General features: G+C 72.9%; 51 protein-coding genes and 1 pseudogene (1 of these 52 cut by a window edge). 17 read left to right on the top strand and 35 right to left on the bottom strand.

Annotation, left to right across the window (positions count from 1 at the left end; genetic code table 11):
- Positions 1-56: 56 nt before the first annotated feature.
- From OG985_RS29945 to OG985_RS29925, 5 genes are all read right to left on the bottom strand, one after another.
- Positions 57-1598, bottom strand: coding sequence for a peptide MFS transporter (locus tag OG985_RS29945; protein ID WP_371671455.1), 1542 nt, complete (start codon positions 1596-1598; stop codon positions 57-59).
- Between the two features lie 771 nt (positions 1599-2369).
- The gene (locus OG985_RS29940; RefSeq protein ID WP_371671454.1) at positions 2370-4550 is read right to left on the bottom strand and encodes an MMPL family transporter; all 2181 of its coding nucleotides are present in this window, start codon (positions 4548-4550) and stop codon (positions 2370-2372) included.
- A 93-nt stretch (positions 4551-4643) separates the two neighbouring features.
- Positions 4644-5210, bottom strand: coding sequence for a DUF4865 family protein (locus tag OG985_RS29935; RefSeq protein WP_371671453.1), 567 nt, complete (start codon positions 5208-5210; stop codon positions 4644-4646).
- A gap of 97 nt (positions 5211-5307) precedes the next feature.
- Positions 5308-5793 carry a MarR family winged helix-turn-helix transcriptional regulator gene (locus tag OG985_RS29930; protein WP_371671452.1) on the bottom strand — a complete coding sequence of 162 codons (486 nt, stop codon included), beginning with the start codon at positions 5791-5793 and terminating at the stop codon, positions 5308-5310.
- A gap of 81 nt (positions 5794-5874) precedes the next feature.
- Positions 5875-6366, bottom strand: a complete 492-nt coding sequence (locus tag OG985_RS29925) for an SgcJ/EcaC family oxidoreductase (RefSeq protein WP_371671451.1) — start codon at positions 6364-6366, stop codon at positions 5875-5877.
- Between the two features lie 375 nt (positions 6367-6741).
- On the opposite strand from OG985_RS29925, the gene OG985_RS29920 reads away from it, so the two are divergent.
- Together OG985_RS29920 and OG985_RS29915 are read left to right on the top strand one after the other, a co-directional pair.
- Positions 6742-7710, top strand: coding sequence for a methyltransferase (locus OG985_RS29920; protein WP_371671450.1), 969 nt, complete (start codon positions 6742-6744; stop codon positions 7708-7710).
- Positions 7707-9290 (top strand): FAD-dependent oxidoreductase, encoded by a 1584-nt coding sequence (locus tag OG985_RS29915; protein ID WP_371671449.1) that lies wholly within the window; start codon positions 7707-7709, stop codon positions 9288-9290. Before OG985_RS29920 ends, OG985_RS29915 begins: the two co-directional genes overlap by 4 nt.
- Before the next feature lie 713 nt (positions 9291-10003).
- Here the strand turns inward: OG985_RS29915 and OG985_RS29910 are convergent.
- The 4 genes from OG985_RS29910 to OG985_RS29895 form a co-directional block, all read right to left on the bottom strand.
- A complete protein-coding gene (locus OG985_RS29910; protein ID WP_371671448.1) occupies positions 10004-11788 on the bottom strand; it encodes a hypothetical protein in 1785 nt (594 codons plus the stop codon).
- Between the two features lie 53 nt (positions 11789-11841).
- Positions 11842-12639, bottom strand: coding sequence for a hypothetical protein (locus tag OG985_RS29905; protein ID WP_371671447.1), 798 nt, complete (start codon positions 12637-12639; stop codon positions 11842-11844).
- A gap of 47 nt (positions 12640-12686) precedes the next feature.
- Positions 12687-14036 (bottom strand): hypothetical protein, encoded by a 1350-nt coding sequence (locus OG985_RS29900; RefSeq protein WP_371671446.1) that lies wholly within the window; start codon positions 14034-14036, stop codon positions 12687-12689.
- Between the two features lie 280 nt (positions 14037-14316).
- On the bottom strand, positions 14317-14805 hold the full coding sequence (locus tag OG985_RS29895) for a hypothetical protein (protein WP_371671445.1): 489 nt from the start codon (positions 14803-14805) through the stop codon (positions 14317-14319).
- Positions 14806-14901: 96 nt separating this feature from the next.
- Here OG985_RS29895 and OG985_RS29890 point away from each other — a divergent pair, with 96 nt between their 5' ends.
- On the top strand, positions 14902-15420 hold the full coding sequence (locus tag OG985_RS29890; protein ID WP_371671444.1) for a MarR family winged helix-turn-helix transcriptional regulator: 519 nt from the start codon (positions 14902-14904) through the stop codon (positions 15418-15420).
- Here the strand turns inward: OG985_RS29890 and OG985_RS29885 are convergent.
- The 3 genes and pseudogenes from OG985_RS29885 to OG985_RS29875 form a co-directional block, all read right to left on the bottom strand.
- Positions 15395-16651: a cytochrome P450 gene (locus OG985_RS29885; RefSeq protein ID WP_371671443.1), complete on the bottom strand. Its 1257-nt coding sequence runs from the start codon at positions 16649-16651 to the stop codon at positions 15395-15397. The genes OG985_RS29890 and OG985_RS29885 overlap by 26 nt on opposite strands.
- Before the next feature lie 52 nt (positions 16652-16703).
- On the bottom strand, positions 16704-18143 hold the full coding sequence (locus tag OG985_RS29880) for a multicopper oxidase family protein (protein WP_371671442.1): 1440 nt from the start codon (positions 18141-18143) through the stop codon (positions 16704-16706).
- Positions 18144-18276: 133 nt separating this feature from the next.
- Positions 18277-19025 (bottom strand): annotated as a pseudogene (locus OG985_RS29875) (SDR family NAD(P)-dependent oxidoreductase).
- A 203-nt stretch (positions 19026-19228) separates the two neighbouring features.
- Here OG985_RS29875 and OG985_RS29870 point away from each other — a divergent pair.
- The 5 genes from OG985_RS29870 to OG985_RS29850 all read left to right on the top strand — a co-directional run bounded on the left by OG985_RS29870 (position 19229) and on the right by OG985_RS29850 (position 26536).
- Positions 19229-20182 (top strand): hypothetical protein, encoded by a 954-nt coding sequence (locus tag OG985_RS29870; RefSeq protein ID WP_371671441.1) that lies wholly within the window; start codon positions 19229-19231, stop codon positions 20180-20182.
- Positions 20183-20267: 85 nt separating this feature from the next.
- Positions 20268-20723 carry a cobalamin B12-binding domain-containing protein gene (locus OG985_RS29865; protein WP_371671440.1) on the top strand — a complete coding sequence of 152 codons (456 nt, stop codon included), beginning with the start codon at positions 20268-20270 and terminating at the stop codon, positions 20721-20723.
- Positions 20720-24043: an FAD/NAD(P)-binding protein gene (locus OG985_RS29860; protein WP_371671439.1), complete on the top strand. Its 3324-nt coding sequence runs from the start codon at positions 20720-20722 to the stop codon at positions 24041-24043. The genes OG985_RS29865 and OG985_RS29860 overlap by 4 nt, the downstream gene beginning before the upstream one ends.
- Entirely contained in the window at positions 24043-26118 is a 2076-nt protein-coding gene (locus OG985_RS29855; protein ID WP_371671438.1) for an AMP-binding protein, read from the top strand. The genes OG985_RS29860 and OG985_RS29855 overlap by 1 nt, the downstream gene beginning before the upstream one ends.
- Before the next feature lie 4 nt (positions 26119-26122).
- Positions 26123-26536: a cupin domain-containing protein gene (locus OG985_RS29850; RefSeq protein WP_371671437.1), complete on the top strand. Its 414-nt coding sequence runs from the start codon at positions 26123-26125 to the stop codon at positions 26534-26536.
- Between the two features lie 104 nt (positions 26537-26640).
- Here the strand turns inward: OG985_RS29850 and OG985_RS29845 are convergent, their stop codons facing one another.
- Together OG985_RS29845 and OG985_RS29840 are read right to left on the bottom strand one after the other, a co-directional pair.
- Positions 26641-27015 carry an antibiotic biosynthesis monooxygenase gene (locus OG985_RS29845; protein WP_371671436.1) on the bottom strand — a complete coding sequence of 125 codons (375 nt, stop codon included), beginning with the start codon at positions 27013-27015 and terminating at the stop codon, positions 26641-26643.
- Between the two features lie 14 nt (positions 27016-27029).
- Entirely contained in the window at positions 27030-27713 is a 684-nt protein-coding gene (locus OG985_RS29840) for an N-acyl homoserine lactonase family protein (protein ID WP_371671435.1), read from the bottom strand.
- Positions 27714-27845: 132 nt separating this feature from the next.
- Between OG985_RS29840 and OG985_RS29835 the strand changes: the two genes are divergently transcribed.
- The 8 genes from OG985_RS29835 (at position 27846) to asnB (ending at position 41538) form a co-directional block, all read left to right on the top strand.
- Complete coding sequence (locus OG985_RS29835; protein WP_371671434.1) at positions 27846-29639, top strand: MFS transporter; 1794 nt, start codon at positions 27846-27848, stop codon at positions 29637-29639.
- A gap of 241 nt (positions 29640-29880) precedes the next feature.
- A complete protein-coding gene (gene metK / locus OG985_RS29830) occupies positions 29881-31116 on the top strand; it encodes a methionine adenosyltransferase (protein ID WP_371671433.1) in 1236 nt (411 codons plus the stop codon).
- A 1-nt stretch (position 31117) separates the two neighbouring features.
- Positions 31118-32101, top strand: a complete 984-nt coding sequence (locus OG985_RS29825; protein WP_371671432.1) for a carbohydrate kinase family protein — start codon at positions 31118-31120, stop codon at positions 32099-32101.
- Positions 32098-35568, top strand: a complete 3471-nt coding sequence (gene metH, locus OG985_RS29820) for a methionine synthase (RefSeq protein ID WP_371671431.1) — start codon at positions 32098-32100, stop codon at positions 35566-35568. Before OG985_RS29825 ends, metH begins: the two co-directional genes overlap by 4 nt.
- Positions 35565-36479, top strand: coding sequence for a methylenetetrahydrofolate reductase [NAD(P)H] (metF, locus tag OG985_RS29815; protein WP_371671430.1), 915 nt, complete (start codon positions 35565-35567; stop codon positions 36477-36479). Before metH ends, metF begins: the two co-directional genes overlap by 4 nt.
- Positions 36454-37866 carry an adenosylhomocysteinase gene (gene ahcY, locus OG985_RS29810; protein WP_371671429.1) on the top strand — a complete coding sequence of 471 codons (1413 nt, stop codon included), beginning with the start codon at positions 36454-36456 and terminating at the stop codon, positions 37864-37866. The genes metF and ahcY overlap by 26 nt, the downstream gene beginning before the upstream one ends.
- A 116-nt stretch (positions 37867-37982) precedes the next feature.
- Positions 37983-39602, top strand: a complete 1620-nt coding sequence (locus OG985_RS29805; protein ID WP_371671428.1) for an FAD-dependent oxidoreductase — start codon at positions 37983-37985, stop codon at positions 39600-39602.
- Between the two features lie 79 nt (positions 39603-39681).
- Positions 39682-41538, top strand: coding sequence for an asparagine synthase (glutamine-hydrolyzing) (gene asnB, locus OG985_RS29800; protein ID WP_371671427.1), 1857 nt, complete (start codon positions 39682-39684; stop codon positions 41536-41538).
- A 73-nt stretch (positions 41539-41611) separates the two neighbouring features.
- Here asnB and OG985_RS29795 read toward each other — a convergent pair whose 3' ends face one another.
- The 13 genes from OG985_RS29795 to OG985_RS29735 form a co-directional block, all read right to left on the bottom strand.
- Positions 41612-43171, bottom strand: a complete 1560-nt coding sequence (locus OG985_RS29795) for a multicopper oxidase family protein (protein ID WP_371671426.1) — start codon at positions 43169-43171, stop codon at positions 41612-41614.
- A 46-nt stretch (positions 43172-43217) separates the two neighbouring features.
- Positions 43218-43580 carry an antibiotic biosynthesis monooxygenase gene (locus tag OG985_RS29790; protein WP_371671425.1) on the bottom strand — a complete coding sequence of 121 codons (363 nt, stop codon included), beginning with the start codon at positions 43578-43580 and terminating at the stop codon, positions 43218-43220.
- Complete coding sequence (locus tag OG985_RS29785) at positions 43577-45247, bottom strand: FAD-dependent monooxygenase (RefSeq protein ID WP_371671424.1); 1671 nt, start codon at positions 45245-45247, stop codon at positions 43577-43579. Before OG985_RS29785 ends, OG985_RS29790 begins: the two co-directional genes overlap by 4 nt.
- Positions 45248-45271: 24 nt before the next feature.
- The gene (locus tag OG985_RS29780; protein WP_371671423.1) at positions 45272-46135 is read right to left on the bottom strand and encodes an NAD(P)-dependent oxidoreductase; all 864 of its coding nucleotides are present in this window, start codon (positions 46133-46135) and stop codon (positions 45272-45274) included.
- Between the two features lie 91 nt (positions 46136-46226).
- Positions 46227-46550, bottom strand: a complete 324-nt coding sequence (locus tag OG985_RS29775; protein WP_371671422.1) for an antibiotic biosynthesis monooxygenase — start codon at positions 46548-46550, stop codon at positions 46227-46229.
- Positions 46540-46854: an antibiotic biosynthesis monooxygenase gene (locus OG985_RS29770; RefSeq protein WP_371671421.1), complete on the bottom strand. Its 315-nt coding sequence runs from the start codon at positions 46852-46854 to the stop codon at positions 46540-46542. The genes OG985_RS29775 and OG985_RS29770 overlap by 11 nt, the downstream gene beginning before the upstream one ends.
- Positions 46854-47609, bottom strand: a complete 756-nt coding sequence (locus OG985_RS29765; protein ID WP_371671420.1) for an SDR family NAD(P)-dependent oxidoreductase — start codon at positions 47607-47609, stop codon at positions 46854-46856. The genes OG985_RS29770 and OG985_RS29765 overlap by 1 nt, the downstream gene beginning before the upstream one ends.
- 35 nt (positions 47610-47644) lie before the next feature.
- Positions 47645-48106: an anthrone oxygenase family protein gene (locus tag OG985_RS29760; protein WP_371671419.1), complete on the bottom strand. Its 462-nt coding sequence runs from the start codon at positions 48104-48106 to the stop codon at positions 47645-47647.
- Between the two features lie 10 nt (positions 48107-48116).
- Positions 48117-48581: an SRPBCC family protein gene (locus OG985_RS29755; RefSeq protein ID WP_371671418.1), complete on the bottom strand. Its 465-nt coding sequence runs from the start codon at positions 48579-48581 to the stop codon at positions 48117-48119.
- A 34-nt stretch (positions 48582-48615) separates the two neighbouring features.
- Complete coding sequence (locus tag OG985_RS29750) at positions 48616-49833, bottom strand: ketosynthase chain-length factor (protein ID WP_371671417.1); 1218 nt, start codon at positions 49831-49833, stop codon at positions 48616-48618.
- A complete protein-coding gene (locus tag OG985_RS29745; protein ID WP_371671416.1) occupies positions 49833-51119 on the bottom strand; it encodes a beta-ketoacyl synthase in 1287 nt (428 codons plus the stop codon). Before OG985_RS29745 ends, OG985_RS29750 begins: the two co-directional genes overlap by 1 nt.
- Positions 51116-51550, bottom strand: coding sequence for a cupin domain-containing protein (locus OG985_RS29740; RefSeq protein ID WP_371671415.1), 435 nt, complete (start codon positions 51548-51550; stop codon positions 51116-51118). Before OG985_RS29740 ends, OG985_RS29745 begins: the two co-directional genes overlap by 4 nt.
- Positions 51547-51882: a TcmI family type II polyketide cyclase gene (locus tag OG985_RS29735; RefSeq protein ID WP_371671414.1), complete on the bottom strand. Its 336-nt coding sequence runs from the start codon at positions 51880-51882 to the stop codon at positions 51547-51549. Before OG985_RS29735 ends, OG985_RS29740 begins: the two co-directional genes overlap by 4 nt.
- Before the next feature lie 178 nt (positions 51883-52060).
- Here OG985_RS29735 and OG985_RS29730 point away from each other — a divergent pair, with 178 nt between their 5' ends.
- Positions 52061-52441 carry a SchA/CurD-like domain-containing protein gene (locus OG985_RS29730; protein WP_371671413.1) on the top strand — a complete coding sequence of 127 codons (381 nt, stop codon included), beginning with the start codon at positions 52061-52063 and terminating at the stop codon, positions 52439-52441.
- Between the two features lie 186 nt (positions 52442-52627).
- Here the strand turns inward: OG985_RS29730 and OG985_RS29725 are convergent, their stop codons facing one another.
- The 8 genes from OG985_RS29725 to OG985_RS29690 all read right to left on the bottom strand — a co-directional run.
- Entirely contained in the window at positions 52628-53089 is a 462-nt protein-coding gene (locus OG985_RS29725) for an anthrone oxygenase family protein (RefSeq protein ID WP_371671412.1), read from the bottom strand.
- Positions 53086-53481 (bottom strand): SchA/CurD-like domain-containing protein, encoded by a 396-nt coding sequence (locus tag OG985_RS29720; RefSeq protein WP_371671411.1) that lies wholly within the window; start codon positions 53479-53481, stop codon positions 53086-53088. Before OG985_RS29720 ends, OG985_RS29725 begins: the two co-directional genes overlap by 4 nt.
- On the bottom strand, positions 53481-54254 hold the full coding sequence (locus tag OG985_RS29715; protein ID WP_371671410.1) for an SDR family NAD(P)-dependent oxidoreductase: 774 nt from the start codon (positions 54252-54254) through the stop codon (positions 53481-53483). Before OG985_RS29715 ends, OG985_RS29720 begins: the two co-directional genes overlap by 1 nt.
- Positions 54251-54520: an acyl carrier protein gene (locus OG985_RS29710; RefSeq protein WP_371671409.1), complete on the bottom strand. Its 270-nt coding sequence runs from the start codon at positions 54518-54520 to the stop codon at positions 54251-54253. Before OG985_RS29710 ends, OG985_RS29715 begins: the two co-directional genes overlap by 4 nt.
- An 89-nt stretch (positions 54521-54609) precedes the next feature.
- A complete protein-coding gene (locus tag OG985_RS29705) occupies positions 54610-55440 on the bottom strand; it encodes a BTAD domain-containing putative transcriptional regulator (RefSeq protein ID WP_371671408.1) in 831 nt (276 codons plus the stop codon).
- 29 nt (positions 55441-55469) lie between these two features.
- On the bottom strand, positions 55470-56228 hold the full coding sequence (locus tag OG985_RS29700; RefSeq protein ID WP_371671407.1) for a thioesterase II family protein: 759 nt from the start codon (positions 56226-56228) through the stop codon (positions 55470-55472).
- Between the two features lie 73 nt (positions 56229-56301).
- Entirely contained in the window at positions 56302-57099 is a 798-nt protein-coding gene (locus OG985_RS29695; protein WP_371671406.1) for a 4'-phosphopantetheinyl transferase superfamily protein, read from the bottom strand.
- Positions 57099-57249 carry the 3' portion of an acyl carrier protein gene (locus OG985_RS29690; protein ID WP_371671405.1) on the bottom strand. Its footprint extends 152 nt past the window's final position, so only the last 151 of its 303 coding nucleotides appear in the window; the start codon falls outside the window, past its right edge — the gene reads right to left on this strand; it ends in the stop codon at positions 57099-57101. The genes OG985_RS29695 and OG985_RS29690 overlap by 1 nt, the downstream gene beginning before the upstream one ends.

The raw sequence follows: 57249 nt of genomic DNA, 5'->3' as shown, positions 1-57249 counted from the left end.
CAGGCAGACGGACGGCGGGCCGACGGACAGCCGGTTTGCGCGGATGCCGCCGCGGGTCAGACTCCCAGGCGGCGGGTGAGCGAGCGGCGCCAGACGAGCAGGGCCGTGCCGGTCACGAGGGCCGCGGCGCCCAGGGCGAGGAAGTAGCCGGGGCCGGGCACACGGTCGCCGGAGACCTTCAGGGCGTTGCCGCCGATGCCCCCGCCCAGCGCGCCGGCCAGCCAGAACAGGGCGACCATCTGGCTGACGAACGTGGCCGGGGCGATCGCCGTGGAGGCGCTCATCCCGACCGGCGCGAAGGAGACCTCGCCGGCGGCCAGCAGCAGGAAGGCCAGCAGCAGCCACAGCGGTGACACCCGGACGCCGTCGGCCGCCCGCGTCGCGGCCGAGGCCATCACCAGGTAGGCGGCGGCCGTGGCCGCCATGCCGACCGCGTACTTGACCGCCGTCGGCACCCGTTCGCCCGCGCGGGTCCACACCGACGCGAACAGCGGCGCCAGGACGAGGACGAACAGCGGCACCGCCGCCTGGAACCAGCTGGCGGGCACCGTTCGGCCGAACACCTCGCGGTCGGTGGCGTGCTTGGCGAACAGCGCGAAGGCCGAGCCGCCCTGCAGGAACAGCGCCCAGAACACGGCCGAGGCGAGGAACAGCCAGATGTAGGTGCGTACGCGGACACGTTCGACGGCGGTCAGCAGCGGGTTGCGGAGCAGCCGCCAGAAGCAGATCACCGGCGCCACCACACACAGCAGGCCGAACAGCGCCATGAGGTGGGCGATGCGGAAGGTGCCGAGGGCGGCGTCGGTGCCGTAGACGAGGACGGCGAGGGTGACGGCGGCGAGGCCGGTCCGCAGGACCCGGGTCCGTTCGGCCGGTGTGGCGAATCGCTCCGGGGCGGCGCCCGTGTCACCGAAGTGCCGGGAGCCGCGGACGTACTGGAACAGTCCGGCGGCCATGCCGACGGCGGCGGCACCGAAGCCGAGGTGCCAGTTCACCCCCTCGCCCAGCGCGCCCACCACGATCGGCGCGAGCAGGGCGCTGACCTGGACGCTCATGTAGAAGACGGCGAAGCCCGCGTCGCGTCCCGCCCGGTCCTCGCGGTCGTAGAACGCGCTCAGCAGACTGGCCATGTTGGGCTTCAGCAGCCCCGTGCCGCAGGCGATCAGCAGCAGGCCCGGGTAGAGGGAACCGGTGACGGGCACGGCCATCGACAGATGGCCGGCGGTGATCAGGACGCCGCCGTGCAGCACGGCACGCCGCGCGCCCAGGACGCGGTCGCCGATCCAGCCGCCGGGCACGGAGGCCAGGAAGACCGCGGCCATGTACAGGCCGTGCAGCAGCGTCGCGTCGCCGGTCGACATGCCGAGGCCGCCGCGGTCGGTGTCCTCCGTCGCGTACAGGACGAGGATCGCGGTCATCCCGTAGAAGCTGAAACGCTCCCAGATGTCGGTGCCGAAAAGGGTGGTGAACCAGCGCGGCCGGCCCAGCAGGCCGGTGCGCCGGGCGGCGCTCTCGAGCGGGTCGGCTACGACACCGGGTGCGGTGCCGGTCGCGCCGGACCGCGGGTCGGCGGTGGGCGGTTGGGGCGGGGCGGCCATGGCTCCTCCGTGCGGACGTCAGACGGGCACAGAGCGAGGCTCGCCGCGCTCTTTCGACGACCGGTCGAGAAACACTCGGGCAGGGGGCGGCGGCGGGCGCGGTGCGGCGGTACGGCAGCGGGCGCGGTACGGCGGGACGGCGGGACGGCGGCGGGCGCGGTACGGCGGTACCGCCGAAGGGCAGGGGCCGGTGTTCGGAACGGGCGCGGGAGGGGGCGGCGGGGCCGGGATGTGGGCTGCCCCCGCGGCTGGGCTTCGTGGGCGGAGGCCGGTGGCCGGGTGCCGTGCGGTTCCCCGAAGACCGATAGGTGCGGCGGGCGGGGACGGCGCGGGCGGCACGGACCACATGACCGTCGCGGCGGGCGGCGCGTGGCGCCCGGCAGGGAGGAGCCGCCGGGCGCCACGGGGGTGAGGGGACGGGGCGGACCGCGGGTGGCGTGCGGCGGTGTGCACCGTCGCGTGGCCCGGGGGGTCGGTCCGGTCTCCGGTGCCCTCGAACCGGTCGCCGTTCCGCCTCACCCCCTCAGGGAACGCCCTGTCCCTCGCGATCCGCTCGCGCCCCGCTCGCCCGCCGGCGAGGCGGTCGCGGCAGTCGCCACGGCAGCGGCCACGGCGGCGGGCGAGCGCGGCCGATGGCTGAGGCGTCCACCCGGCACGACGGAAGCCCGGGCGCTGTCAGGGGCGCCCGGGCTCCGGTTCGGGTACGGCCGTGGCCGTGTCGTACGGCCGCCTGGTACGGCGTTCGTACGTCAGTCAGCCGTGTCAGCCGTGTCAGCCGTGCTTCTCGATGTCCACCCTCGGCAGCCGGCGGTCCAGGCCTGCCGGGATCCACCAGGCGTGGCGGCCCATCAGCTGGAGGGCGGCCGGGACGATCAGGCAGCGGATGACCACGGCGTCGACGAAGACCGCGACGGCCATGCCGAAGCCGAACTGCTGGAGCATCCGGTCGCCGCCGAGGATGAAGGCACCGAAGACGGCGACCATGATCGCGCCCGCGGCCACGACGACCGAGCCGGTGTGGGCGAGGCCCTCACGGATCGCCACCGTGGCGTCGCGGCTGCGGGTCCACTCCTCGCGGATGCGGGAGACCAGGAAGATCTCGTAGTCCATGGAGAGGCCGAAGACGATGGCGAAGATCATGATCGGCAGGTACGCCTCGATCGGGCCGGGCTCCAGGCCGAACATGCCCTTCTGGAACACCAGCGTCATGGCGCCCAACGCCGCTCCGATGCTCAGCAGGTTGAGCAGCGCCGCCTTGAGCGGCACCAGCACCGAGCGGAACACCAGGACGAGGATCAGCAGGGACAGGCCGACCACGATGGCGATGAACAGGGGCATCCGCGAGGAGACGGTGTCGGCGTAGTCGATGACGGCCGTGGTGGAGCCGCCCACCAGGTAGCGGGCGCCGGTCTCCTCGCGCAACTGGACGAGGACGTCGTCGCGCAGGGTGTGCACCAGTTCCGTGGTGCGCTCGTCCTGGGGCGACGAGTCGGGGAAGGCGATGACGGTGGCCGCCTTGCCGTCCTGGGAGGGGATCGGGCCGGTGGCGGCGGCGATGCCCTTGGTGTCGTTGAGCTTCTGCGAGAGCGCCGCGCCCGCCTTGTCGCCGCCCTCGGTGACCACGACCAGCGGGCCGTTGAACCCGGGTCCGAAGCCGTCGGCGAGCAGGTCGTAGGCCTCGCGGCTGGTGGTGCCGGCCGCGTCGTTGCCCGCGTCGGCGAAGCCGAGCCGCAGGTCGAGCGCGGGGGCGGCCAGTGCCCCGAGTGCGGCGACGGCCAGCAGCAGGGAGACCAGCGGCCGGCGTTGCACCAGCCCGGCCCAGGCGCGCCAGCGGTCCCCGCCCTCGATCGGCTTGCCCTTCGCGGTGCGCTTGCGCGCCTTGGCGGTGAACTGCCGGGCGAAGCGCTTGCCGAACAGGGCGAGCAGCGCCGGCAGCAGGGTGAGCGAGGCGATCATGGTCACCAGGACGGTGAGCGCCACGGCGACGGCGGTGCCCTGGAGGGAGCCGAGGCCGAGGGCGACCAGGCCCAGCAGGGCCACGATGACGGTGCACCCGGCGAAGAACACGGTGCGGCCCGCGAGGTCGAGGGCGCGTCGGCCCGCTTCGTCGGGGGACGCGCCGCGCACCAGCTCGGCCCGATAGCGGGCGAAGATCAGCAGGGCATAGTCGATGCCGACGCCGAGGCCGACGAGCATCATGATGTACGGCGTGTAGCTGGCGATCGTGAAGACGTGCGAGAGCAGGATGATCACGCCGAGGGTGCTGCCGACGGCGAACAGAGCGGCGATGACCGGCAGTCCGGCCGCGATGACGGTGCCGAACATCAGGCCGAGGATGACCAGCGCGGCGAGCATGCCGATGCCCTCGGCGGCGCCGCCCTCCGGCTCGGCGAGCTTGCGTGCCGCGTCGCCGCCGAGTTCGACCGTGAGGGCGTTCGACCGCGCGGTGCGGGCGGTGTCGTAGATCCGCTGGGTGTCCTCCTTGGCCAGGTCCTCGGACTTGCCGTCGAGGACGACGGTGGCGTAGCCGACGGTGCCGTCCTGGGAGACGGCCTGCTGGTCGTCGTAGGGGCTGCGCACCTCGGCGACCTCGGGCAGCTTCGCCACCTTGCCCAGCATGGCCGTGACCCGGCCGCGGGTGTCGGCGCCGGTCAGGCCCTGCCGGTCGTGGAGCACGATTTCGAGGGTGTCGCCGGCCTGTGCGGAGCCGTGCTTCTCCATGGTCTCCAGCGCCTGCTGGGTCTCGGTGCCGGGCAGGGAGAAGTCGTCGCGGTAGCCGTCGCCGACGGCGGAGGCCGCGCCCCAGACACCGAACAGGACGACGACCCACAGCAGCAGGGCCGTCCATCGGTGGTGCTGGGCGAAGCCGGCGGTGCGCTCGAGGACGGAGCGGCTGTGTGGGGGTGGCGGCGTGGTGGGGGTGTCGCCCCGGACCGGAGTAGTGGTCACCATGCACTCCTTGTTGAGACAGTGCGCCCAGAGGTGTCACAACGGTGTCGGGTACGGCTTGAGCGTCGCTCGAGCCGGCCGCGGTGTGACGGGGCGTCAGCCGGTGGTGGTGTGCGGGGGTTGGGACAGGTGCAGCACGCGCAGGACCCGTTCGCCGTTCTTCGGCCGGGGGGTCTCGGCCCCGGCGCGCAGGAGCGTGCGCCGGGTGAGCGTCATCGTGGCCGGGTCGAGGTCCACGACGTGCGTGTGGACGGACGGGTCGGCCAGGACGGCACGGTGTCGCTCCGTCTCCGCGCGGACGGTGTCGCGCAGGTCCGTGACGGACCCGAGCGGCTCGCTCTCGCTGACGAGGTGTCCGGCGGGGCCGGAGCCGATGCCACACTGCAGGACGGTGCCGGTTCGCACGGGCACCGGTCCGAAGGCGGCGCAGAGTCCCGCGTACTCGGCGCCGGTGAGGAAGCGGCCGAACTCGTGCGGTTCGGCCCAGACGTAGAAGGGGGCGTAGCTGTTGTGGCCGCCGTCCGCGGCGTCCGTGACGCAGAACGCCTTCAGGAGCAGCCCGGTCCGCGCGTCCCAGGGGGCCGAGCGGTCCGTCACCCGTCGGTGGATGACGTTCATGTCGTAGTCGGCGGGCAGCGGGATCGAGTAGTGGGCGGTCAGCACGGCAGGTCACCTCATCCGGGTCGCGATGTCCGGCGGGTGGTGCTGCCGGGCGCCCGGAGTGTGACGTGACGCGCTAGTGCGGCGGTGGGGCAGGCCGTCAGGCCCGTGCCTGGAGCCGCAGGGTCTCGGCGTGGAAGATCTCGTTGCCGCGGTTGGTCAGGTCGAGCAGCAGTTCCTGCTGTTCGGGGGTGAGTTCGGACAGGAGCTTGCCGAGTGCCGCCCGGTAGTCGGTGAAGACGGTGTCGACGCGTTCGGCGAAGGCCTCGGGGACGGTTTCCACGATGACGCGTCTGCGGTCCCCGGCGTCGGGCCTACGGCGGACGAATCCGGCCTTCTGGAGGCGGTCTATCACCGTGGTGATGGCTCCGCCGCGGCTCAGTCCGGCGCGCTCGGCGAGCTGACCGGGCGTCATGGGGCCTTCCAGGTCGAGCAGGCTGAGGCAGTTGAAGTCGGTGGCGTTGAGCCCCACCGACTGGGCCACCGCGGACTGGAAGAGAACCGTCCTGGCCGCCTGCACCCGCAGGGCCGTGGCCAGCGACATGAGGGTGCCGAGGGAGCGGTCCTCTTCGCTGTGCGGTCGCATCGTCGCGTTGCCTCTCTGCCGTTCGGTTCCGGCCAGCGTACTTGCGCGTCCGCCGTCACGCGTCCGTACGGCGGCCGTGGTTCAGGCGGCGCGCCGGGAGCGCTCGACGCGCAGTCGGACAGCCTTGCTCGCCACGTCGAACAGGGGTCCGCTGGTGGGGAACGGCTTGATACGGCTGTTCTGGAAGCCGGCGACCAGCCACCGTCCGTCCACCCGCTCCAGGATCAGGGTCTGCCTCGACAACCGCTTGGGCGTGACCTGCTTCTGCCAGGGGTAGAGCGCGGCACCGGTGGAGACCACGACGGCGCGGTCCTCGCCGGCCGGGCGGACGCTCTCGATCTCGTGGGTCACCAGCCGGGTGCCGTAGAGCATGGTGCGGAACATCAGGTCGTGCATGTCCGCGATCTCCTGGCGGCCGTTCAGCAGGACGCCGTTGAACTGCACGTAGGTGGCGTCCGGGGTGAAGAGCTCGCCGTAGCCCGGTCCGTCGGCGGCGTCCCAGCGGGCGGCGAGTCCGGCCAGGACGGCGCGGGCGTCGAGGCCGGCGACGCGGGTCTCGTGGGTGGTGTTCATGTCGGTTCTCCTTCGGTCGGCGGCGGGCCGCGGGTACGGGCCGCGTCGTTGAACGCTCTAATTTCGTTCTTCTCTCTTTCCGTGCATCTCTAATTTAGAGAGATAGTGGTGGGGGTGTCAACCCCGGCCGCGCATCCGCCCCTTGTCCGGTCCCGCAGACCGCCCTGCGGACCGCCCGCAGACCGCTTCCAGACCGCCCGCACCCGCAGCGCCAGCCGCGCTTGAGCGCCCGTCGAGGCGTCGTCAGGACCATCGGCGCACCGCCCGAGGAGCACACGGGACTTTCGGAAGAGGTGCATTGCCATCGACACGCACACGGAGCACACGCAGCAGCCCACGCGACGGGGGCCGGGCGGGCGTCCGGCCTTCGTCGACGTGTTCACCCCCATCGCGGTGCGCGTGGCGGCCACGCTGCGCATCGCCGACCACATCGAGGCGGGTGCGCACACCCGCGACGAGCTGGCGGAGAGGACGTCGACCGAGGCGGGCTCGCTGGGCCGGCTGCTGCGGTTCCTCGCCTGCCGCGACGTCTTCAGCGAGGACGAGCCGGGCGTGTACGGCCTCACCGCCACCTCGCGCCTGCTGCTCGACGCGCACCCCTCACGGATGCGGCACTGGCTGGACCTGGAGGGCGCCAGCGGCCGGATCGACCTGGCCGCCTGCGGCGGACTGCTGCACGCCGTGCGCACCGGCGAGCCCGGCTACGACGCGGTCTTCGGCGTCCCCTTCTGGGACGACCTGGAGCGGCAGCCCGAACTCACCGACTCCTTCAACGCCCAGATGGCCGCCGTCCAGGGCCGCCTCGCCCCCGAGGTCGCCGGCGCCCACCCCTGGCACGAGGCGCGCCGGATCGCCGACGTCGGCGGCGGCACGGGCGCGCTCCTCGAGGCGATCCTGCGGACCGCGCCCGACTCCGCCGGCACCCTGGTGGACCTGCCCGGCACGGTCGAGGGCGGGGCCGAACGGTTCGCGGCCGCCGGGCTCACCGAGCGCACCGAGGTGGTCGGGCAGTCCTTCTTCGACCCGCTGCCCGCGGGCGCCGACCTCTACGTCCTGAGCCAGATCCTGCACGACTGGGACGACAAGGAGTCCGTGGCGATCCTCGCCCGGTGCGCCGAGGCGCTGCCCGCGGGCGGCCGGGTCGTGGTCGTCGAGCGGGTCATCGCCGAGGACGAGGGCAAGCAGCTCAACACCGAGTACGACCTGCGGATGCTGGTGTTCAACAAGGGCCGGGAGCGCACGGTCGAGGAGTTCACCGCCCTCGCCGCCGAGGCGGGTCTGCGGCCGGCGGGCATCACCCGGCTCCCGTCCCACCACTCGCTGCTCCTGTGGGAGCGCGCGTGAGTGCCGCCGCGGACACCGATCCCGAGGTGCTGGTGGTCGGTGCCGGGCCGGTCGGCCTGTGCACCGCGATCGAACTGGCCCGGCGCGGAGTGCGCGTGCGGATCGTGGACCGGCGCGTCGAACCGCGCCCCGGGACCCGGGCCTGCACGGTGTGGCAGCGGACCCTGGAGGTCTTCGACCTCATGGGCCTGCCGGTGGGCGCCTACCTGGACTCCGGGGTCGACTACACCCACCGCACCCACCACTTCGCCGGGCTGCCGCCGCTGGTCAGGCCCGCCGACCAGCCGGGCACCCGGTATCCGCGGCCCCTGCTGATCGGACAGTCGCAGACGGAGGAGATGCTCACCCGGCACCTGGCCGGACTCGGCGTACAGGTCGAGCGGGGCCTGACCGCGGTCGCCCTCGAACAGGGGCCGGCCCGGGTCACGGTCCGGCTGACCGGCGCCGACGGCACCCGGCACACGGTGCGGGCCGGCTGGGTGGTGGGCGCGCAGGGCCCGCACAGCACCGTGCGTGACGCGATCGGGGGGAGCTGGGAGAAGCGGTCCTGCCCCGGCACCCAGCTGCTGCAGATCGACGCCCGCTGGACCGGCTCGCTGCCGGGCGACCCGGCGCACTGCCACCTGTTCCTGAGCGAGGCGGGCTCACTCGGCACCGCCCCGCTGCCCGACGGACGGCACCGGTTCTACGCCGGTGTGGCGGACCCCGATCCCACCCGGACCGGCGACCCGGACGTCGCCGAGGTGCTGGACGCGGTCCGCCGCGTCAGCGGCGCGTCCGACCTGCGCTTCCACGACGGGCGGTTCAACTGGCGGGTACGGCTGTACAACGCCGTGGCCGGCCGCTACCGGGCCGGGCGGTGCCTGCTGGCCGGCGACAGCGCGCACACCGTCATGCCGGTGACCGCGCAGGGCATGAATACCGGCGTGCAGGACGCGTTCAACCTGGGCTGGAAGCTGGCGGCGGTGGTCCGGGGCCGGGCCTCCGCGCGGCTGCTGGACAGCTACGAGGCGGAGCGCAGGCCGATCGCGCTGGCGCTGGCCGAGCGCAACGAGCGCACGTACTGGGGCGGGGTCGGCCCGGTGCCGCCGTTCGAGCTGCTGCGCTCCCGGCTCACCGGGGCCGGGGAGGCCGGGACGGGCCACACCGGGCTGCCGCTGGCCTATCCGGACAGTCCGCTCAGCGCCGGGACCGCCCCGGCCGCCGGCGGTCCCGGTCCCGGCGCCCGGGTGCCGGACGTCGAGGCCGAGGGGGGCGCGGACCGGCTGTTCCGGCTGCTCGGCCGGGGGGACTGGACCGTGCTGGCGTTTCCCGAGGACCCCTCGGATCCGGCCGCCGCCGAAGTCGCCGCCAAGGAGGCCGCCGCGGGGGCCGGCCGGGCCGGAGTCCCGGTGCACGTGGTCACCGGTGGACGGGGCCCGGACGGCACCCTCACCGACCGGTCGGGCGCCCTGCGCGCGTCCCTCGGCGCCGAGGCCGGCGCCCTGTTCCTGGTCCGCCCCGACGGTTACGTCTCCTTCCGGGGCGCCGTCCGTGACGGAAGCGCCCTCGATCGGCACGTGACCGCCGTTCTGTCTTGACCGCCGGTGAGGGCCTGACCGCCCTGGTCACGGCCTGACCGCCCGGTCATGGCCTGACCGCCCGGTCATGGCCTGACCGCCCGGTCATGGCCTGACGGCTTCGATCCCTGGTCCCGGCCGCTTCGGTCCTGGCACGGCCGCTTCGGTCCTGGCCGGACGGCTCGGCCCTGGCCGGACGGCTCGGCCCCGGCCAGACGGCTCGGCCCCGGCCGGGCCACTCCGGTCCCGACCGGACAGCCCCGGTCACGGCCAGACCACTTCGGCCCCGGCTGGACAGCCCCGCTCACGTCCAGACAGCTCGGTCACGGCCAGGCCACTGGGTCCCGGCCACACCACCTTGGTCCCTGGCCGGACCCTTTCCGGTCTCGGCCGGACCACTCCGGCCCCGACCGGACAGCTCGGTCCCGGCCAGACCACAGGGTCCCGGCCAGACCACTCGGCCCCGGCCGGGCCACGCCGTTCGCTTCCGGACCGCTCCAGTCCCGGCCAGACCGCTCCGGTCCCCGCGAGACCGCTCCGGTCCCCGCCAGACCGCTCGGTCCCGGCCGTACCCCTCCGGCCCCGGCCAGACCCCTCCGGTCTGGTCCGGGCCGGACCGCACCGCTCCCCCGCCCGCACACCCGCGGGGCCCGCCCACCGAAGTGGACGGGCCCCGCGGGTGTGTGCGGCGGTCGGGTTCGGGTTTCGGCCTCTCCACCGGCGGGGTCGGCCGGTCAGAAGGACACCGGGAACAGGTTCTCGTAGTGCCCGGTGCGGGCGGTGAGCAGGGCGGCGAGGGTGCGCAGCGGGGTCTGGTCCGTGGTCGGCAGGAGGCGGGCGGTCTCCGCGCAGCGGTCCCCCCGGCACAGGCCCGCCCGGGTCCAGGCGGCGACCGCGTCGGTGCCGGGACGCTCGATCCACGTACCGAGCACCGATGCCTCGAAGGACGGGTCCGCGCCGGCCCGGTAGACCGCGTCGGCGGTGCGCCGGGCGCGGGCGACCGCCACGGCGCGGGTGCGCAGGGCCGGGTCGTGGCACAGGTCGGCCGCGGCCGCGAGCCAGGCCGCGCGGAGGATCGAGCCGCCGGTACGGCGGGAGGACGCGGTACGCAGCGGTGAGCCCGGGGCGCACAGGGCGTCCTCCGCCGCCGTCGAGCCGCGTGCGTCCAGGGTGCTCAGCAGCAGCCCCGCGTCGTCGGCCGGCCGTATGCCGCGCGGCGTCGGCGCCGGCAGGTTCCGGGCGACATCGCGGGTCACGGCGCCGCCCAGCGCGCGGGCGAGCTGCCGCAGGTTCACCCGGTCCACCAGTTCCGCCGTGTCGTACGGCGCGGGCCCGTCCGTGCGGGGCAACCACACCTCGCGTACCTGGCGGGCCAGCGGTCGGGAGAACTCCGCCGTCTGCCCGGTGGTACGGGCCACCGCCATCGCGGCGGCCGAGGCGCTCAGGGCCGATTCCCGGGCCCGCGCGCTCGGCCATCCGGCCCGCGAGTGGGCCCCGGGCGCGGGTGCGCGGACGGCGGAGCAGCCGAGCCGCAGCGCCCAGTACGTGGCCTGCGGGTCGCCGCGTCCGGCGCCGGGCAGCCCGATGCCGCCGTCGGACAGCACCCGTCCGTCGCAGGCCGAGGCGGCGAAGCGCGGCAGCCGCGCTCCGAGTCGGCCGGCCGCGGTGCGCAGCGCCGCCTCCGCCGCGAGCCGCACCGGGTCGACGTCGAGGCGGGTCAGGGCGCGTTCCGCGGCCTCGGCGAGTGCGGCCGCGCGGTCCCGGTCGGCGCCCGTCACGTCCAGTGCCGCGGCGGTCTCCAGCACCGGCACCACCTCGCCGGGCGCGCCGGCCGCGTCCTGGGCGGAAAGGGCGTTCAGCGCCCGGGAGTTGGCGGTCCGCACCGGCTCGGGCACGGGCAGTTCCAACCGGGTCAGGACGCGGACGGCCACGGCCGTGCCGCCCGGGTCGGGCGTGCGCGCGGACAGCCCGGTGCGGTAGTCGCCGCCGTCGCGCAGCGACTCCAGGGTGCGGGCGACGCCCGCACGGTCGACCGTGCCACCGGCCGTGAGCAGGGCGTCCACCGCCAGGTCGACCTGGGCGAGGGCGGGCAGCCCGGAGGATTCCAGCCGGCCGGTCTCGGCGGACGCGGCCCACAGCCGCAGCCGGTCCGGATCGACGTGCACCCGGGTGCGGACGCCGGGGAGGGCGGCGATACGGAGTCGCCAGGCGGTCTCGTAGAGGGAGAACGCCGACTGGACGCTCCCGGCGGCCGCCGCGGTCTGCGTGGCCGGAGTGGTCCCGGTGGCGGCCGGGGTCCGAGTGGCCGCGGTGGGCCGGCCGGCCGTGTCGGCGCCGTCCACGAACCAGCCGTACCGCCCGTCGGTGACCCAGGAGTCGCGCAGGAGTTCGCGCGCGTCGATCCGGACGGGCTCGGCGGCCGCGGCGCCCGGACCGGACGCGCCGTCGGGTCCGGGCGCCTGGCCGGCGCCGGCCGGGCCGCACGCGCCGGCCACGGCCAGCAGCGCCGTCCAGGCCACCAGCCGTCCTGCCGTGCGCGTGCGGCCCGGGCGCCGTGGGGCGGGCCGGGACATCAGCTGTAGGCCCGGTCGCGGCTTGTCACGGTGTAGAAGGACGAGCCGAACTGGAAGGTGCCGGTGACCGAGTGGCTGATCCGGAACACGTTGGAGTAGTCGTCCTGGCTGGGCGGGTAGAACGCGACCTGGTCGTAGGCGTGTTCGCTGTACCAGTTGTCCTGGACGGTGGTGGTCCAGGACGCCTCCGCGGTGCTGCCGGTGCTCTTGACCGCGGCGCCCTGGGGTGCGCCGACCACCCAGAAGGGAGCGCCGACGGAGCCGACGTCCCAGGTGTCCGTGTGCTCGATGCTGTCGGCGGTGAAGGGCCGGTTGCCGAGCCAGGACACGTCGGAGGAGGTGTCCGTGAACTGGGCGTAGTACTCCATGAACGGCACCTTCACGTAGCTGGCGCCGGCCGCGGCGAGCGTGCCCTCCCCGCCGGGTACCGCGACCTTGCGGCTCTTCGACGAGTTCAGCCACTGGTCGCGGACCGGGAACCCGGACTGGTCGCCGTGCCCGCCGTCGCCGCCGGTGGCCGTGGGGGCCGGGGCCGGCTCGTCGGCCGGCTGCTGCCGGGCTTCGCGCAGCTCGTGGACGGCCGCGACGAGCTTGCGCTTGTTGCGTGCCGACGGGTCGGCGGTGAGCACCCGCCCGTGCGCGTTCTCCTCGACCACGACGGTGCCGGGCACCGTACGGTCGGCCGCCGTCGATCCGGTGGCGCCCTGGGTGATGCCCACGGCGAGCCCGCCCAGGGTCAGCGCCGCGGTCACGGCGAGCGCCGTCGTGCGCCGGTAGCGGCCGACTGTGATCCCCATGATGTGCTTCCCTCTCTGCGTCTGCGTCTGCTGCTCGGACGGCCTGTTCACGGCTTCTCGCGGTGCACGAAGATGTCGGGCTGACCGTTGGTGTCCCCGGTCACGAGGTTGGTGGCGAACGAGGCGAACACCACGGCGTCGGCGTGCTGGTCGGCGTCGGGGAAGTAGCTCGCGGCGTCGGCCTGCGCTCCGCCCGCGCCCACGCTCACCCGTCGCAGCTCGCCGCCGGGCAGGTCCGCGACGAAGATGTCGCGCACGTTGTTGGTGTCGCCGGCCACCAGGTGGGGCCCGGCGGACGCCATCGGGATGTGCCGGCCGTCTCCGGTGATGCTCGCCCAGAACGTGCCGCCGGGTGCGGGCTCGCCGTCGTCGCCCTTGTCGACGAGCCGCAGCGTGCCCTCCTGGAGGTCCTGCAGATAGATGTGGTTCTGGCCGGTGCCCGGGCTGTCGGCGGTGAGGTTGGTGGCGTGCGAGTTCAGTACGACGTAACGGTTGTCGTCGCTGATGGTGCCGCCGATGGTGATCTGGTCGGACTGGACCCCGGCGGCCGAGACGCTCAGCCGGGTGGTGCGGCCGGTCCTGACGTCCCGGAGGAACTCGTCCACCTTCTTGTTGGTGTCGCCCGCGGCGAGGTTGGTGGCGTTGGAGAAGAAGGTGACGTACCGGCCGTCGGCGCTGAGCTGGGTGCCGTCGCTGGCCGCGTCTCCGGGGGTGCCGTCGTCGGCGGCGCTGGTGCGTACGGTCGTGCCGGTGGCCATGTCGCGTACGACCGTGTCCCAGGTGCTCGCCGGTGTGTCGCCGGGGATCACGTTGTCGGCGGAGGTGGCGAAGGCCACGTAGCGCCCGTCGGCGGAGAGGGTCGGGCGCATGCTGTCGCCGTTGCCGGGGGTGCCGTCGGCGGCGGCCGAGACCAGGACGGTTGCGCCCGTCCGCACATCGGTCCGGTAGATGTGGGAGCGGCCGTCACGGACCCCGCGGACCAGGTTGGTGGAGTCGGCGGAGTACACCGCGTAGTGGCCGTCGGCGCTGATGATCGGGTCGATGCCGGTGCAGCCGTCGGGCTCCCGCCCGTCCACGCCACGGCCGACGCGGACCGTCGTACCGCGGGTGAGGTCGCGCAGGAACACGTCGCTGCAGTCGTTGTGGTCGCCGCGGACCAGGTTGCTCGCGTGCGAGGTGAACACCACCAGGCGGCCGTCGGCGCTGATGGAGGCCCGCTCGCTGGGGCCGTTGGCCGGCGCGCCGCCCAGGCCGACGCTGACCAGCACGGTCTGGCCGTCGGCCGCGGACGCCCCGGCGGCGGGGCCGGGCACGGCACCCACCGCCACGAGGGCGAGCGCACTGCCCAGCAGCGCCCCGCGGGTGGCCCGCGCACGGGCCGTTCGGTCCGTTCTCATGTTGCCTCCTCGTGCCCGGCGCCAGGCGGCGCACGGTCGCGGAGAGGGTCACACCCACGCCTCGCGCGCTACTGCAATGGGCCTCGAACCGGCCAACTGGCGTGAAGAGCACGGGCGTTGCCCGGAAACGCCGAGTCCGCCCGTCCGCCCGAAACCCCAAGTCCGGCCGCCCGCCCCGAAACGCCGAGTCCGCCCGGCAACAGCACAGCCACCCGGTGCCGCGGGGGATTGGACACCGGGTGGCTGTGGATCGGGGGCGCGGATTCGCGCCGGGGTGGGGCTACTTGACGGTGGCTCCGGTGGGCGCGGGGGCGCCGAGGCGGGTGGACAGGGCGGTCAGGACGGACAGCAGGAGGCGTTCGAGGCGGGACTCGATGCCGATCTCGGCGACCTTGCGGCCCAGGCGTCCGGCGCCCGGGACCACGTTGTGGACCCGCAGCACCACCCGGCTCGCCCCGTCCGCCGGCTCGACGGTGTACGTGCCGCCGAACCAGGTCTGGACGCCGACGACGCCGGCCGCGCGGTCGACGGTCAGCTCCAGGTAGTCCTCACCGGAGGTGCCGAACCGTCCGGTGAACTTGTCGGGGCCGCCCTCCAGGGTCACCGCGCCGCTCTCCCGGGTGTGGTCGCCGGCCAGCACCAGGGCGTTGCCGTCCACTCCCGCCGCGCCCTCCCGCACGTTCAGCAGGGCCTCGGTGACCTGCTCCACGGGCGCCTCGACGACTCCTTCGACGCGCCACTTCGCCTGCTCACCCGCAGCTGTGTTCATGCCCACCCCTCACCGCTAAGCTCATCCCACAGATAGGAATTCTCGATACTTCGGAAATCTCGATACGTCGAAATACTTTGCTCCCGGAGGTGGGTCATGTCAACCCCGCACGGTCACCGCAGGCCGGAACTGATCGCGAGGATCGAGGACGCGGTGCGGGACAACGGAGGGCGCGGACAGCTGCTGCACCAGGCGATCGCCGAACGGTTCGGGCTGAACCCGACCGACATGAAGTGCGTCGACCTGGCCCGCAGCGAACCGCGACTCACCGCCGGCCGGCTGGCCGAGATCACCGGCATGAGCACCTCGGCGACCACCGCCGTGCTCGACCGGATGGAGAAGGCCGGCTTCATCGAGCGGGTCCGCGACCCCGGCGACCGGCGCCGGGTCATCGTGGCCTCCACCGGCCGCCGCGAGCAGGAGCTCGCCGCGGCCTTCGCCCCGCTCGCGGACGCCATGACCGCCGTACTGGAGTCGTACGACGACGACCAGCTCCAGGTCATCGCCGGGTTCACGCAGCGGGTCAACGAGCTGCTGCGGGACCTGACCCGCCGGCTGCCCGGCGGACCGGCCGGCGGCGGGGAACCGCTCACCACGCCACCGGCAGCGAGCTGAGCCCCCGGATCATCCCGGCCCCCCAGGTCAGTTCCTCCTCGGCGACCGCGAGCCGCAGCCCGGGGAACCGGCGCAGCAGCGCCCCGAACGCCACCTGGAGCTCCACCCGGGCCAGCGGCGCCCCCAGGCAGCGGTGGATGCCGTGGCCGAAGGCGATGTGCCGGTTCTCGGCGCGGCCCAGGTCGAGAACATCGGGGCTGGGGAACATGTCCGCGTCCCGGTTGGCCGACGCCGTCGACGGGATGACCGCCTCCCCCGGCCGCACCACCGTGGAACCGATCTTCAGCTCCTCGGTGGCGATCCTGATGGTGCCGCCGCTCACCGGACCCGGGGTCCAGCGCAGCAGCTCCTCCACGGCCGCGGCCGGGAACTCCGCGCCGCGCAGCGGGTCGAGCTGCCCGGGATGACGCAGCAGCGCCAGCACCGAGTTGGACAGCGAGTTGGCGACCGTGTGGTAGCCGGCGGTGATCAGCGTGGCGGCGACCGTCACCAGTTCCGCGGGCCGCAGCCGGTCCCCGTCCCGGGCCGCGATGAGGGTGCCGAGCAGGTCGTCGCCCGGCGTCTGCTGCTTCTCGGCGATCAGGTGCCGCAGATAGTCGGCCAGCCGCTGCCGGGCACCGGTGACCGTGCCCGCCGCGTGCGGGGCGAGGGTGAGTGCCGCGTCCGTCCACTCCTTGAAGGACTCCCGGTCGTCGTCCGGCACCCCGAGCAGCTCGCAGATGGTGATGATGGGCAGCGGTCTGGCCAGGTGCTCGACCAGGTCGACGGGCGGCCCGATCTCGGCCATGCCGTCGAGCAGCCGCTCGGTGGTGCGGGCGATCCGTGGCCGTAACAGCTCGGCCTGCCGGCCGGTGAAAGCCGGGGCGAGCAGTCTGCGCAGCCGGGTGTGGTCGGGCGGGTCCATCGCCATGATGGAGTCCGGCTCGGGCCGGGCCGGTCCCAGCCGCGGCGCGTCGGGCCGGGTGGCGGCCGCGCGGCTGAGCCGGGGGTCGTTGAGTACGGCGCGCACGTCCTCGTACCGGGTCACCAGCCACGCCCGGTCCCCGGTGGGCAGCTGTGCGCGGGCCACCGGGCAGCCCCCGCGCAGCTGTTGCCACTCGGGCGGCGGATCGAACAGCCGGGGGTGCTCGAACGGGAAGCGCAGGTCGTCGTCCGGGAGGTCGTCGGACACGGCTTCCGGGTGGTAGCCGGACGGGGCGTCCGGCATGTCGTCGGAAATGTCGTCGGACAAGACGGTCCTCCAGAAGTCTCGGTGAGGAGCGGCGGGCCGTGCGGAGCCTGGGTCAGTCGACGACTTCCATCTGGCCCATCATTCCCATGGTCATGTGGCCCAGCAGATGGCAGTGGTACATGAACTTGCCCGTGTAGTCGGTGAACCTGAGCTTGAAGCGCACGCTCTTGCCCGGCATCACGGTGACGGTGTCCTTCAGCCCGGCCTCGCCCGGCGCCGGGGCCGCGCCGTCGCGGTCCAGCACCTGGAAGTGCTCCAGGTGGGTGTGCAGCGAGTGCGGGATGCCGAACTGGGTGTCGGTGTTGCGGACGGTCCACACCTCCGTGGTGCCGAGCCGGGGCCGCATGTCGACCCGCTCGGGGTCGAACGGCTTGCCGTTGATGAGGTGTTGCCCCGTGGCGGCGTCGAAGGACATCACGAAGGTCCGCTCCACGGTGGGGGTGCCGAGGTCGGGGACCGGGCGCAGCCGGTCCGGTACCGCGGACGGGTCGTGCGCGGTGCGCACCACGTCGAAGCGCATGACCTCCGGGAGTTCACCGGGGAAGGCGATCGCGTTGCTCAGGACGACCTGGGAGCCGACCGGGTAGCGGGAGAAGTCGATCACCACCTCCTGCCGCTCGGCGGGCCAGATCTCCAGGACCCGGGCGGACACCGGCGCGGGCAGCAGGCCCCCGTCGGTGGCGATGTGGGTCATCTCGTCGCCCTCGCCGAGCCGGAGCAGGAAGGCGCGCTCGTTGGAGGTGTTGGTGAGCCGGATCCGGTACTTGCGGGCGGCCACCTCGAAGTAGGGGCGCGGGCGGCCGTTGACCAGCACGGTGGGCCGGTCCATGAAGCCGTCCATGTCGTAGACGAGGGAGCCGTCCCCGGCGAACTTGGCGTCCCGCAGGTACAGCGGCACGTCGTACTGGCCCTTGGGCAGCGGCAGCCGCTCCTCGAACGCGTCGGTCAGCAGATAGCCGGCCACCGTGCCCAGGTAGACGTTCTCGGCGTGCGCGTGGTGCGAGTGGTCGTGCAGCCACATGGTCGCGGCACGCTGCTCGTTGGGGTAGTTGAAGACCCGGCTGCCGCCGGGCAGCACCTCGTTGTCGGGGTGGCCGTCGTGGCGGGCCGGGACGTGGCCGCCGTGCAGGTGCATGGAGAAGGGGACGCCGAGGGCGTTGGTCTGCTCTATCACCACCGGCCGGCCCCGGGTGGCCCGGATGACCGGTGCGAGCTCGCCGTTGAACAGCCGCATCCGGGTGGTGGTGCCCGGGAAGACGGAGACGTCCGTCTCGCGGGCGGACAGCCGGTAGACGTCGTAGCCCGCACCGTGCCGGCCGCGTCCCCCGCCGAGCGGGCGCAGCACCCGCGCCCGCTTCAGGGGTACGGCGAAGGCCTCCTCGGCGACCCCGCCGCCGGACCCCCTGGCCAGAGCCGTCGCTCCCGCGCCGGACGCGGCCGCCAGCACACCGGTGGCAGCGCCCGCCTTGATCAGTTGCCTGCGAGTCAGCACGCGCTCTCTCCTTCTTCGCCTGGGGCCGTGTTGCGCACTTCGCCTGCGGCCGGGTTTCGCGCATATTCAGCCGCAGCCGGCTAGGCGCCCGCTCGAGCGGCGGTACACCGGGCCCGGTCGGCGGGGCGGTCGCTCAGCTCGTCCGGTGGACCCTGTGCTGGGCCGCCTGGGCGCGCGGGCGGACCACCATCAGGTCGACGTTGACGTGCGCCGGCCGGGTCACCGCCCAGGTCACGGCGTCGGCGACGTCCTCGGCGGTCAGGGGCTGTTCGACGCCCCGGTACACGCGGGCCGCCGCGTCGGCGTCGCCCCGCAGCCGGTTGAGGGCGAACTCCTCGGTGCGCACCAGACCGGGTGCGATCTCGACGACGCGCACGGGCTCGCCGCACAGTTCCAGCCGCAGTGTGGCCGCGAGCGCGTGCGCTCCGTGCTTGGCCGCCGCGTATCCGCCGCCGCCCTCGTGACGTGTCCCGCGGTGGAGGACAGCACCACGACCGTGCCGCCGCCGGTCACCAGCGCGGGCAGCAGCGCCTGGGTGACGTGCAGCGCGCCGAGGACGTTCACCTCGAACATGGCGGACCAGTCGGCCGGGTCGGCGACGGCCACGTACTCGGTGCCGAGCGCCCCGCCCGCGTTGTTCACCAGCACGTCGACCCGTTCCAGACAGTCCGCGAAGGCGCGTACGGCCTGCTGGTCGGTGACGTCGAGGGGGTGCACGGAGCACTGGCCACCGGCCTCCGTGATCTGTGCGGCGACCGCTTCGAGGCGGTCCTTGCGGCGGCCGGTCAGCACGACCCGGTGGCCGGTGGCGGCCAGCCGGCGCGCGGTGGCGGCGCCGATCCCGCTGCCGGCTCCGGTGACGACGGCGACAGCAGTGTCCATGGGGGCTCCTCCAGGTGTCTTCGGTGGACCGGACGACCCGGGCAGGGTTCCGCGGCCCACTCGAATACGCCTATGGCGCCCGCGCCGGCGGAGGGTGCCGGACCCCGTCTCCGCCACGGGCGAACGCCCGCTCTCGATACGACCTGAAGCCACCCTTGAGCCGGTCTACGGAGCATCCGGGCCTCGGAACTAAGGAGGAACCGGTGATACACGCGAACCCAAGCGGTGCGGGACCCTCGGACGTCGGGCACGGTCTGCGGCGCCGCGGCCTGCTGTTCGGGCTGGCGGGCGGCGCGGCGGCGCTGCTGCCCGCCACGGCGGTGGCCCAGGAGTCCGCCGGACGCCACGGGCACCAGGCCGGGACGGTGGTCGGCGCGGTGGCCGCGCCCGACGGTCTGACACTGAGCGCGGACGCGGTGCCCGCGGGCGTGGTCACCCTGCGGGCCACCACGCCGGACCCGGCGCAGCAGCATCCCCTCGGGCTGGTCAGGCTGTTGCCCGGGGTGTCCCTGGACAGCTTCCTGACCCACTACCGGCAGGCCGCCACCGCCAAGGATCCGGTCGAGCGCCGGGCCGGTCTCGAACTCATCGACAGCGAGGCACGGTACTTCGGCGGACCGGCCGTCACGGCGGCCGGCGGAGCGGTGGAGGTCACCTGGGTCCTCGCCCCCGGCACCTATCACCTGCTCGACTACACCACCGTCGACCCCGCCCACCCGGAGCGGGTGCGCACGCTCAAGGTGACCGGTACCCGCCCGCAGGGCCGGCCGCCGCTCGCGCCGCACGTCATCACGCCGTACGACGACGGCGACCAGGGCCGGTACCTCACCGCGGGCACGCTGCCCGCCGCCGGGGTGTTCCAGGTCGTCAACCACACGGCGCAGCTCAACGAGGTGATGTTCCTGCGGACCGTGGCGGGAGCCACCGAGGCGGACGTCACCGCGTGCATGGAGGCGCTGCGCAGGGGTGAGAACCCTCCGGTCTATCCGTTCACCGGGGTGCCCACCGGTCTGACGCCGCTGCAGCCCGGTTCGTCCGCGGTCTTCGCGCACTCCCTGCAGCCCGGCCGCTATCTCCTCACCTCCTTCATCAGCAACCGCCAGACGCTCGTCAAGCGGGCCTTCGAAGGCATGTGGCAGCTGGTCACCCTGCGCTGACCGCCCGTCGGCCGGTCCCCCCGCCGACGCCACGCCTGCCCTTCGCCAGTCCTTCGCCAGTCCTACGAGAGAGAGATGAACACCTATGAGGACGGTGGCCCATCGAGACGGGCGGCGGCGCGTCCTGCTGTCCACGGTCTCCTCGGACGCCCACACCTGGAACCTGGTCTTCCTCCGGCTGCTGCTGGAGGAGATGGGCCACGAGGTCGTCAGTCTCGGGCCGTGCGTACCCGACCGGCTGCTGCTCGACTCCGTGCGCCGGATCCGGCCCGACCTGCTCGTCGTGAGCACCGTCAACGGCCACGGGCAGCTCGACGGGGCCCGGGTGATCCGCAAGCTGCGCGCCGACCCGGTGGCCCGGGACACGCCCGCGGTCATCGGCGGCAAGCTGGGGATCGTCGGCGACGACGGCACCACGACCGCGCGGGCGCTCGTCGAGGCCGGCTTCGACGCGGTGTTCACGGACACCGCGGACACCGCGCTGATCGGCCGGATCCTCGGAGCGCTGCCGCAACGGGCTCCGGAGGGCAGGGCGGTATGACCCAGCAGTCGTCGAGCGACCGTCCGTCCGCCGATCTGGGCACGCAGGTGCACCGGGCGGCCGCCATGGGCCTCCTCGTGGTCCAGCCCCGGATGGGGATGGCCGCCCCGGACGCGATGGCGGCGGGGCTGCGCGCGGTGTGCTCCCTGCCCTACCCGACCGTCGGCACCATCACGCTGGACAGCTACACGCGGGTCGGCGACCACGACCACGCGCGGGCCGCACTGGCCGCGGGCGACGCACTCAACGGCTTCCCGCTCGTGGCGCACGGACCGCAGGTCGCCGCCCGGGTCGCCGCGGCGGCCGCGGACCGGGCGGTGCAGGTGCGGCACGGCTCGGCGCTGCCGCGGGACATCTTCCGCGCGATGGCCGCCGCCGGTCTCTCCGCGAGCGAGGGCGGCCCGGTGTCGTACTGCCTGCCCTACGGCCGCACCCCGCTCGCCGAGTCGGTCGCCAACTGGCGTACGGCGACTGCGGAGTTCGCGGAGCTCAGCCGGGCCCGCGGACTGCGGGCGCATCTGGAGACGTTCGGCGGCTGTCTGCTCGGCCAGCTGTGCCCGCCCTCGCTGCTGGTGGCGACGAGCCTGCTGGAGGCGCTGTTCTTCGTCCAGCAGGGCACGACGAGTGTGTCGCTGAGCTACGCGCAGCAGACCGACGCCCGCCAGGACGTGGAGGCGCTCGCCGCGCTGCGGCTGCTCGCCGACGAGTGGCTGCCCGCCCACGTCGACCGGCACCTGGTGCTCTACACGTACATGGGCGTCTTCCCGGGCAGTCCGCAGGGCGCCCGGCTGCTGATGGACCGCAGCGCGGAGCTCGCGGTGCGCGGCGGTGCCCAGCGGCTCATCGTGAAGACCCCGGTCGAGGCGGTGCGGCTGCCGACCGTCGCCGAGAACGTCGCCTCGCTGCGGGCGGCGGCCCGCACCGCGGTCCGTACCCGCGGCGACAGCCGGATTCCCACGGCGCACGAGGTGGACCCCGGTGAGGTGCTGGCCGAGGCCCGGGCGCTGGTGGAGGCGACGCTGGAACTGCACGACGACGTGGGCACCGCGCTGACCCGCGCGTTCGCGGCCGGAATCCTGGACGTGCCGTTCTGCCTGCACGAGGACAACCGGGGGCTGACCCAGGCGGCGATCGACGGGGAGGGGCGGCTGCGCTGGACCAGGACCGGGCGGCTGCCGCTGCCCCGCCGGACCGGGGCGCCGCGCCCCGCCCCGGGTGCCCTCACCGCGGGCCGGCTGCTGCAGATGCTGCGCTACACCGCGGACCAGCACGACCTGCTGGCACTGGAGGGCGCCCCGGACTCCGGCTGGGAGGAACTGCCCGGGCAGCCGCCCGACGAGGCACCGCCGGAGCCGTACCGGATCGCGGTGGTCGGCACCGGCCCGCGCGGCACCTCCGTGCTGGAGCGGCTGGCGGCCCGGCTGGCCGAGGAGCCGGCCTCGCGCCCGGTGGAGGTCTGCGCGATCGACGCCACCGAGGTGGGGCCGGGCCGGATCTGGCGCACCGGCCAGCCGCACTGGTCGATGATGAACACCGTCTCCGGCGAGGTCACCATCTTCTCCGGGCCGCCGGACACCGGTCCCGCCCGCGCCGGAGCGGGCCCCTCGCTGTACGAGTGGTGGCGGGTCGTCGACCCGGAGCGGGCCGCCCCGGACGCCTGCGCCCCGCGCGCCCTGTACGGGCAGTACCTCGCCTACGCCCTGGACCGCATCGAGCAGACGCTGCCGGCGGAGACACTCCGGCTGCGGCGACTGCCCGGTCAGTACGTCGAGACGCTCACCCGCGAGTCCGACGGACGGTATCTGCTCACCTTCGGCGACGGGCGCCGCCTCTGCGCCGACCGGGTGGTGCTGACCACCGGCCACCCACTGCCCGGACTGCGGCCCGACCAGCAGGCGCTGGCCGACTTCGCCGAGGAACGGCCGCACCTGCGGTACGTGCGCGGCGACTCGGCGATCGACATGCCGCTGGCGGACGTCGAACCCGGCAGCACGGTCGGCGTCATCGGCCTCGGCCTGTCCTTCTACGACGTCGTCGCCGCCCTCACCACCGGGCGCGGCGGCCGGTTCGTGCCGGACGGGGGCGGGCTGCGGTACGAGCCGAGCGGCCGGGAGCCGCTCGTGGTCGCCGGGTCGCGCAGCGGGGTGCCGCTGCTCGCCCGCGGCCGCAACCAGAAGGGACCCCAGCACACCTACCGGCCGCGGCTGTTCACCCGCGAGCGGATCCGCGCCCTGCGCCGCCACGGACAGCTCGACTTCCGTGCGGACGTACTGCCCTGGCTGCTGGCCGAGGTGGAGCTGGTGCGCTGCGCCACGGCGCTGCACCGCGACTACGGGCCCGACATCGCCGAGCGGTTCCGGCACGAGGCCCAGGAGGCGGTACGGGCCGCAGACCCCGACCCCCAGGGCACGGTGTTCCGAGCCGCCGCCCGCTGTGGGCTGCGCGGGCTGCGCGAACTGGATCTGGAGGATTGGGCCTGGCCCTTCCGCGGGCGCCGGTTCCCGAGCCGTGCGGCGTACCAGGACGAACTGGCCGCGTTGTTGCGCCGGGACCTGGAACTGGCCGACGAGGGCAACGCCGAGGGGCCCGTGAAGGCCTGCCTGGACACCATCCGGGACGTGCGCGGGGTGCTGCGCACGGCGGTGGACTTCGCCGGTCTCGCGCCCGACTCGCACCGCGAGGACTTCCTGCGGGACTTCGTGCCGATGGTGTCCCGGCTCACCACCGGGCCGCCCATGGTGCGGCTGCGTCAGCTCCTCGCCCTGCTGGACGCCGGGCTGCTGCGGATCGCGGGACCGGGCGCCCGGTACGGGGCCGACCCGGACTCCGGACGGTTCTGCGTGGAGTCACCGCAGGTCGCCGGCAGCCGCACCGCGCTGGACGTGCTGATCGACGCCCGGATACCCGAGCCCGACCTGCGGCGGGCGCACGGCGACCTGACGGCCCGGCTGCGCGACCAGGGCCTGCTGACGCCGTACGTCAACCGGGGCCCGGACGGGGCCGAGTTCGCCACCGGCGGCGTGACGGTCACCGGGTCGCCCTTCCATCCGGTGCGGGCCGACGGGCGGCCGGAGCACGGGATGTACGTGCTGGGCATTCCCAGCGAGTTCACCCGGTGGTTCACCCAGGTCGGCAGCGGACGCCCGGGCGTGTGGGGCGAGTTCACGGCCGACGCCGACGCGATCGCCGGGGACGCCCTGGCCGGGGCACGCGCCGGAACCGGTGGCCGGACGCTGAGCGGCGCGGCCCTGAGCGGGGTGGTGCTGAGCGCCCGGTGGCGGGCCGAGCTCGGCTCGGGCGACGACGAGGGAGAGCGCTGATGTCCGCACACACCGAGGCACCGCCGGCCGGGGTGCCGGTACCGGAGGACGCGTACCGGGCCGCCCGGTGGACCCCCGCGCACCGCGAGTTCCGCGCGGCCCGCGACCTGCTGCTGCGACACCGCACCGACCCGGACACCGCGGCGGCCCTGTTCCGCTGGCCGCGGCCGGAGCACTTCAACTGGGCGCTGGAGTGGTTCGACGTGGTGGCGGCCGGCAATGACAGGCCCGCGCTGGAACTGGCCGACCCGGAAGGCGGCGTGCGCGGTGTCTCGTACGCCGAACTCTCCCGCCGCTCCGACGCGGTGGCGAACTGGCTGGCCGGTCTGGGGGTGGCACGCGGCGACCGGCTGATGGTGGTTCTCGGCACCCAGCCCGAGCTGTGGGAGGTGCTGCTGGCCGCGCTGAAGATCGGGGCCGTGGTGGTGCCCAGCCATCCGGACCTGACGTCCGCCCAGGCCGCCGACCGGGTCCGCCGCGGGCGCCTCACCCACCTGGTGTGCCGCACCGCCGCGACCGCGGCCTTCGACGGTGTGACCGTCCCCGGGGCACGGGTCGCGGTGCCCGGCCCGGGCCGGCCGGTGCCGCCGGGCTGGACGGACTACCGGGGCAGCGAGCGGGCCGTCGGCCGGTTCGTGCCCGAGCGGCCCACCCCGGCCGACGACGTGGCGTTCTGCTACTTCACCTCCGGCACGACCTCGGCGCCCAAGCTGGTCGCGCACACCCACCTCAGCTACCCGGCCGGCCACCTCTCCAGCCTCTACTGGAACGGCCTGCTGCCCGGCGACCGGCAGGTCAACGTCTCCTCGCCCGGCTGGGCCAAGCACTCCTGGAGCAGTCTGTTCGTACCGTGGAACGCCGAGGCCACGATCGTCGCGCTGCCCGAGGGCGCCGTGGACGCGGCCGCGCTGCCGCGCCTGCTGCACCGCCTGCGGGCCACCGCCTTCTGCGCGCCGCCGAGCGTCTGGCAGGCGCTGCGCCCCCATCTCGGCTCGTGCGTACCGCGGTTGCGGGAGGCCACCAGTGCCGGGGAGCCGCTGCCGCCGGACCTCGCCGACGCGGTCCGGGACGCCTGGGACGTCGCGGTGCGCGACGGCTACGGGCAGACCGAGACGACCGCCCTGATCGGCACTCCCCCGGGCGCCACCCCCCGCCCCGGCCTCCTCGGCCGCCCCCTACCCGGCTACCGCATCACCCTCCGAGACCCGGAGACGGGGGCTCGGCTGGATGTGGCGGGCGGGAGGGGGGTGCCGGGTGCGCCGGGGCCAAGGAACGGGCGGGACGGGTCGGGTGCACCGGGTGGTACAGCTGCGCCGGACTGGCCGAGCAGGCCGGACGGGCCGGATACGTCGGACAGGCCCAGCGGGCCGCGTACGCCGGACAGGTGGGACCGGCGGAGCGGGCCGGGCGCGCCGGAAGGACCGGATACGCCGGGCCTGCCGAGTGCGCCGGACGGGCAGGGTGCGGTCTGCTCGGGCGAGATCTGTGTCGAGCTCGGCGCGGACGGGGACCCCGCGGGTCACGGGGGCGCGGACGGGGGCAGGCCGGTCGGGGTGATGGCCGGCTATCCGGACGATCCCGAGCGCACCGAACAGGCGCTGGGGCGCGGCTGGTACGCGACCGGCGATCTCGGTGAACGCGACGCGGACGGCTGGATCCGGGTCCTGGGCCGGCGCGACGACGTGTTCAAGTCCCACGGCCACCGGGTCTCCCCCTACGAGGCGGAGGCCGCGCTGCGCGCCCACCCGGCGGTCGCCGAGGTGGCGGTCGTGCCGGTGCCGGACGACCGGGCCGGCCTGCTGCCGCTCGCCGTGGTCGTCCCGGCGAGCGGCCGTACGGCGGACGCCGCGCTGGCCGGGCTGCTGCTCGAGCTCGCCGAGCGCACCCTGTCGCCGGTGGGGCGCCCCGAGCGGCTGTGCTTCGCGGAGCGACTGCCCCGCACCACCTCCGGCAAGATCCAACGGCGCGTGGTGCGCGAGCGGTTGGCGGAGTACGGCGCCCCGTTCGGCCGTACGTCCATCGCCGCCGGCGCTGCCGCTTCTTCCCCTGTTTCCGAATCCCCAGCGAGGAGTTGACGGTATGTCAGCACAACAGGTCCCGGTGGCGGCTCCGCTGCTCGTCGAGGGACTCGACCGGCCCGAGGAGCTCGTCCACCGGCTGCGGTTCACGCCGCTGACCGCCGACGGCCGGGTCGGTGTCGAGGTGTTCCCGCTCTACACCACCGAGCAGACCGGCCCGTCCGGTCCCGCGGCCTCGCTGGTGCGGTACCACCCGGGCGCGAGCGCCGACCCACACCGCCACACCGGCTACGAGATCATCCTCGTCCTCGACGGCGAACTGATCACCGAGGACGGGCGGCACCCGAAGAACTCTCTGCTGGTCATGGCCCCCGGCAGCGTCCACGCACCGCGGACCGAGCGGGGCGCGCTGATGCTGGTCGTGTGGGAGGCGCCGGTGGAACCGGCGGAGCCGGTGACGGAGGACCAGGACTGACACGGGACCGCCACCCCCGCCCCGGAACATCGGGCGGGGGTGGCGGTCCTGCGTCCGGCGTCCGAGGTCCGGGGTCGGAGGGCGCCGGCCTCCGACCCCGGATCTCACACCTCCTCGGACGCGATGCCGTAGACGGCGTAGTGGCGGCCGCGCGAGCGGTCCTGGAAGGAGCGCAGGGCCGACGGGTTGTCCTTGTGGTCCGGACCGAACTGCCAGGTCCGGTACGCCTCCAGGCTCTCCCACTCGCCGTGCAGCACGAACTCGTCGGGCCGGTCCACATCACGCAGCAGTTCGCTGCGCAGCAGTCCGGGAACCGTGTCGGGGCGCACCCAGCTGATCTCCCGGTAGGCCCGCTCCAACGGCTCCGTGCCGTCCTCGGGGGCCCGCAGGTACACGACCACGCGGATGCGCTCGGTGCCTTCGGTGCGTTCGGTGCGTTCGGTGCCTTCGGTGCCTTCGGTGCCTTCGGTGCTCGTCATCCTGGTGCCTCTCGTCAGTCGTAGTACTCGGGCGCCACGCGCAGGGTCCGCCACTGCTGCGCGTCGTGGCCGTGCACGATCAGGGCGTTCTCGGCGCCCGCCAGCTCCACGAGCTTGCGGGTGCTCTCGCGCAGTTCCTTCTCGTCCAGGTCGAAGGGGAAGACGGGGCGGTCGTCGGGGTCCAGGGCCGCGCTCATGGGGATGGCGTCCACCGCGAGCAGCACCGCGCCGGTCCGCTCCAGCCGGACCAGGACCGACTGGTGGCCCGGCACATGTCCGCCGGAGGCCACCAGTTCGATGCCCGGTAGGAGTTCGGTGTCGCCGTCGACGGTGCGGTACCGCAGCCCCGGCACGTCCCACAGCGGCCGGACGGCGGCCAGCCTCGGCACGGTGCCGGAGCGGGCCAGCTCGTGGTGTGCGCGCTGGATCACGAACTCGGCGCCGGGGAAGGCGGCGTGGCCGCCCACGTGGTCGGGGTCGAGGTGGGAGCACACGACGATGTCGACGTCCTCGGGGCGTACGCCGAGGCGGGCCAGCGCCGACACCACGTCCTGGCCCTCCTCGACCTCGACGGGTCCGCCGGGCGCGGCCCCGGTGTCGACCAGCACGGTGCGCCCGTCGTCGGTGCGGATCAGATAGCCGGGCACCGGTGCCTGCAGCCCCGGGATGGTGCCCAGCCTCAGCAAGTAGAGCCTCATGTCTGCGCGTTCCCTTCCGGCGCGACGGGTGCCGCTGCCGTCGCGAATGGTCGGCGGGCGCGCTCGAGCGGCGCTCAAGCGGAACGGATCACACTCGGCGCAAGCGCGCCGTCGGACAGAGGAGAGAGCACCGTGACGCACGCAACTGAGGAGACGTACCTGGAAGGGGAGGGGGTGCCGGACCCGCAGCGGTGGCGCGCCGCCGCAGTGATTCTCGTCGCCATCGCCCTCGACCTCATCGACACGACGATCGTGAACGTGGCGCTTCCGGTGCTGCAGACCGACCTGGGCGCCGACAAGGCGGCGCTCCAGTGGGTCGCGGCCGCGTACACGCTCACCTTCGCGCTCAGCCTGATCACCGTCGGCCGCATCGGTGACATGCTCGGCCGCAAGCGGATGATCTCCCTGGGCATCGTCGTGTTCGTGGCCGCGTCACTGCTGTGCGGCGTGGCCCAGAGCACGGAGATGCTCATCGCCTCCCGGGTGCTCCAGGGCCTGGGCGGTGCCCTCGTGATGACACAGGGGCTGTCCGTGTTCCAGGTGGCCTTCCCGCCCAAGGAACGCGCGGCCGTCTTCGGCATGTTCGGCGCCCTGTCCGGGGTGGCCGCGATGCTCGGCCCGGTGCTGGGCGGGGTGCTCGTCGACGCGGACCTCTTCGGGTGGTCGTGGCGCCCGATCTTCCTGGTAAACGTCCCTGTGGGCCTGTTCGCCCTGCTCGGGGTGGGCGCGTTCGTGCGCGAGTCGCGTTCGCCGAACGTCAAGCGCCTGGACCTGGTGGGTGTCGCCCTGGTGACCCTGGCCCTGCTGTCCCTGCTCTACCCGCTGGTGCAGGGCGCGGAGGCCGGCTGGCCCACCTGGTCGTTCGTCGCGATGGCCTGCTCGGTGCCGCTGTTCGTCGTGTTCGGCCTGTACGAGCGGCGCAAGGCGGCGCGGGACGGTTCCGCCCTGGTGGAGCCGAGTCTCTTCAAGGAGCGGTCCTTCGTGGCCGGCCTGCTGGTGATGCTGAGCTTCTTCGCGATCATCGCGGGCCTGTTCTTCCCCTTCACCCTCTATCTCCAGGTGGGTCTCGGCTTCTCGCCGATGGCGGCCGGCCTCGCGACCGTGCCGTTCTCCTTCGGCGCGATGATCACCTCGTCGTTCTCGGCGGTGCTGGCCCTCAAGATGGGGCGCAAGGTGCTGAGCATCGGCATGGTGATCATGGGCGTCGGCATGGTCGCCCTCATCTTCACCATCGACCACTTCGGTTCCGGCGTCGGCGGCTGGGACCTGGCGCCCGCGCTGGGCGTGCTCGGCCTCGGCCTCGGCTTCGTGATCTCGCCGGTGGTGGACATCGTGCTCGGCGGTGTCCCGGTGGAGCACGCCGGCTCCGGCTCCGGCGTGCTGAGCACCGCCGACCAGCTCGGTGCCGCGGCCGGTGTCGCGGTCATCGGTGTGCTGTTCTTCAACCTGCTGGCCGGGCAGGCCGTGCCGGGCGCCGACACGGCGGTGCCGGAGCTGCGCAGGAGCCTGGCCGCGGCGGGTGTCGCGGCGCCCGCGCAGGACACGATCGTGGCCAACTTCCGTGTCTGCGCCAAGGAGAGCGGCAAGAACGAGGACGCCGGCGAGCCGCCCGCCGCGTGCCGGCGGATCGTCCCCGCCGGGGCGGTGCCCGCCGGCCAGGAGAAGCCGGTCGGCAAGGCGCTCGCCGACGCCTCCGAGAAGGCCCGCAAGGAGGGCTACGCGAAGGCCACCGGTGACGTCCTGTGGTACGAGGTCGGCATCATCGGCCTCGGCTTCCTGCTCACCTTCATGCTGCCGAAGCAGGCGCGGAAGCCGGAGTGGGCCGAGGGCGAGGACGGTGCCTCCGAGGCGGACGGCGGCGACGACGCCGTGCCCTCGCCGAGGGGGCCGGAAGTGTCCGCGGGGCCGCGGGAAGAGCGCGGATAGAGGTCCGCGGACAGCGGTCGCGGTGACTGCGGGGCGCCATCCGGGTCGTGGCCGGTCGCGCAGTTTCCCGCGCCCCTGTGGGCGCCTGTCGAGGCCGTCGTACGCCAAGCGTGCGGCGGCCTCGTCGTGCGCCGCGAAGCTCTCGCGGCATGGGCTGTAGAGCCCTTCGAGTCAGTTTGCAGAAGCGGGTCCCACGCTGGCCGGACAACCGAGGTCCGGCTGTCTTTCCCCTGGAGGGTCCGTGTCCCTGCACTTGTTCACCTCGGAGTCCGTCACCGAGGGCCACCCCGACAAGATCGCGGACCGGATCAGCGACACGATCCTCGACGCGATCCTGAGCAACGACCCCACGGCGCGCGTCGCGGTCGAGACGCTGATCACCACCGGTCAGGTCCATGTGGCCGGCGAGGTCACCACGTCCGCCTACGCGGACATCCCCACCCTGGTCCGCGAGGCCGTCCTCGACATCGGCTACGACTCGTCGGCCAAGGGCTTCGACGGCGCCTCCTGTGGCGTGTCGGTGTCGATCGGCGCGCAGTCCCCGGACATCGCGCAGGGCGTCGACACGGCGTACGAGAACCGCGTCGAGGGCGACGACGACGAGCTCGACCGGCAGGGCGCCGGCGACCAGGGCCTGATGTTCGGCTACGCGACGGACGAGACGCCGACGCTGATGCCGCTGCCGATCTTCCTCGCGCACCGTCTGTCCAAGCGCCTGTCCGAGGTCCGGAGGAACGGCACGATCCCCTACCTCCGCCCGGACGGCAAGACGCAGGTCACCATCGAGTACGACGGCGACAAGCCGGTCCGGCTCGACACGGTCGTGGTGTCCTCGCAGCACGCGAGCGACATCGACCTGGAGTCGCTGCTCGTTCCGGACGTCCGGGAGCACGTCGTGGACCACGAGCTGGCGCGGCTGGCCGGCGAGGGCATCAAGCTGGACACCGAGGGCTACCGGCTGCTGGTCAATCCGACGGGCCGGTTCGAGATCGGCGGCCCGATGGGTGACGCGGGCCTGACCGGCCGCAAGATCATCATCGACACGTACGGCGGCATGGCCCGCCACGGCGGCGGCGCGTTCTCGGGCAAGGACCCGTCGAAGGTGGACCGTTCCGCCGCGTACGCGATGCGCTGGGTCGCCAAGAACGTGGTGGCCGCCGGTCTCGCCTCGCGCTGCGAGGTCCAGGTCGCGTACGCCATCGGCAAGGCCGAGCCGGTCGGCCTGTTCGTCGAGACCTTCGGCACCGCCAAGGTCGACACCGACCGGATCGAGAAGGCGATCGACGAGGTCTTCGACCTCCGCCCGGCCGCCATCATCCGCGACCTCGACCTGCTCCGCCCGATCTACGCCCGGACGGCCGCCTACGGCCACTTCGGCCGCGAGCTCCCCGAGTTCACCTGGGAGCGCACCGACCGCGTCGACGCCCTGCGCAAGGCCGCCGGGCAGACCGACGCCACGGCGACGGAGGGACGATGACATGCGCATCGCCGTAACGGGGTCCATCGCCAACGACCACCTGATGTCCTATCCGAACAGGTTCGCCGACCAGCTCATCGCGGAGCGGCTGGACCGGATCTCGCTCTCGCTGCTGACGGACGAGCTGGAGATCCGGTACGGCGGGGTCGCGGCGAACATCGCCTTCGGGCTCGGCTCGCTGGGGCTGACGCCGCTGCTGGTGGGCGCGGCCGGCGCGGACTTCGCCGCCCAGGAGGTCTGGCTGAAGGAGCACGGGGTCGACACCGCGGGCGTGCGGATCAGCGACACCCTGCACACCGCGCGCTTCGTGTGCGCGACCGACACCGCCCAGAACCAGATCGGCTTCTTCTACGCGGGCGCGATGGCGGAGGCCCGTCACATCGACCTGGCGGATCTGCTGGAGCGGACCGGCGGGGCCGATCTCGTGGTCGTCTCCCCCGACGACCCTGAGGCCATGGTCCGTCACGTCCGGGAGTGCGTGCGGCTCGGCGTGCCGTTCGTCGCCGACCCGTCGCAGCAGCTGGCCCGGCTGGACCGGGCGCAGGCGCGGGCCCTGCTCGACAACCCGCGCTATCTGTTCACCAACGAGTACGAGGCGCTGCTCATCCAGGAGCGGACCGGCTGGACCGAACAGCAGGTCCTGGGCCGGGTCGGCACCTGGGTCACCACGCAGGGCGCCGGCGGCTCCCGCCTCGCCCGGGTGGGCCGTACCACCACGCTCGTCCCGGCGGTCCCGGCACGGGACGCGGTCGACCCCACGGGCGCCGGGGACGCCTACCGGGCCGGTTTCCTCGCCGCCCTCGCCTGGGGGCTGGACCACGAGGAGGCGGCCCGCCTGGGCAGCGCCGTGGCGTCCGTCGTCCTGGAGTGCCGCGGCACCCAGACCTACGCGCTGGACGGCGACGACGTCATCGACCGGCTGGCCGGGGCCTACGGGGCCGGCGCGATCAAGCGCCTCATTCCCTGGCTGGGAGCACGGTCGTGACGGCGGCGGCCCGTGTCGCGGCGCTGCGCGCGGCCCTGTCCTCGCGGGTGGTGGTCGCCGACGGGGCGATGGGCACGATGCTCCAGGCTCAGGACCCCACGCTCGACGACTTCCAGCAGCTGGAGGGCTGCAACGAGGTCCTGAACATGACCCGTCCGGACATCGTCCGTTCGGTCCACGACGAGTACTTCGCGGTGGGCGTCGACTGTGTGGAGACGAACACCTTCGGGGCGAACCACTCGGCGCTCGGTGAGTACGACATCGCCGACCGGGTGTACGAACTGTCCGAGGCGGGTGCCCGGGTGGCCCGTGAGGTGGCCGACGAGTACGGCGCCCGGGACGGACGCCAGCGCTGGGTGCTGGGCTCCATGGGCCCCGGCACGAAGCTCCCCACCCTCGGCCATGTCGCCTACGGCACTTTGCGTGACGGCTTCCAGAAGAACGCGGAGGGCCTGCTCGCCGGGGGCGCCGACGCGCTGATCGTGGAGACCACCCAGGACCTGCTGCAGACGAAGGCCTCGGTCCTGGGCGCCCACCGCGCCATGGAGGCGACCGGAGTCCGGGTGCCCCTGCTGGTGTCGATGGCCTTCGAGACCACCGGCACGATGCTGCTGGGCTCGGAGATCGGTGCCGCGCTGACCGCGCTGGAGCCGCTCGGGATCGACATGATCGGCCTGAACTGCTCGACCGGCCCGGCCGAGATGAGCGAGCACCTGCGCTATCTCACCCGCCACTCCCGTATTCCGCTGCTGTGCATGCCGAACGCCGGTCTTCCGGTCCTGACCAAGGACGGCGCCCACTTCCCGCTCGACCCCGAGGGCCTGGCCGACGCGCAGGAGAACTTCGTACGGGACTACGGCCTCTCTCTCATCGGCGGGTGCTGCGGCACGACACCCGAGCACCTGCGCCAGGTGGTGGAGCGGGTGAACGGCCTCACGCCCCCTGAGCGCAGCCCGCAGCCCGAGCCCGGTGCCGCCTCCCTCTACCAAACGGTCTCGTTCCGTCAGGACACCGCCTACATGGCGATCGGCGAACGTACGAACGCCAACGGCTCCAAGAAGTTCCGCGAGGCCATGCTGGAGGGCCGCTGGGACGACTGTGTGGAAATGGCGCGCGATCAGATCCGTGAGGGCGCCCACATGCTGGATCTGTGCGTGGACTACGTGGGCCGCGACGGCGTCGCCGACATGGACGAGCTGGCCGGCCGCTTCGCCACCGCCTCCACCCTGCCGATCGTGCTCGACTCCACGGAGGTGGAGGTGTTGCGGGCCGGGCTGGAGAAGCTGGGCGGCCGGGCGGTGATCAACTCGGTCAACTACGAGGACGGTGACGGCCCGGAGTCGCGTTTCGCGAAGGTGACGGCGCTGGCGCGGGAGCACGGCGCCGCGCTGATCGCGCTGACCATCGACGAGGAGGGCCAGGCCCGTACCGTCGAGACGAAGATCGCCATCGCGGAGCGGCTGATCGAGGATCTGACGGGCAACTGGGGGGTGCACGAGTCGGACATCCTCATCGACTGTCTGACGTTCACGATCTGCACGGGTCAGGAGGAGTCCCGCAAGGACGGTATCGCCACCATCGAGGCGATCCGTGAGCTGAAGCGGCGGCGCCCCGACGTGCAGACCACGCTGGGGTTGTCGAACATCTCCTTCGGGCTGAACCCGGCCGCCCGGGTGCTGCTGAACTCGGTGTTCCTGGACGAGTGCGTGAAGGCGGGTCTGGACTCGGCGATCGTGCACGCCTCGAAGATCCTGCCGATCGCCCGCTTCGACGAGGAGCAGGTCCAAACCGCCCTGGACCTCGTCTACGACCGGCGTGCCGAGGGCTACGACCCGCTGCAGAAGCTCATGGCCCTGTTCGAGGGCGCCACCACCAAGTCCCTGAAGGCGGGCAGGGCCGAGGAACTGGCGGCGCTGCCGCTGGACGAGCGGCTGAAGCGGCGGATCATCGACGGGGAGAAGAACGGTCTGGAGGCCGATCTCGACGAGGCGCTGCGGAGCAGGCCGGCGCTGGACATCGTCAACGAGACGCTGCTGGACGGCATGAAGGTGGTCGGTGAGCTGTTCGGCTCGGGTCAGATGCAGCTGCCGTTCGTGCTGCAGTCGGCCGAGGTGATGAAGACGGCGGTGGCTCATCTGGAGCCGCACATGGAGAAGTCGGACGCGGAGGGCAAGGGCACCATCGTGCTGGCCACGGTCCGCGGCGACGTGCACGACATCGGCAAGAACCTCGTGGACATCATCCTGTCGAACAACGGCTACAACGTGGTCAACCTGGGGATCAAGCAGCCGGTGTCGGCGATCCTGGAGGCCGCCGAGGAACACCGCGCGGACGTGATCGGCATGTCCGGTCTGCTGGTCAAGTCCACCGTGATCATGAAGGAGAACCTGGAGGAGCTCAACCAGCGCAAGCTCGCCGCCGACTTCCCCGTGATCCTCGGCGGCGCCGCCCTCACCCGCGCCTACGTCGAGCAGGACCTGCACGAGATCTACGACGGTGAGGTCCGCTACGCCCGGGACGCGTTCGAGGGCCTGCGCCTGATGGACGCGCTGATCGGTATCAAGCGGGGCGTGCCCGGCGCCGGTCTGCCCGAGCTCAAGAAGCGCCGGATCAGGCCCACTTCCACCCGGGCGGTGGTCGAGGAGCGCCCCGAGGAGGGCCACGTCCGCTCCGACGTGACCGTCGGCAATCCGGTACCGCAGCCGCCGTTCTGGGGCACCCGGGTCGTCAAGGGCATCCAGCTCAAGGAGTACGCCTCCTGGCTGGACGAGACGGCTCTGTTCCGCGGCCAGTGGGGCCTGACGAAGGACCTCGTCGAGACCGAGGGCCGACCCCGGCTCCGTGGCTGGCTGGACCGGCTGCACACCGACGGCCTCCTCGAAGCGGCCGTCGTGCACGGCTACTTCCCCTGTGTGTCCAAGAACGACGACCTGATCATCCTGGACGAGCAGGGCAACGAGCGCACCCGCTTCACCTTCCCCCGCCAGAGGCACGGCCGTCGGCTGTGCCTGGCCGACTTCTTCCGCCCGGAGGACTCCGGCGAGACCGACGTCGTGGGGCTCCAGGTCGTCACCGTCGGTTCCAGGATCGGTGACGCCACCGCGGAGCTGTTCGAGGCCGACGCCTACCGCGACTACCTCGAACTGCACGGACTGTCCGTGCAGTTGGCCGAGGCGCTCGCCGAGTACTGGCACGCGCGGGTGCGCGTCGAACTCGGTATCGCGGGCGCCGATCCCGATTCCCTCGACGGCATGTTCCGCACCGCCTACCAGGGCTGCCGCTACTCCCTCGGCTACCCCGCCTGCCCGAACCTGGAGGACCGCGCCAAGATCGGCGAACTGCTCGTGCCGGAACGCATCGGCGTCGTGCTGTCGGAGGAGTTCCAGCTCCACCCCGAGCAGTCCACCGACGCGATCGTGACCCACCATCCCGAAGCGAGCTACTTCAACGCGGGGAGCGAACGATGACGACCGGCAGCCTGCGCGAGATCCTCGCCTCCGGACAGCTCTCGTTCTCCTTCGAGTTCTTCCCGCCCAGGACGGACCGGGGCGAGCGGACCCTGTGGGAGGCGATCCGGCGGATCGAACCGCTCTCCCCCACCTTCGTCTCGGTCACCTACGGCGCCGGCGGCTCGTCCCGCGACCGCACCGTGGAGGTCACCCACCGCATCGCCCGGGAGACGACCCTGCGCCCCATGGCGCACCTGACGGCGGTCGGTCACTCGGTGGCCGAGCTGCGGCACATCATCGGCCGCTGCGCCGACGCCGGGGTGCGGGACGTGCTCGCCCTGCGGGGCGACCCGCCCGGCGACCCCAACGGCCCGTGGGTCCCGCATCCGGACGGCTACCGCCACGCACACGAACTCGTGTCGCTGGTCAAGGAGTCGGGGGACTTCGGTGTCGGAGTGGCCGCGTTCCCCGAGCGGCACCCGCGCTCGCCGGACTGGGACAGCGACGTGCGGCACTTCGTCGCCAAGTGCCGGGCGGGCGCGGACTACGCCATCACGCAGATGTTCTTCCAGGTGGAGGACTATCTGCGGCTGCGGGACCGGGTCGCGGCAGCCGGCTGCGACACGCCGATCATCCCGGAGATCATGCCCGCCACCGACGTCCGGCAGATCGCCCGCTTCGCCGAACTGAGCGGCGCCGCCTTCCCCGAACACCTCGCCCACCGGCTGGAGGCCGCACGCGACCGGCCGGCCGAAGGCCACCGCATCGGCGTCGAGTACGCCACCGCGATGGCCGAACGTCTGCTCGCCGAGGGCGCCCCCGGTCTGCACTACATCACCCTCAACCGCTCCACGGCCGCCCTCGACATCCACCGCACCGTCCAGAACCTCGTCAGGAGTGTCCATGCCCCCGCAGCACACGTCGGCTGATGTCACCGACTTCAGGGTCGCCGACCTGACCCTGGCCGAGTTCGGCCGCAAGGAGATCACCCTCGCCGAGCACGAGATGCCCGGCCTGATGTCGATCCGCCGGGAGTACGCCGGGGCGCAGCCGTTGGCGGGCGCCCGTGTCACCGGTTCGCTGCACATGACCGTGCAGACCGCCGTGCTCATCGAGACCCTGGTCGCCCTGGGCGCCGAGGTCCGCTGGGCGTCCTGCAACATCTACTCCACGCAGGACCACGCGGCCGCCGCCGTCGCCGCCGCCGGCATCCCCGTCTTCGCCTGGAAGGGCGAGACCCTGGAGGAGTACTGGTGGTGCACGGAGCAGGCGCTGACCTGGCCCGACGCACCCGGCCCGAACATGATCCTGGACGACGGCGGCGACGCCACCCTCCTGGTCCACAAGGGCGTCGAGTACCAGAAGACCGGCGACCTGCCGCCCGCCGACAGCGAGGAACTCGCCGCCGTGCAGGCCCTGTTGAAGGCGAGCCCGCTCGACTGGACGGCCCTCGCCTCGGAGATCCGCGGGGTGACGGAGGAGACGACGACGGGTGTGCACCGGCTGTACGAGATGCATCGTGAGGGGACGTTGTTGTTCCCGGCGATCAATGTGAACGACGCGGTGACGAAATCGAAGTTCGACAACAAGTACGGGTGCCGGCATTCGTTGATCGACGGGATCAACCGTGCGACGGATGTGTTGATCGGTGGCAAGACCGCTGTTGTGTGTGGTTATGGCGATGTGGGCAAGGGGTGTGCGGAGTCGCTGCGTGGGCAGGGTGCGCGGGTGATCGTCACGGAGATCGACCCGATCTGTGCGTTGCAGGCGGCGATGGACGGGTATCAGGTGACGACGCTGGATGAGGTCGTCGGCACGGCGGACATCTTCATCACGACGACCGGGAACAAGGACATCATCATGGCCGGTGACATGGCCAGGATGAAGCATCAGGCGATCATCGGGAACATCGGTCACTTCGACAACGAGATCGACATGGCCGGTCTGGCGAAGATTCCGGGGATCGTCAAGGACGAGGTGAAGCCGCAGGTCCACACGTGGAGGTTCCCTGACGGCAAGGTGCTGATCGTGTTGTCGGAGGGGCGTCTGCTGAACCTGGGCAACGCGACGGGTCACCCGTCGTTCGTGATGTCCAACTCGTTCGCGGACCAGACGCTGGCGCAGATCGAGCTGTTCACCAAGCCGGACGAGTACCCCACCGACGTGTATGTGCTGCCCAAGCACCTGGACGAGAAGGTCGCCCGTCTCCACCTGGACGCGCTCGGTGTGAAGCTGACGCGGCTGCGCCCCGAGCAGGCGTCGTACATCGGCGTCGAGGTCGACGGCCCGTACAAGCCGGACCACTACCGCTACTGAGCGGGGACGGCGTCGGCGCCCGGAGCCGGCGACGGGCCCTGGTCCAGCCTTCCTCCATCGCGCCCCGACCCGTGGCCACCACGCTGGCCGCACGGTCCGTTCAGAGGAGGAAGCACGTGTCGGAGAAGCAGCAGCACACCCCGGTGCTGGTGGCAGGCGCGGGACTGGCCGGCTTGTCCACCGCCCTGTTCCTGTCCTGGCACCGGGTGCCCTGTGTGGTCGTGGAGCGCCACCGCGGCATGTCACCGCACCCGCGCGCCCGGGGCATCAACCCGCGGGCGATGGAGCTGATGCGATCGGTCGGCCTGGAGCCGGAGGTGCGGTCCACCGAGTCCGCGCGCGCCCTCGCCGGGAACTCCGGGGTGCTGGCCGCCCAGTCGCTGGCCGGGCACCAGATGGGGGCGCTGCACGAGCAGTACTTCATGGACGTACGAACCGATCTGAGCGCCCTGTCGCCGACCGGCTGGTGCCTGTGCCACCAGGACGAGTTCGAGCCGGTGATCAGGCGGCGGGCGGAGGAACTCGGGGCGCGGTTCTCGTACTTCACGGAGCTGGAGTCGTTCGAGCAGACCGCGGACGGCGTCACCGCGCTGCTGCGGGACCGGGACACCGGCGAGGTCCGCACGCTGACGGCGGACTACCTGGTCGCCGCCGACGGACCGGACAGCCCGGTGCGGCAGGCGCTCGGTATCGGCTTCGAGGGGCCCGGCACCACCGGGCACTTCCTGAACATCCACTTCGAGGCGGACCTGACCGAACAGGTCGGCGACCGCCGGTTCATCATGTGCTACACGTTCAACGACGCGGTGCGCGGTGCGCTGATGCCGCTGGACAACTCCCGGCGGTGGCTGCTGCACGTGGTGTTCGACCCGGCCACCGAGGACGCCGCCTCGTTCACCGACGAGCGGTGCCGGGACCTGGTGCGGGCCGCGGCCGGGGTGCCGGACCTGGAGGTGAAGGTCCTCGGCGCGATCCCCTGGGAGGCCGCGGGCCGGACCGCCACCGCCTTCGCCGCGGGCCGGGCGTTCCTGGTCGGCGACGCCGCCCATGTGATGCCGCCCAGCGGGGCGTTCGGCTCCAACACCGGTATCCAGGACGCGCACAACCTGGCGTGGAAGCTGGCCGCGGTGCTGCGCGGCGAGGCCGGACCCGGCCTGCTCGACAGCTACGACCCGGAGCGCCGGCCGGTCTGCGCGGCCACGGTCGAGCAGGCGGTGCTGCGCTCCAAGGACCGCCCGCGGCTCGCGGCGAAGGAACCCGCGCCGGCCAACCCGGCGATCCACGCCGACACCGAGATCTGGTTCGGCTGGCAGTACCGCTCGCCGGCCGTGCTGCCCGCCCCCGCCGACCGGGCGCCGGACGGTGTGTGGAACGGCGACCCGCGCGGGCTGCCCGGCACCCGCGCCCCGCACGTCCCGCTGACCCGGGACGGGCAGGAGGTGTCGTCCCTCGACCTGTTCACCCGCACACCGGTGCTGGTCGCCGGGCCCGAAGCGGGGCCGTGGGCCGGGGCCGCACCGGCCGCGGCGCGCGAGGCGGGCGTGGCCCTGGAGGTGCTGCGCCTCGGTGACACCCTGCACGACCCGGCGGACGCCTGGGGGGCGGCGTACGGCGTGGGCCCGGAGGGTGCCGTGCTGATGCGGCCGGACGGCGTGGTCGCCTGGCGGTCCGCCGGTGCCCAGGACGCCCCCTCGGCCGTACTCGGCGACGTCCTCAAGACGCTGCTGGACCGATGACCCCGGCGGCGCGGTGGCGCGGCCCGATCGAGTTCTGACGTTCTGACCGTCCCCGCTACGAGGGACCGAGGGAGAGACCATGTCTGGAATCACCGGCTGGGTGGACTGGTCCCGGGATCTGACCCGGGAACGCGGCACCGTCCTGGCCATGGCCGCGACGATGGCCCTGCGCGGGCCGGACGGCGAGGGCGTCTGGACGAGCCCGCGCGCCGCCCTGGGCCACCGCCACCTCGCGGTCTTCGACCTGGAGGGCGGCGGCCGGCAGCCGGTCGCCCTGGAGCACGACGGCCGGACCGTCGCGGTGGCCGCGCACAGCGGCTCCATCCTCAACCACGAGGAGCTGCGGGCCACCCTCTCGCGCCGCGGCCACCGCTTCCGCTCCGGCGGCGACACCGAGACACTCCTGCACGCCTACCTGGAGTGGGGTGCCAAGGCCGTGCAGCGGCTGGAGGGCACCTTCGCGGGCGTGGTGTGGGACGCCCGCCGCGAGGAGCTGTTCCTGGTGCGCGACCGGCTCGGCGTGGAGCCGCTGCTGTACTACCCGACCGCCACGGGCCTGATCTTCGGCTCGGAGGCGAAGGCGATCCTGGCGCACCCGCTGGTGCAGCCGGAGGTCGACGCGGAGGGACTCCAGGAGATCTTCACGTACTCCGGTACGCCGCACGTGGCGCCGTTCCGCGGGATGCACCGGCTACGGGCCGGACACCACCTGGTGGTGTCGGCGGGCGGGAGCACGCGGACCCGCTACTGGGGCGTGGACGCGGCCGAGCACACCGACGACCTGGACACCACCGTGGACACCATCCGCGGCCTGCTGGAGGAGAGCATCGAGCGCAACCTGCGCACCGACGCGCCGGTGGGTTCGCTGCTGTCCGGCGGCCTCGACTCCAGCGGGGTGGTGGGCCTCGCGGACCGGGAGCTGCGCAGGACGGGCCGGCGCATCCGCACGTTCACCGTGGACTTCGCCCGGCACTCGGAGAACTTCCAGGCCACCGACACCCGCCAGTCGCCGGACGCCCCGTTCGCCGCCGACGTGGTGCGGCACCTGGACACCGACCACACCGGCGTGGTCCTGGACCCGGCGGAACTGAGCGACGAGGTGGCGCGCTGGCAGGTGCTGCGCGCCAAGGACTACCCCACCCCGCTGGGCGACATGAACACCTCGCTGTACTTGCTGGCGCGCGCGGTGGGCGAGCAGGACACGAAGGTCGTGCTGACGGGTGAGGCGGCCGACTCGCTGTTCCACGGCGTCGCGTGGAACCGGGACCCGGTCGAGTCGCGCATGGACACCTTCCCCTGGGTGGCCCGCGGGGTGGTGCGTGACGACTCCAAGGGCCTGGGCTGCGGCCTGTTCGACGAGTCGCTGCTCAAGGACCTGGCCCCGCTGGACTACGCGGCGCAGCGCTACCGCGAGTCGGTGTCCGAGGCACCGCACCTGCCCGGCATGTCCGAGCAGGAGCGACACATGCGCGAGCTGTGCTGGGTGCACCTGACCAACTTCATGGAGAACCAGAACGGGCACACCGAGCGGCTGTTCAAGGCGGTGGGCCTGGAGGTGCGGATGCCGTACTGCGACCACCGGCTGGTGCAGTACGCGTACAACCTCCCCTGGGACCTGCAGAACTTCGACGGCCGGGAGAAGAGCCTGCTGCGCGCCGCGGTGCGGCACGTGCTGCCGCAGAGCGTCGTCGAGCGGCGCAAGACGCCGTACCCGGTGACCCTCGACCCCGGCTACGAGGAGGCCCTGCGCCGGGAGATGCACGCGCTTCTCGACGACTCGCAGGCCCCGGTGCTGCCGCTCCTCGACGTGCCGGCGGCGCGGGCCGCGCTGAAGGACCCGGAGGGCCTGAACCGCTGGGCGCGGCGGGCCAACGTCGAGCTGCCGTTGCAGCTGAACACCTGGCTGCGCAGGTACGGGATCCGGCTGGTGCTCTGACCGGACGGCACGGCACGAAGCCCCGGGACGCGACGGCGTCCCGGGGCTTTCGCGAGCGCGCCCGCCGCGGCGCTCAGTGGTGGTGGGTGCCGCCGTCCACGCTCCGGGGTGCCGAGGCCTCGGTGCCGGGCTCGACGACGGTGAACTGGCCCATCATTCCCTCGTCCTCGTGACGCAGCACGTGGCAGTGGTACATGTACGGCACCCGGGTGTCGGTGAGGGTGTCGAACCGGACCGCGAGCCGGGCCGTGCCGAACTCGTGCAGGTAGACGGTGTCCTTGGGGCCGCGTACGTACGACGGGGGCCGCTTGCCGTTGATGTCCAGGACCTGGAAGGTGGCGCCGTGCACGTGGAAGACGTGGATCCACTCGTCGCCGCGCTCGATCTCCCAGATCTCGGTGGTGCCGGCGGGCACGACCTCGTCGATGCGGTTCATGTCCATCGTCTTGCCGTTGATCTGGAGGCCGGTGAAGTCGAAGTGCCGGCGCCGGGCGCCGTCGGGCGCCTCGACGAGGGCGGGGGCGCCGTCGACGCGGGTGGGCAGCGCGGGTGAGGCGCGCAGCTGCCGGGCGGCGCGCAGGGAGATGATGTCGAAGGTGTCGTCGCCGCCCATGAAGCGTTCGGTGGGGAAGCCGAGGTCCAGCGCGGGTTCGAAGCTGCGCAGGACGACCTCGTCGCCGGGCTTGAACTCCACGACGATCTCGGCGCGTTCGCCGGGGGCGAGCAGCAGCCGGTCCATGGCCCGCGGCCGGGCGAGCAGCCCGTTGTCGGTGGCCACCAGGTGGAAGGTGCGGCCGTCGGTGAGGCCCAGCCAGTACACGCGCGCGTTGGAGCCGTTGAGCAGCCGGAACCGGACGCGGCGGGTGGTGACCGTGAAGTGCGGGTCGTAGGTGCCGTTGACGAGGATGGTGTCGCCGAGCACGCCCACGTTGTCGGCGCCGGCCACGGACTCGGCGAGCCGGGTCTCGGTGAAGTCGAGGGTGCCGTCGTCGTGGAAGTTCTTGTCCTGGATCACCAGCGGCACGTCGTCGACGCCGTACTCCCGTGGCAGGGCGGCACGTTCGGAGTGCTCGTCGTCGAGGATGATCAGGCCGGCCACCCCTCGGTAGACGTGTGAGCCGGTCGAGCCGTGCGGGTGCGGGTGGTACCAGAGCGTGGCGGCGGGCTGGCGCACCGTCCAGTGGGGACGCCACTCGGCGCCCCGCTCGATCATCTGGTGCGGCCCGCCGTCCATCGCGGCCGGCAGCAGCATGCCGTGCCAGTGCAGGGTGGAGGCCTCGGGCAGCCGGTTGCGCACGGTGACGGCCATGTGGTCGCCACGCCGGGCGCGCAGCGTGGGCGCGAGATAGCTGCCGTTGGCTCCCCAGGTGGGGGTGCGGCGGCCGGGCAGCAGTGCGCTGGTGCCGGCGGCGAGCGTGAGCGGGTAGTGGCGGCGGCCGTCGGCGGACCGCCCGGGTTCGAGCAGATCGGGAATCCGGACGGCGGTGCGGAAGGACAGCTTTCCGACGTTGCTGCGTTTGCGGTCCCGGTAGACGTTCAGCCACGTGGCGCCCCACCCGGCACCCGCGGCCACGACAACGCCCCCCGTCCCGAGGAGAAGCCGACGGCGCGGGAAGCGGGGGGCTGACGTCATGAGCGGGTCCTCGGGTGGGGTCCGACGGTTCGGACCCCACCCTCGGTCACGCGGCCGGAGGCTCGCTCGAGACCGGCTCGAGCCGGTGCACGACCTCGGTGACCGCCATGTCGCCGCCCCGCCGGAACGGCTTCAGCCGCTGTCGGTGCAGGGTGTGGCGGTGGCTGACCTCGAAGTCGCGGAAGGCGCGCTCGCCGGCCCAGTCGGTGAGGACGTAGTAGACGGCCTCCTCCTCGGTGGACCTGACCAGCAGTTGCCCCAGGTTGGCGGGTTCGCGGGCGATGCTCTCGCCCACCGACAGCCACACCCGTTCGAAGTCGGCGGCCAGCTCCGGGTACACCTCCATACGGAGGATCACCCGGGTCGGCTCCCCGCCGTCGGCGGTGCGGGTCCCTGCGGTCTCGGTCACGGTGTCCCCTTCTCCGCGGGCGGCCGGTCCAGCCGGAGCACCCGCTTGGTCATGGCCCGCAGTACGGTCCTGGTGAAGATCGGCGCGTCGGTGCAACGCCAGGCGACCACCCCGTCGGGCCGCACCAGCACGGCGCCCTGCGCGGTGACGCCGTACAGCTCCGGCCAGCGGTCGTCGAGGTCCTCGAGGTCGCTGCCGACGCCGTACAGCTGGACGGGTGTGCCCAGTTCGGCGCCGATCGAGCGGACGGCCTCCTGCCAGGGGCGGTTGTCCGGCCCGGTCAGCAGGACCATGGAGCGGCCGAACAGGTCGTGCACGGAGATCTCGGCCCCGCCGTGGCGCACCCGCAGATGGGGGGCGCGGCTGCCGGGCCGGCCGTCGTTCTCCGCCGCCCACAGCCCGTAGCCGGGCAGGGTGCCCTCGTCCCAGGGCATCACGGCCGACGAGCGGTACCTGGCGGCCAGCCAGATCAGGGGGTCCTGGACCAGCTCGGGGTCGGCGGGGTCCGGGTAGGCGGCCAGCAGCCGGGCCCGGTCCCGGGCCCGCAGCACGGCCTGTTCGACGGTGGCCGCGCAGACCGGGCGGCGCTCCTCGTCGTAGCTGTCGAGGAGGTCCGGGTGGGCCCAGCCGTCCAGCACCGCGACGAGTTTCCAGGCCAGGTTGTGGGCGTCGATGATGCCGGTGCCCGCGTCGAAGCCGCCGCTCGGCGGCATCACGTGCGCCGCGTCCCCGGCCAGGAACACCTGGCCGGACCGGAAGCGCTCGGCGACCTTCGCCTCCCCGGCCCACGGGCTGACGCTCTCGATCCGCGGCTGGAGCCCGGGCACGCCGGTGGCGGCCCGCACCAGGTCGGCGCAGCGCTCCTCGGTGAACGACTCGGCGGGCTCCAGCTCGGGATCGTGGCGCACGTGCAGCAGCCAGTCGGAACGGTTGTCCAGCGGCATCAGGGAGCCGCGCACCCCGGGGTTGTCGACGTAGGCCATGATGAACCGGCGGCCCCGGAGCTCACCGGTGAGGTCCGCGGTGAAACGTACGGTGACGAAGTGGCCGAGGGTCTGGCCCTCGAAGGCGATGCCCAGCCGCTCGCGCACGAGGCCGCCGGTGCCGCCCGCGTCCACCAGACAGCAGGCCCTGATGCGGTGTTCCTCGCCGGTGGCCCGGTCGCGGACCACCGCGGAGATCCCGTCGTCGCCCCAGCCGTCCCGGTCGAAGGAGACGAGCTCGGAGTCCGGCCGCAGCCGTACGCCCATCCGCTCCGCCCGCTCCCGCAGGGCCTGCTCCAGCTCGGCCTCGTCGCACAGACACCAGGTGGTGGGCGACAGGGCACTCAGGTCGGTGTCGACGTCCACGACGTACTTGGCGTCCAGGGCGCCGAGTTCGTGCCCGGCCAGGGACTCGGCGGCGATCACCCCCGAGTTCCGGGCCAGGGCCCGGGCCGAGGGCAGGGCACGGATCGCCTCCTCCACGCCCAGGGAGCGCAGCAGTTCCATGGCGCGGGGGTGGACGCCGAGGATGCGCGGCGGGCGGACCCGCTCCCGCCGGCCTTCCAGCAGGTAGCAGTCCACTCCCTGTTCGGCGAGGAAGAGAGCCGCCGCCAGCCCGGCCGGCCCCGAGCCGGCCACCAGGACATCGGTGTTCCGGAGCGCACTCCGGCCTGTACTGGGCACTGCCTCACATCCCTTCGACTGGTGCTACGACTGGTGCTCCACGAGCACGGAGGCGTCCTTGTCGCCGTCGCCCGCGGCCACCACGGACGCGAACCGTTCCCGCACGGCGGCGAGGACCGGCATCCCGGTGTCGTACTGGGCGGCGGCCTCCAGCGCGAGCCGGATGTCCTTCTCCATCAACTCCGAGCGGAAGAAGGCCGGTTCGTAGGACTGCTTGAGCATCAGATCAGCGCGAAACCGCATGACCATCGAGCTGAAGCCGCTCGCCGAGACCACGCTGATCAGCTGTTCGCGGTCCAGGCCGGCGGCGGTGCCGTAGGCCACCGCCTCGGAGAGGGAGGCGACCTGGGCGCCGAGCAGCAGGTTGAGGATGAGTTTCAGACTGGCGGCGGTGCCGGGGGCGCCCACGTGGACGACCTCGTTGCCGATCGCCTCCAGCACCGGGCGGGCCTCGTACAGGTCGGCGGGGTCTCCGGCGGCGTACACGCGCAGTTCGCCCTTGCGGGCCTGGAGCGGGTTGCCGACGACGCACGCCTCGACCCTGCGCAGCCCCCTGGCGGCGAGCCGCTCGGCCGCCTGGCGGGCGTAGCCGGGCGAGACGGTGGAGGTGTCGACGACGACGGCACCGGGTTGCAGCACCGGCACCACCCGGCCGAACAGCACCTCGTCGACCGCCTTCTCGTCGCTGAGGCTCAGCAGGACCAGGTGGTGGCCCGCGGCCGCGCGCTCCGGGGCGTCGGCGAGCGTCGCGCCCGCCGCGACCAGCGGCGCGGCCTTGCTCGCGGTGCGGTTGTACACGGTGAGCGTGTGCCCGGTGTCGAGCAGCCGCCGGGCCATGCCCCCGCCCATGTTGCCGAGGCCGATGAAGGCCAGCTGGCTGTTGCTCATGGTGGGTTCTCTTCTCTTCTCTGTCTTGTCCGTGTCTTCCGGGTGCCGTTCTGTCCGTGTTCTCCGGTGCCGCCGGGTGCCGTCGGCGCGTTCAGTACGCGGCGTCGACCTCGTAGACGGCGAACGGGGCGGCGGTCCGGGTGTCGCGGTAGGGCCGCAGCGGGGCGGTGTCCTCGCGGTGGTCGGCGCCCGCCTCCCACGCCCGGAAGGCGGCGAGCGACTCCCAGCGGCTCATCACGGCGAGCGCGGAGGGGTCCAGCGGGCTGCGCAGCAGTTCGTTGCCGAGCATGCCGGGCACCGCCGCGAGCCGCTTGCTGACCTCGTGGTAGGCGGCGCGGACCGCGGCGAGCTGTTCCTCGTCCGGCGCCGCCTGGAACACGAGCACCCTGACCTCGCCGCCGCCGTCAGCGGGCATCGACGGCCGCCCTGCCCTCGATGGAGTGCAGGATCTCCAGCACGTGGAATGAGCCGCCCTTGCGGAACGGGTGCAGGGTGGCGCGGTGTTCGAGGTGGGCGGGGCTCTCCTCGAACTCCCTGAAGCGCGGCTCGTCGACCCAGTCGCTGATGATGACGTACGTGCCGTCCGGCTCGCGGGACAGCGACTGGCCGAGGTTGGCGGGGTGGCCGGTCACCGCGTCGGTGCCGGTCAGCCACGCCCGCTCGAAGTCCGTCGCCGTGCCGGGCTCGATCTCCAGGCGCAGCATCACGCGGAAGGCCATCAGGAGATCCCCCCGTCGACGCCGATGGTGTTGCCGGTGACGTAGCGGGACAGGTCGCTGGCGAGCCACAGGACGGCTCCGGCCACCTCGTCCGGCTTGCCGAGCCGGCCGAGCGCGGTCTTGGCGCCGTACCGCTCGGTCATCAGCTTCTTCTGGTCGTGCGGCAGCTCGTGGAAGTTCTCGGTCTCGATGACGCCGAGGGCGACGATGTTGAAGCGGATGCCCTGGCCGCCGAACTCCTTGGCGAGCGAACGGTTCAGGCCGACCAGCGCGGCCTTGGTGGCGGTGTAGTGCGAGCGCAGCGGGATGCCCGCGTCCACGGCCCGGGAGCCGATGGAGATCACCGACGAGCCCTCGCCGAGCAGCGGCAGCGCGTGCTGGATCACCAGGTGGGCGCCGGTGAGGTTGGTGGCGATGACGCGCTGCCACTCCTCGAGGGAGAGGTTGGCGTACGGGATGTGGCTGATCGCGCCCGCGTTGTTGACCAGCAGGTCGAGGCGGTCGCCGTGCAGCTCGCGGACCTTGGTGAGCAGCTCGGCTATCTCCTCCGGCTGCGACAGGTCGGCGCGCAGCACGTGGTGGTTGCCGCCGGTCTCCTTCAGCTCCTCTTCCAGGCTGGTGACGTACTCGCTGGGGTGCTGGTAGCAGGTGACGACGTCGACACCGGCACGGGCCAGCGCGAGCACGACACCCCGGCCGACACCGCGGGTGCCGCCGGTGACCAGGGCCTTCTTGCCCCTCAGTTCGAGATCCATGGGGAAACGCTCCTCAGGTGTGGGAAATGACGCGGTCAGAGCAGTACGCCGAGCGCGACGCAGTTGACGGCGAGCGCGGCCACGGTGAGCCAACTGCGCCGGCGGTTCCACGCGCCCCACTCGTGGCGGGGGTCGCGGGTGGCGAAGTCGGCCGGCAGGTCGTCCGGGTCGAGGGTGCGCATCCACCGGTTGACCGGGACGTTCTTGGCGACGGAGATGGCGGCCGTGGCCGCGGCGAGCACGGCGGCCAGCCCGAACAGGCCCTGGGCTGCGGCCTCTTCGGCGCGCAGCGCCAGCACCACGTCACAGACCACGGTGCCGATGAGGCAGATGGGCATCGCCGGGTCGTAGCGCTGCCCGAAGAACGCGTGGGCGTGCACGTAGCGGTCCGCGGGCAGCGACGCGAGATACGGGAAGCCACCGAGCTGGGTGCCGAAGAGCACCCCGGCGGCGAGCCCGTTGAGGAGCAGCAGCAGCGGAGTCAGGACGGACAACACGGCTGACCTCTCATCCGGCGACCGCGGGGACCGCGGCCTCGACCTTCTGCTTGATGAGCTCCATCTGCACCTTGGTGTTGCGGTTGAGGTGCGCGGTCATCTGCTCGTCGTCCACCGGCGCGGCGGGCTTCATGTGGAAGTCCTGCACCCAGCGCATGCGCACGCCGCCGCCCGGCTCCTCGGTGTACTCCCAGAAGATGGTCATGAACTCGAACGGCCCGGTCTCCACGCGCTCGGCGCGGACCGTGCGGGTCTCACGGAAGCTGGTGCGCTGCGAGACCCAGCTCCACACCTGGCCGTCCTCGTCCGGGTGCATGGTGAGCCGGAAGACCACGGTGTCGCCGTCCCGCTCCAGCACCTCGGCGGAGGCGTACTCGCTGAACAGGTCGGGCCAGTTGGGCACGTCGTTGGTGATCTCCCACACCAGCTCCAGCGGTGCGTCGATGACGATGTGGTTGTCGGTGTGTCCAGCCATGGGGCACTTCCTTGTCGGGTACGTGTGTCGTGGGTCAGCGGCCCAGGACCAGGGCCGAGGTGAAGCCGCCGTGGCCGCGTGCCAGCACCAGGGCGTGGCGCAGCGGAGCCTCCCGCGGCGCTTCGGTGACCAGGTCGATCTCCAGGCCCGGGGCCGGCTCGCGGGTGCCGGTGGTGGGCGGTACGACGCCCTCGCGCAGGCTCAGCAGCGCGGTGGCCACGTCCAGCGGGGCGCCACCGCCGTACAGGCGGCCCGTCAGGGTCTTGGGCGCGGTGACGGGCACCCCGCGCGGTCCGAAGATCCTCGTGATGGCCTCGGCCTCGTCGCGGTCGTCGGCGACCAGGCCCGCGGCGTCCGCGAACACCACGTCGATGTCGGCGGGGCCGAGGTTCGCGTCGCGCAGCGCGGCCACGGCGGTACGGTGCAGCGCGCGCGGCCGCCCCGACTCCGGTGCCGGGTCGAAACCGGCCGCATAGCCGAGGACCCGGCCGTAGCCGGCGCCCCGCTCGGCGGCGGCCTCCGCGCTCTCCAGGACGAGGATGGCCCCACCCTCGCCCGGCAGGTACCCGGACGCCTCGGCGTCGAAGGGCAGGTAGGCGCGCTCCGGGTCGGGGACCGTGGAGAGTTTGCCGGTGGTCAGCTGGGCGGTGAAGCCGTAGGGGCACAGCGAGGCGTCGGTGCCGCCGGTGACGACGAGCCGGGCGCCCTTGCGGGTGAGCCGGCGCGCCTGCCCGATGGCGTCCAGGCCGCCGGCCTGCTCGCAGGCCAGCACACCGCACGGGCCGCGCATCTTGTGCCGGATCGACAACTGGCCGGTGGTCGCGGCGTAGAACCAGGCGATCGACTGGTAGGCGCCGACCCAGCCGGGGTCGTTGCGGTAGAGGGAGGTCATCTCCTTCTGCCCGAACTCCGTGCCCCCGGAGGACGAGGAGGTGACCACCGCCATCTCGTACTCGGGTATCCCCGTGATGTCGGCCCCGGAGTCCGCGAGCGCGGCCTCGGCGGCGGTGAACGCGAGGTGGGTCCAGTGGTCGGTCTGGGAGACCAGCCGGCTGGGCACGTTGCCCTGGGCGTCGTACCCGGGAACCTGGCCCGCGTGGCGCACCGGGTAGCTCTCCGGGTCGAAGCGCTCGATGCGGCCGATGCCGGACTTGCCGGCGAGCACCGAGGCCCAGTGGTCCTCGACGCCGATGCCGGTCGGCGCGACGATGCCGAGGCCGGTGATCACCGGGGCGCTGGTGGATGCGGTCATCAGGCACTCCTTCCGGCCGCGGCGGCCGCGGAGCCCGGGCGGGCCAGCAGCATCGCGGTCTGGAACCCGCCGAAGCCGCTGCCGACGCTGAGCACGACGTCCATGGCGTGATCGCGCGCGGTGACCGGGACGTAGTCCAAGTCGCACAGCGGGTCCTTGGTCTTCAGGTTCGCGGTCGGCGGCACCACCTGGCGGTCCAGGGCCAGGGCGCAGGCGGCGACCTCGATGGAGCCGATCGCCCCGAGCGAGTGGCCGACCATGGACTTGATGGAGCTGACCGGGATGTCGTACGCGTGCTGTCCGAGGCTCCGCTTGAACGCCGCGGTCTCGTGCCGGTCGTTCTGCTTGGTGCCCGAGCCGTGCGCGTTGACGTAGCCGACGGCGGTGGGGTCCAGCCTGGCCTGGTCCAGGGCGACGGTGATGGCCTCGGCCATCTCCCGGCCGTCCGGCTTGAGTCCGGTCATGTGGTACGCGTTGCTGCGGCCCGCGAAGCCGACGATCTCGGCGTAGATGCGGGCGCCCCGGGCGAGCGCCGCCTCGCGTTCCTCGACGACCATGACCGCAGAGCCCTCGGCGAGGACGAATCCGTCCCGTTCGCCGTCGAACGGGCGCGAGGCGTGCTCCGGGTCGTCGTTGTTGGACGTCGTCGCCCTGATCGCGTCGAAGCAGGCCGAGGTGATGGGCGAGATCGGGGCGTCGGTGGCGCCGGCCACCGCGACGTCCGCGGAGCCCTCCTCGATCAGCTGCACCGCGTGTCCGAGGGAGTCCAGGCCCGAGGTGCAGCCGGTGGAGATCAGCGCCACCGGGCCCTCGGCGCCGACCTCCCAGGCCACTTCCGCGGCCAGCGTGGAGGGCACCATGTACCCGTACAGGTGCGGCACCCCGTACTCGTGGTCGACGAGCCACTTCCGGCCACTGTCGGAGAGGGTGACGTACTCCTCCTCCAGGCCCATGGTGCAGCCGACGGCGCTGCCGATGGCGACGGTGACCCGCTCCGGGGCGAGGGACGCCAGGTCGATGCCGCTGTCCGCCACCGCCTCGCGGGCGCTGACCACGGCGAACTGCGCGGCCCGGTCCATCCGGCGGATCTGCCGGGGAGTCAGTCCGGCGGCCGCCGGATCGAAGTCCACCTCGGCGGCGACCTGCGAACGGAAGGCGCCCGCGTCGAAGAGCGAGATCCGCCGGGTGGCGGTGCGCCCCTCGGACAGCGTCCGCCAGAACGCCTCCCGGCCCACCCCGCCCGGCGCGACCGCGCCGACACCGGTGATGACGGCCCGTCGGGTCACGGTGCCCCACCCACGTCCGGGTTGGACTGGTCGGGACGCTGCGCCTGCTCGGTGTCCACGTGGCCGAGCTCGGGGCGCGGCGCCAGCGGGGACAGGTGGAAGGCACAACGAGCCGTTACCTCACCGGTGTTGACCAGACGGTGACGGACGCCGATCGGGACGAGCAGCGAGTCGCCGGCCCCCAGGGTCACCGTCTGACCGTCGAGCGTCATCTCCAGGGTGCCGTCGACGACGTGCAGGAACTCCTCGGAGTACGGGTGGTAGTGCTCGGTGACCCAGTCACCGGACTCCAGGGTCATGACGCCGCCGAAGCCCGAGGTGCAGCCCACCGTCTTGGGGCTGAGCGTGACGCGGAGGTCACCCCCGCGCTTGGTGTTGGCCTCGACTTCGTCCGACGACACCTTCACGGTACGGCTGATGGCGGTGGTCACTGGATTCGTCCTCCGTCCTTGGTCCAGATGTAGAAGGGCTCGGCCATCGCGTCCTTGGGTTCCTTCCAGTCGGGGTCGTACGGCTCCACGCACTCGGCGAGCCGGGTGTTGATGTCGTCGTAGAGCGGGTGACTGCGGGCCCGGTACAGGTTCGGGCCGATGTCGTCGTCGGCCTCGACCAGGTGGAAGTAGAGGCCGTGGAACTTGAACAGGGTGCGGCGGCTGACGCCGATCATGTGGGGCAGGTCGGTGGCGTCCGACTCGCCGAAGATCTTCGCGATGTCGTCCGTCCTGTCCGGACGGAGCTTGGCGACGATCAGGGTGCGGTGCACGGTGTACCTCCTGGTCCGGTGACCGGTGAAGCGCGGGTGGTCGACCGGGAACGTCCCACCGCGGACTACAGGTCTGCTCGAATCGGCCTGCAGCTGCGGGCCCCGGAGGCGGTTCGAGCGGTTCTCGTGCGGGCTGCGGTGGGCTGGCGGGAACGACTCCGACGAGTGAGGAACAGGCATGCCGTTCGCAGCCATCACCTACGACATCAAGCCCGGGTACGAGAAGGAACTCGCCGAGGTCTTCGGCGACTTCAAGCGCGTCAGGAGCAGCAGCGTGCGGGACGAGCGGGGCGAGGCGGCCGGCACGATCCTCGCCACCGCCGTCTTCCTGCGCGACGACACGCTGGTACGGGTCATCGAGTACACCGGCGACTTGGAGGCCGTGGCCCGCCACATGGCGACGCAGCCCGGGGTGCGCGAGGTGGAGGCCAAGCTGAAGCCGTACCTGACCAGGCCCCGGGACACGGACACGGTCGAGGGCTTCGTCGCCACGTTCCGACGCAGCCTGCTCAACACGGTCGCGCAGATCTCGATACGCGACCTGCCGGCCCCGGCGTGAGAACCCGGCCCCTGCCCGCCGGACGACGGCGGGCAGGGGCACGGAGACGGGCAGGGGCACGGAGACGGGCAGGGGCACGGGCATGACAGGGCGGCCGCGCGAGAGGCGCGGCCGCCCTGTCAGGTGTCGGCCCGGAGGCCACCCGGACCGGAAGGCACCGGATCGGTGCCTGCCGAACGGACCGGGTCAGAGGCTCGTGACCCCCGCCGCGGTCACGGCCAGGGCGGTCACGGCCAGGAGGGTGCGCAGGAGGTGCCAGCGGCGCCAGAGGGGTCGCGGGTCCTCCCAGTCGGCGGGGATGTCGGTCGGGTCGGTGATCGACTTGACCCGACGGTTGATGGGCACGTTGCACAGGTGCGAGACGCCGGAGACGCCCAGCAGCAGCACCGCGGCGACCGCGAACAGCGCGCGGGCGGCGCCGTCTCCCACCACCGCGAGGACCGCGGTGACCACGGTGCTGGTCAGCACGATCACCGGCATCGTGGGATCCCAGTTCCGCCCGAGCAGCTTGTGCGCGTACACGTACGTGCCGGTCTCCATCGCGAACAGGGCGGGAAGCACACTCAGCGCGACGGCGAACAGCACTCCCGCGGTGACACCGCTGCCCAGCAGGGCGGCGACGCCGAGAACGGCTTCGAGCCCGGTCATGACGTGCCGGCTCCCGCGGGGTGGCTGTCCACGGTGAGCTGGGCGATCGTCCGCATGGTGGCGTCCCGGAAGTGCGCGGCGAAGCCCGCGGGCGTGGTCGTGTCCGTGTGCCGCTCCTCGGCGAGGTACGGAGCGAGCTTGGTCTCCAGGATGTGCACGCCCTTCTGCGCGGCCATGTGCCGGCCGATCGCCGCGAAGTCGCCCTCGTAGTGGATGACCCGGACGAGCACGTCGTCCTTGAGGAACACACCGGTGCCGAGCAGTCGCCCGGCCGCGTCGCCGTCGTCGCCGGCGAAGTCGGGCCGGTCGACCCGCTGGAAGTTGGCGAAGATCTCGGCGATCTCCTCCTCGTGTCCGGGCTTCACCCGGTAGGTGATGGCGGCGTAGGGCATCAGATTCCTCCGTCTACTTCGATGGTGGTGCCGGTGACGTACGCGGCCGAGTCCCCGGCCAGGTACAGCACCGCTCCGGCGACGTCCTCGGGACGGCCGAGGCGGCCCAGCGCGGTCAACGCGGTGAGGCGGGCGACGAGTTGGGGCGGCAGTCCGCCGCCCGGCTCGGTCTCGGTGACGCCGGGGGCGACCAGGTTGACCCGGATGCCCCGGCCGCCGAGTTCCTTGGCGAGCGCGCGGGTGAAGCCGACCAGCGCGGCCTTGGACGCGCTGTAGTGCACACCGAGCGGGCGGCCGCGCAGGGCCACCGACGCGCCGATGTTGACGACGGACGCGCCCTCGCCCAGCTGGTCGAGCACGGCCTGGGTGACCAGGTACGCCGAGGTGGTGTTGTGGTCGAGCACCCGGTGCCACTCGTCCTCGGCCAGCTTCTCGAACGGGACGTGCCCGTCGACACCGAGGTTGTTCACCAGCACGTCCAGGCCGCCGAACCGGTCGAGGACCGCTTCGGCGAGCCGCTCGGCACCGGCCGCACGGGTCAGGTCGGCCGCGACCAGGGTGAAGTCGGCGCCCAGTTCGGTGAGTTCGCGGGTGAGCCGGTCGGCCGCCGCGCCGTCGCCGCGGTGGGCGACGACGAGGCGGGCACCGGTCCGGGCGAAGGCCAGCACCGTCGCCCGGCCGATCCCGCGGGTGCCCCCGGTGACCAGCACCCGCCGGCCCGCCGACGGGACGTCCGGCACCGGGGAACCCGGTGTGGAGGCCGCTGCGGTCACCGGATCGCCCCGGCGCGCGGCGCGGCCGCGATCATCTTCAGCAGCATCTGCGGGGTCTCGGCCTCGGCGACGGCGTCGTCGTCGAGGACGATGCCGTACTTGCGGTTGATCACGCTGGTGACCTGAAGCAGCGCGAGGGAGTCGTAGCCGAACTCCAGGAAGGGGGTGCCGAGGGCCTCGTCGCCCTCGAACGCCATGCCCTCCTCCGGGGCGCCGACGCATTCGAGCAGCAGCTCGCCGAGTTCGGCCAGGGTGATGTCGCTCACGATGGTTCCTTTCGGTCCTTGGCTGGGGTGTGCGGACTGCGGGAGGGACGGATCGCCGGTGGGGCCGTCGACCGGTCCGGCCGGGCCGGTCAGTACGGACTCACCAGCAGCGGTGTGCCGTGGGCGGACGCGCCCACCGGGTCGAGGCGCGGGGAGGAGTCGAGCACCGCACGGTGCAGGTGCTCCAGGCCGGGCGAGGGATCCAGGCCGAGGCTCTGGTTGAGCGCGTTCCGCAGGTGCCGGTACACCTCGAGCGCGTCGCTGCGCCGGCCCGCCCGGTACAGCGCGAGCATCAGCTGCTCGTGCAGTCCCTCGTGCAGCGGGTGCCGGGCGGCGAGCCCGGAGAGTTCGCCGACGAGTTCATGGTGGCGGCCCAGCCTCAGGTCTGCCTCGATCCGGCCGTGAAGAACGCTCATCCGTGACTCGTCGAGCCGGGTGGCCTCCACTTCGAGCTGCGCCCCGCACTGGACGTCGGCCAGTGCCCGGCCGTGCCACAGGGCGAGCGCGCGGCCGAAGTACGACGCCGCCTCGGCCCAGTCGCCCTGTTCCAGCGCCCGGTGTCCCACCGAGGACAGGGCGTCGTACTCGCGGGCGTCGATGAGCCCGCCCTGGGTGTCGAGCCGGTAGCCTCCCGGCTCGGTCACCAGCACGCTCTTGGCGCCGTGCGGCAGTTCGGCCCGCTCGTCGCCGAGGGCCGCGCCGATGACGTGGCGTATCTGGAGGATGTAGGTCTGCAGCGTGGTCTGCACGCTGCGGGGCGGGCTCTCGCCCCAGACCTCCTCCACCAGCGAGGCGACCGAGACGACTTCGTCGGCCTGCAGGGCGAGCAGCGCGAAGACCTTGCGCGGCTTCACCGCGGTGAGGTGCACCGGCACCCCGGCGAGAGTGGCCCGGAACGGGCCGAGGACGCTGATGTCCATCCGCAGAACTCCTTCGGGAACGGTGTTGGTCAGCCGGTGGGAAGCGGCGCCGCGGAGCGCAGCGACTGCCCGACGGCTCGAGGCACCTCACGCCCGCGGACGAAGAAGTGCGCACCGGGGACGGTCCGCAGCCGGAAGCCCGCGTCGGTGCAGTGCTCCCAGGCCCGGATCTGAGGGATCGTCACCATGCGGTCGTCCCGGCCGGCGAACGCCTCCACGGGACACGGCAGTGGACGGACCGGCGCGGCGCGCAGGTCACGGGCCAGCAGCAGATCGGCCCGGAGGGTGTCGAGGGTGCTCCGCAGCCAGTCGGGCCGCGCCAGCAGCGCCTCGGGGATGCTCTCCTCGTCCGCCATCGCCGCGATCAGCTGTTCGTCGGTGAGGGTCTCCAGGTCGCCCCGGTCCAGCAGGTCCGAGGGAAGCTGCGGAGCGCTGCACGCCCCGACCAGCAGCAGCAGCGGCGGACGCAGCCCGTGCGCGGCCCGGTGCAGGGCGAGCCGGTAGGCGACCAGCGCCCCCATGCTGTGCCCGTAGAGGGCGTACGGCTTCTCCAGCAGCGGCCCGAGGTCCTGTTGCAGTTCCTCGACCAGCCGGCCGGTGTCGGTGATCCGCGGCTCGCGTCGCCGCGTCTCCCGGCCCGGCAGCCGCACCGGGAGGACGGACACGTCCGGTCCGACCCGGTGCCGCCAGCCGGCGTAGGCCATGGCGCCCGCACCGGCGTGGTGGAAGCACAGCAGCTGTGTCCCGGCCTCGTCGGCCTTCGGTCGCACCGCGAGATATCGATGCACCCGGACCCCCCTTCGTCCCGCACCGCTCGGCGGGTGCGGGCTCCGAGAGTCACCGCATCACCTGGAAGGCTGCTCAACGCTCACTCGACCGGGGATCGGGCACCGCGGGCAGCAGGGGGCAGTCCGCGGCGCCGTCGCGGTGGGAGCCGAACCCGGGGTCGTACACGGCCGCGCTGAGCGTGTACGCGTCCTCGGCGAGCCAGCTGTGGAAGGACCACTCCCAGCCCGCCCCCGGGGTTCCGTCGGGCCGCAGCATCTGCACCTGCTGGTCCTGGGGGGTGAACCCGAACTCGGTGAAGCGGAACCGCAGACCCTGTCCGATGGCCTTGCTGTACGCCTCCTTGAGCGTCCACAGCCGTACCAGCTCCCGGTTGCGCCGGTCCTCCGCGACGCTCTCCAGGGCCTCCAGTTCGTACGGGGTGCACACCTGCCGTTCGGTGCCGAGGCCCAGCATCCGGCGGTCGGCGTTCTCCATGTCGACGCCGATGCGGCCGTTGCGGGTGAGCCCGACCACGAGGAGTTCCTCGGTGTGGCTGATGCTGACGTCGAGTTGGTCGACACCGCGAAGATGGGGCCGCCCGCCGGGCTTGTACGCGAGTTCCAGTTCGTCGGGCGAGGTGCCGAGCACCGCCGCGGCCGCCGACTTCAGCAGCAGCCGGGAGGCGACGAAGCGGGAGCGGTTGGGTACGTGGGTCATCTCCAGCAGCCGTTTGTGGTCGCGGCCGAGCGCGGCGGCGAGGCCGGGCCGCTCCAAGTCGTCGGGCAGCCAGTCGTCGACGGCCGCGTAGATGACCGACGTACCGGAGGACTCGACCTCACGGCGTACGCGCAGCCAGGAATCCGCGGGACCGCGGTTGCGCAGTGGTCGCATCACGCCACCGGCAGTCCGGCCATGCGCTCCAGCCGCCCGGCCAGCGCGCCGATCGTCTGGACGCCGAGCAGCATGTCGGGCAGGGACGCCTCGCGCAGCGCCGGGAAGCGCGCCTCCAGGCAGCCCTTGAGCTGAAGCATCATCACCGAG

Source organism: Streptomyces sp. NBC_00289 (genome assembly GCF_041435115.1).
In the GTDB taxonomy this organism is placed as follows: Bacteria; Actinomycetota; Actinomycetes; order Streptomycetales; family Streptomycetaceae; genus Streptomyces.
This window is presented reverse-complemented; position numbering and strand designations above follow the sequence as displayed.

What these genes read in the sequence shown, in the direction of transcription:
- OG985_RS29945 (WP_371671455.1), bottom strand. Translation starts at nt 1,598, where the DNA reads ATGGCCGCCCCGCCCCAACCGCCCACCGCCGACCCGCGGTCCGGCGCG.
- OG985_RS29940 (WP_371671454.1), bottom strand. Translation starts at nt 4,550, where the DNA reads ATGGTGACCACTACTCCGGTCCGGGGCGACACCCCCACCACGCCGCCA.
- OG985_RS29930 (WP_371671452.1), bottom strand. Translation starts at nt 5,793, where the DNA reads ATGCGACCGCACAGCGAAGAGGACCGCTCCCTCGGCACCCTCATGTCG.
- OG985_RS29925 (WP_371671451.1), bottom strand. Translation starts at nt 6,366, where the DNA reads ATGAACACCACCCACGAGACCCGCGTCGCCGGCCTCGACGCCCGCGCC.
- OG985_RS29905 (WP_371671447.1), bottom strand. Translation starts at nt 12,639, where the DNA reads ATGGGGATCACAGTCGGCCGCTACCGGCGCACGACGGCGCTCGCCGTG.
- OG985_RS29900 (WP_371671446.1), bottom strand. Translation starts at nt 14,036, where the DNA reads ATGAGAACGGACCGAACGGCCCGTGCGCGGGCCACCCGCGGGGCGCTG.
- OG985_RS29895 (WP_371671445.1), bottom strand. Translation starts at nt 14,805, where the DNA reads ATGAACACAGCTGCGGGTGAGCAGGCGAAGTGGCGCGTCGAAGGAGTC.
- OG985_RS29890 (WP_371671444.1), top strand. Translation starts at nt 14,902, where the DNA reads ATGTCAACCCCGCACGGTCACCGCAGGCCGGAACTGATCGCGAGGATC.
- OG985_RS29865 (WP_371671440.1), top strand. Translation starts at nt 20,268, where the DNA reads ATGAGGACGGTGGCCCATCGAGACGGGCGGCGGCGCGTCCTGCTGTCC.
- OG985_RS29860 (WP_371671439.1), top strand. Translation starts at nt 20,720, where the DNA reads ATGACCCAGCAGTCGTCGAGCGACCGTCCGTCCGCCGATCTGGGCACG.
- OG985_RS29855 (WP_371671438.1), top strand. Translation starts at nt 24,043, where the DNA reads ATGTCCGCACACACCGAGGCACCGCCGGCCGGGGTGCCGGTACCGGAG.
- OG985_RS29850 (WP_371671437.1), top strand. Translation starts at nt 26,123, where the DNA reads ATGTCAGCACAACAGGTCCCGGTGGCGGCTCCGCTGCTCGTCGAGGGA.
- OG985_RS29845 (WP_371671436.1), bottom strand. Translation starts at nt 27,015, where the DNA reads ATGACGAGCACCGAAGGCACCGAAGGCACCGAAGGCACCGAACGCACC.
- OG985_RS29840 (WP_371671435.1), bottom strand. Translation starts at nt 27,713, where the DNA reads ATGAGGCTCTACTTGCTGAGGCTGGGCACCATCCCGGGGCTGCAGGCA.
- OG985_RS29825 (WP_371671432.1), top strand. Translation starts at nt 31,118, where the DNA reads ATGCGCATCGCCGTAACGGGGTCCATCGCCAACGACCACCTGATGTCC.
- metF (WP_371671430.1), top strand. Translation starts at nt 35,565, where the DNA reads ATGACGACCGGCAGCCTGCGCGAGATCCTCGCCTCCGGACAGCTCTCG.
- ahcY (WP_371671429.1), top strand. Translation starts at nt 36,454, where the DNA reads ATGCCCCCGCAGCACACGTCGGCTGATGTCACCGACTTCAGGGTCGCC.
- asnB (WP_371671427.1), top strand. Translation starts at nt 39,682, where the DNA reads ATGTCTGGAATCACCGGCTGGGTGGACTGGTCCCGGGATCTGACCCGG.
- OG985_RS29795 (WP_371671426.1), bottom strand. Translation starts at nt 43,171, where the DNA reads ATGACGTCAGCCCCCCGCTTCCCGCGCCGTCGGCTTCTCCTCGGGACG.
- OG985_RS29780 (WP_371671423.1), bottom strand. Translation starts at nt 46,135, where the DNA reads ATGAGCAACAGCCAGCTGGCCTTCATCGGCCTCGGCAACATGGGCGGG.
- OG985_RS29775 (WP_371671422.1), bottom strand. Translation starts at nt 46,550, where the DNA reads ATGCCCGCTGACGGCGGCGGCGAGGTCAGGGTGCTCGTGTTCCAGGCG.
- OG985_RS29770 (WP_371671421.1), bottom strand. Translation starts at nt 46,854, where the DNA reads ATGGCCTTCCGCGTGATGCTGCGCCTGGAGATCGAGCCCGGCACGGCG.
- OG985_RS29765 (WP_371671420.1), bottom strand. Translation starts at nt 47,609, where the DNA reads ATGGATCTCGAACTGAGGGGCAAGAAGGCCCTGGTCACCGGCGGCACC.
- OG985_RS29755 (WP_371671418.1), bottom strand. Translation starts at nt 48,581, where the DNA reads ATGGCTGGACACACCGACAACCACATCGTCATCGACGCACCGCTGGAG.
- OG985_RS29750 (WP_371671417.1), bottom strand. Translation starts at nt 49,833, where the DNA reads ATGACCGCATCCACCAGCGCCCCGGTGATCACCGGCCTCGGCATCGTC.
- OG985_RS29730 (WP_371671413.1), top strand. Translation starts at nt 52,061, where the DNA reads ATGCCGTTCGCAGCCATCACCTACGACATCAAGCCCGGGTACGAGAAG.
- OG985_RS29725 (WP_371671412.1), bottom strand. Translation starts at nt 53,089, where the DNA reads ATGACCGGGCTCGAAGCCGTTCTCGGCGTCGCCGCCCTGCTGGGCAGC.
- OG985_RS29720 (WP_371671411.1), bottom strand. Translation starts at nt 53,481, where the DNA reads ATGCCCTACGCCGCCATCACCTACCGGGTGAAGCCCGGACACGAGGAG.
- OG985_RS29705 (WP_371671408.1), bottom strand. Translation starts at nt 55,440, where the DNA reads ATGGACATCAGCGTCCTCGGCCCGTTCCGGGCCACTCTCGCCGGGGTG.
- OG985_RS29695 (WP_371671406.1), bottom strand. Translation starts at nt 57,099, where the DNA reads ATGCGACCACTGCGCAACCGCGGTCCCGCGGATTCCTGGCTGCGCGTA.